Below are 56,749 nucleotides of genomic sequence, written 5' to 3'. Positions count from 1 at the left end.
CGTGCCCGGGCGCTTTATGAGCGCCTAGGCTTCGTCAAAGTCGGTCGCAACGGTGGCTCGGATACAATGCTTCTCCAACTCGACGCTCAGAATTAAGCACGGCATTTTCGCGATTCATTTCGGGCAGTCGCCGCCGTTTGCTCAGTGTGAGGCCCTGCCCATTGCGGCATCTACAAGAGCCATTTCTTAGTTCAGAGCTTTGCTTCGGCATCCCCTACAGCCATTGCAGTCGGGTTGTTTACGACCTCGCAGAGAACCAGCCCGGCGAGGTTAAATAATCGTTCCACCACGGACAAAAATCAGATTGTTTTGGGAATCCGATCATCCCCACAAACAATGTCTGATGTAGAAGTGATGCCCTTGAAATCGTGTCCCGCAGAGGGTTCCCCTGCGGAAACCCGCACTGGTCGAGAATTACCCCGAAGTCAACTTCGGTGGAGACAGTGAAAGCGGCCCGGTGATGGTCCCTCTTCGGGCGTCTATCAGAGCAAGAGTTCCATAGCTAGGACGCCGGGGTCCGTTGACGTTGGAGAAGTTCTGAATCCGATTCGCTCATAGGTGCGGATGGCGGGCAAATTTCCGGCGATGACATTTAGCGTGATCCGGGAGGCTCCTAGTGCTTGACCTTTGGCCACGGCCAGCGCGACTAGAGTCGCGGCGAGCCCCTGGCCTCGTTGTGCTGGATCGATGATGACCCGACCGATCCGGAAGGTCTCGCCGTGCTGGGTGAGATCGAAATGGCCTACGGGTCTGCCATTGCTGCTGCTCGCGCCAATCCATGCGCTGAGGTTCTGCTCGGTCTCCATCTCTGAGAGCTGCTCTGTCGAGAGTGGCCACGTCAAGCGTGGGCCAGTGAAGAGGTAGAGAGCGGCAGCATCGGGTACCCATCCAACTATCGTGTCTAGATCTGCGTTTTTTCGCTGCCGTATGGAGATCATAGATAAAGTCTCACACAGAGCTTCAAGCGCCCGTAAACCGTTCGGCTACGGGGCACGATAAGTGCCGAGTGGTCATCGTCAGTCGAAGTGGGATGCTAGTTCTGTGGACTTGAAAACAAACACCAATGTGCCAGTTGTTGCCATTCGTTCTTACCGTCTCGCGGATGCTGCAGACACCATGGCGATCTTCCTTGCCGCAGTTACCGAGACTGCTGCCGCTGATTACTCGCCGGAGCAGATCCAGGCGTGGGCTCGGCCAGAAGCGCGAGAACTATCCACCTGGCATGCCGCGATGAACGCGCGGAATAGTTACGTGGCGACCGTGGATGGGGAACCAGCAGGCTTCTCCGACGTAGATTCGCAAGGGTATATAGACATGATGTTCGTGTCCCCGCGCTTCCTACGGCTCGGGGTAGCGCGTCACCTCCTTGCCCATGTGGAGGCCCACGCGCGCGCAGAGCGCCTGGCAGAGCTGACCGCCGATGTCAGTATTACGGCCCGCCCCTTCTTCGAGCGCTACGGATTCATCGTCGAAGCAAAACAGCATCCTGTGATGGTCGGCGTGAAGCTGACTAACTACGCAATGAAGAAGAACCTGTTCGGCAACTGACCGGCACCGGGAATCAGACTTCTCCCAGTGGCAGGCGTCCCGCAGGAGGTCCCCTTACGGGCCACACAAACAATCCCAAGCCAGCAAGCCAGAGCCTTGCTACCAACAACAATCCGCCATCGTCTGGTGACATGAAATCCGGACTGGTGACACGCTGGTGACACCAAATCGGGATTAGTGACACGTAGCTCCGGATCCCACACAAAAAAATCACCCCCTTAACTTGACAAGGGGGTGTACGATCAATAATAGGTTCTCGAAGAGGTTCTTAGAATTGATCGAACTTCCCTTCCCAAGGGGTAATAGAGCATTTGATCCAGATGGTTTGTCAACTTAAGTTGACTCTCTTTTTCTGGTCCCCGCTCCCCCATTTCTCACATTCAGAACTGTTTTCTTCCCTGCTTCCAAGCGGCTGGAGGGCGGCACATTGCACAGCAGCTCACGGTGGATTTGCGGTCTTGGGGCTGGTTGCTCGACGTATTGAAAACGGGGCAGGGCCTTCAATGGAAGTGATGGTGTGGGTGGCTGCTGCCGATACCGATGGATGTCCTTCCCTCTTCCCAACATGATTTATGGCCCTAATTCATGCCCATTCTCGTGCTGGTGGTGTGGCGATTCTTATTTGATCTCAGCCAGTTCCGGATAGAGGAGTAGACCGCTCGGAACTGGCTTGGACATTGAAAAGGGCCCGGGGAGAAGTTGTCTCTCCGGGCCCTTGCTGTCGATTTGTTTAGCGGGTGGGCATGTAGGCGGGATCTCCGCTGGGGTTGTCCAGGGATGCCACTCGCCATGTGTCGGCTGTCTTTTCAATGCTCAGAATTTTGATGAATCGTAAGGGTGCTGCGGTGATGGTGCCGTCTCCGGTGGTTGTTTCGATGTCGAAAGTCATCATGGTTTGGGCCTTGCCGGTTTCAATGTGGTCGGTTCGAATGACCTTCAGTTCGACGATGGTGAGGGTTGTTTGGGACTTGGTTGAGATGAACTCCGTCCATGCTGCTCCTCCGCTGCCGCCGCCGTAGTTCTGCTCGAGCTGGTCTGCATAGTGGGTGGTTGCCAGGGCCTTTGCGCGTCCTAGCCAGCTGGTGGGAGAAGGGTCTGTGTAGATGCGTTGGGTGTAGGCCTGGAGGAATTTGGTGCTGTCATTCTTGAGGGCTTCTTCTTCCTGCGCTGGTAGGTATTCCAGAAGGGTGTTGGGGATCTGCGGAGTGGGGGTTGGTTCTTTTGGAATGTCTGGAAGAGATTCGGCTGAGGCGCTAGATTCTGCGGAATCTCGGGGTGTACCTGTGGGTGGGGCAGATTTGATCCAGAGAGTCAGGAAGATGATTCCCAGGACTAGGGTGCAGGCCATGGCGATGTTGAGGAGCCGGCCTTTGGTGTTGTTCATGGTGGCCTCCTTCAGCCTTTGATGAGCACGAAGTATTTGGATCCGGGGTTCCAGTCCACAGGGTGGAGGAGGGTTCCTTCAGCGGGGTTGAGTGCGGAGTACATCATCCCGTCGCCAGCATAGATCCCAACGTGGGCCCAGTGGTTTTCTCCGTCTGGATTTTGCACAACGAGGTCCCCGGGGCTGGGGTCGTTCGTTTCGGATCCGACGCTCCATTGCTCCGTGCGTGGAAGGGTCATGCCTGCCTGGGAGTACACCCACTTGACGTAGCCTGAACAATCCCAGTTTTTGAATTCCCCGTGTCCCCAGGAGTAGGTCCCGCCTAGTCCCTTCTTCGCTGCTTCGATGATCGCCTGCCTTGCCTCCAGCTGGTTTGTGACAGCTCCCGGGCCGTTCTCTTTCGCGTTGTCGCATTGCTCCGCGGTTCCGCCTCCGAGGTTGGCCAAGATGGCGGTGGAGGACGAGGCCCATTTTTCGTATTCCAGGGGGAAGGCTGAACGCTGGACTCTCTGGCCGGCTTCGCCCAAGGGCAGCGATTGACGATTGGGTATATCCAGCAGTCCGGGCGGCTCTCCATGGTTGGGCCCGCTCTGTCCACCAAAGAAAGCCCTTGCCGCATAGGAGGGGTCCATTAGCTGAGCTACAGTTCCCCATCCTGTCGCCGGTCGCTGTTGCATGAAGTTCAATGAGTCGTTGTCGCTTCCATCGCCCTGGTTGGGATAGTTCACGGATTCTGGGTAGCGGCTCTTGTTGCTGAGCATCCGCAGGCGCGACTCCTGCAGTGCCACCATGAGCGCAATCTTGATGTCATTGTTCGTTGCCCCTGCTTTGAATCCCTCGTCTTTGATGATCCCGGCGTTCCTCATCTGATCCGCACTGAGAGTCATATCCGCGGCGTCGGGGCCTTTGGTGGTGAAGCCTGCATTGTCTGCCTGGGCTGGGGCTGCGGGCTGGTTGGTGGTAGATGCGTTCTCTATTTGTTTGGTTGGCCTTCCTTGGCCAAGGGTGATCCCTTTCTGCTTCATCCAGGCAACTGGATCCACACTCTTACCGTTCACCTGGATGGAGAAATGCAGGTGGACACCTGTGGCCATTCCGCTGCGCCCTGTGGCCGCCAGCTGCTGGCTTGCGGAGACGGTGTCCCCTTTTTCGACTTTGGCGCTTCCGTTGACTGCGTGCCAATACCAAAGGTGGACACCGTTGCCGGCATCGATGATGATCCCGTTTCCACCGTCTCCGGGCCCGTCGCTGGTTCCCGCACCAAAGACCGTCAGAACCTTGCCGGCGCTGGCGGAGTAGTAGGGGGTGCCTTCGAGAACGCCGGCAATGTCGGATCCATCGTGGAAGGTCAGTGGATCTTCACTTTGAAAGCCTGCCGGGATGACGCCTGGGCCAAAGGGGTTGTCCCGGGGACCATAGGGGCTGGTGAGCTGCCCGACGAGGGGATTTGCGAAACCGCCAACAACGGTCAGAGGCACGCATCCGGGAGTTACTCCTTGGTCACCTTTTTTGCCGTTTGTGGCTGCTGAGATGGCTCCCAAGGTGACTGTGAGCATCATGGCGATGAAGAAGCAGGGCACCAAGATTACGGCAATGATGCCCAAGGGGAGCAGCTTTTTGACGTTCATGGGTTACTTTGCCGCTGCGCGTAGCTGGGCGAACTTGGCGGCGAGGGCAATAGCTTGGGCGGATTGTTGGGTTCGCAGGGGTGGGTTGTAAACGACTTTGCCCTCGAGTGGTTTCTCCACGGATCCCTGCCCGGTGTTGTTGACACTGATTCGTGGCTTGGCTGCCTTTTGAGCGTCGACGTGGGATTTGGATGAGGCTACTGCTGACCCGACCTTGGCGCCCATTTTGACGCCTGCGACGACGGCGCCACCACCGGGGATAAAGCTTGCTGCCAAGGATGCCACCTGCAGTCCCTGGAAAACCTTCTTGGAGCGTTCGGCATTCTTTGCATTCTTTGCATTCTTTGCAGCGGGTGAGGCTGAGGGTCCCAGGCTGGGCATCGGTGTTTTAGGGCTGGCCGGGCTGGGGGTACCTGGTGGGTTTCCTGGTCCTAGGTTCGGCTTTCCTGGTGTGTCAGGACCCGCGGTGAGGGCCTTAGCTGATGCCCCAGCTTTGACTGCTGGCCCTACCCTGTTCGTGCCTTGCGGCCGTGCTGGCCTCACAGTCTCACCAAGGTCAACCAAGTTATCGACGGGCGGGGCGGCTGTGGGCTGCACCTTGGCCGTGACCGGGGACTTCTTATTGCGGAGGGCATCGCTGATGAAGGGGGTAACCATGGGCGCGACCGCTTTGGTGAATTCCGTGACGGGCCGGCTGGGCTCTTTGCGGGTGCCGCTTTTCCCGATCTTGTTGAGGAGATCTCCGAGGGTTTCACCGGACTTTTTGGCTTTGTGGCGCATGATGAACAAGATGACGAGTCCTGCAAACAACGTCATGTTGATGATCGACATCTGGAGAGTCATTCCCAGTGCAGCGGTCCCTTGGAGTACGAGGACTGTCAGCCTCAGATAGCCGGCCAGGAAGATCATTGCGAAGACCATGAGGAAAACTGAACTGGCGATTCCCGCGAGTCCGTACCAGAAGCCCGTCCGTGCGATGTAGGGCAGGATCCCCAGCAGGGTCTGGATCATGAGCTTGAAAGCGTTCCAGATGGCGCTGAGGACTGTATAGATAAATATGCAGCTGAGAATAATCATGAAGATGAACAGCACCAAGGAGCCTGAGCTGATCGTGGAGGTGGACAAGATCTGGTTAAAGTTGGGGTTCTGGACGTAGTCTTTGGCGTCCTTGTCGCAATCCCCAACACTGTCTCTGACACTGTTGCCACCGTTGAAGGGGTTCTTCTTCTTCATTTCGGTGTCGAATTTCTCGGCGCATTTGGCGTCCAGCGTCTTGCCGAAGGCAATCATTTGAGTGGGCTGTCGAACGAACATATCGACCAGGCTGGCACTGACGCTGTCGGTGAGGACCGTTTTGGCGTCAAACTTGCTCCCATCCTGGGGCTGCTGATCTGCCGGAACTGTAATGCTGATGGCGAGTTTTCCGCCCCATTCTTGGGCCTGGGTGATTGCTCCTGTGGGCCCGGTGAGGGTGGTTACTGGGTTGGCAAGCACCCCGGTGGCCAGTATCGCCAGGACAACGGCGAGAGTGAATTCAATGAGTGCTGAGGATGTTTGTCCCTTGAGCATGGCAATGCCTGTCACGAAGGCTGTGATCAGGAGGGCGAAGGGGATCCACTTGATCTCTGTCATTAGTGATTGCAGTGAGTCGGCCATGGTTCCGAGGGGAGTTGCCAGGATGGCAACCCATTCAAAGGAGAGGATGTACGTGATGATGGACAGCACCAAGGTGATGTAGAAGATGTGCCCGGCCCAGATCAGATCTATTGGGTAAGAGATGAGGGTCTTTTCGTAAGTCCAAATGTCCCCACGGTCAAGCGGAAGTTCAACGTACTGGTAGATGGGGACTCCTTGGGAGTCCTTCAGACCTGCAAGTGCCAATCCGGGCCCAGTGATCTCGCTGGGTGCACTGGCATAGGCTGCCTGGGCTCCCATAATTTCCACCAGGACAATGAAGGCCAGCGCAGCCGAGATCCGGGAGATCTTGGGGTGGCGGTAGATCCAGAAGCGAATCACGTCCCAGAGCACAAAAGCAGCATTTATGGTTGCTATCCACGGATGGTTCAGGAATAGCTCCACGCGGTTGGGCAGCTGGCGGGTTATTGGAGGATGAATGGTCTTCATACTTTTTGCATCTCCCTGGCCTTGGGCGGAGTGGTGAGGACGGCTTTGCGTCGAGCCGGGTTCCGGGGTGCCATGATCTGGGCCTTCCCGAAGCGGTTGACTGAGTCCCTGACCAGGCATTCGCCTCGACGGTGCGGAGGGACCTCGCCACCTTCCCCGATGGGGGAAAGGTGCTTCATCACCGTTTCCACCCAACGTTCTTCCTTCAGGCCCAACCAGGCCAGGTTGTTCTTGGCGATGGTTTCGTCACGGCACCTGAACACAAACCGCAGCGGGATGAGCCCGCGGAGGACTTCACCGCCGAAGTCATGCTTGGCATCGTGGGATCCGAGAGCAATGGCTGCCTTGTGCTTTCGACCATCACGGATGAGGGAGATGATTTCGTTCTCGCCTTCTGGCGATGTGGTCATGTGGTAGCACTCGTCCACCAGGAACAGTGCCATCTGGCTGGAGTCTTCAAAGCAACGGAATTTTCCGATGGCGGCCAGAAGGGCGTAGATGGCCCGGCCCACAATCTTTTCAACGCTCAGTTCACTTTTGAGTGATTCATTCATGAGCTCGTCACGTGTGGGCTGTTCCAGGCCATCGGTGAGAATCGCTGTCGCTTGGGCAGTCATGGGCAATGGCGGCAAGGAGGAGTCGAAAAGAACGTCACTGAATTCAGTCCCTGTGACAACTCGGATCCTGTCAGAGAGGGTCTGGGCCATGGTGGCGCGGTTGCCGGCGAGGCCGGCGCCGGAGTCCAGGAGCTCGACCAACGCGTTCAGGCTCGTTACTTCTTCTCGCTCTTTCAGGATCCTTGCCAGCAAGGCTCCTTCATCTGAGTTCGATTTGATCCCCAGCAGGACAGACAGCAGTGACTGGGCCAGGCGACCACCAACTTGGCGCCCGAAGATCCGCAGGGGATCCAGGGAGTAGTCAGGGTGCACCACATCGAGGATGACCGTCCGGGACGGGATCAGGGATTTGGCAAAGTTGGCGTACTCGCGGTTGGGGGTCCTGTCGATGATGAAGAGGATCCCGCCCCGGTCCACAACGTGGCCGGCTGCAGTTTTCAGAAAAACGGACTTACCACCGCCCGGCTCCCCCGCGGCCGCAAATGATCCGGAGATGTCATTTTCCATGTTGCCGGCAGGGTTCATCAGCATGGGGGAACGTCGGCCAGCTGAAATATTGTCGGCAATGCGGAAGCCTTCTTCATCGCCAAGGTCATTCGAAGTCAGGGGTATCCCGAAGGCAAACTCACGGCCGGTAGTGATCTGGGCAAGTTCACGAACCAGGCGAGATGTTGGAACACCTGGTTGCATGGCCCACCAGAGTTCTTCCTGCCCTCCAAGCGGTGCATCAAAGGTAAATTCCCTGCGTGCATAGTCATCAGCGATGTACTTGGCCTTCGCCTTGGCTTCCTCAGGAGTTGGCGCGCCCACGGCGATGATGGTTGTTGCCTGAACTTCGACCTCTGAATCAGTCCGATTAAGGGAGGCGTCGTACTCGATGATGGACCGCGCAACATCATCGAGATCGTTGGATCCACCAATTAGGGAATTGGAGATCCCTTGCTGCCCGTACTGTTCCTCTAGGGCATTCTCAGCCTTCTTGTTCCGCTGCCGAACCTTCGCCGCAGGGGTGGTGCTGAGGCGAATGGCGAAGTCAGCATCAACGGGAAGATCATCAAGTCTGGAGATGAACTCCACCCCAGGAAACACAAACCCTCCCTTTGGTGTTCCAGTCATAGCCATCAGCGTTTGGTATGACTGCGTTTCATCGCTGGCATTCAGGTGGGTGACCTTGAGATAGCGGCGCTTGAAGGGAATGTACTTTGCTACTTTTGTATCCACCAGGTCACTCTGACCCCCTTCATCCAAATGAGGCTCAGCCAGCTCTGCACCTGAGGAAATGATGTGAGTACCACTGGGCGCATCCAGTCGGTCACGAGCAACGGTCGCAGCCGTGGGCACCGACAAATCCATACCAAGTCCACGCTGCTGCATGTGCTGATTCACCCAGACCATCTGCGCCGCCCCTGCGGGGGAAGGATGAAAGTCTGAAGGAATAGCCTCCTGCACTTCACGCGCTGCCTGCAGCGCGTGCGCAATCTCGGTCTGCGTAGCAAACCTCTTGGGAAGCGCGAGCTGCTCCCTCACACCAGCGTCAGCTGAATGAACAAAGGACTTGGCCCTGTCGAGCGGGCTCAACGGCCGAAGTGGAACCGAAAGAAAGTACGCGCGCTCGCCTACAGGAATCGTTTGCAGCTCTTCGAAAGTTAGCTCTACTTCGGTGAGATATTCCTGGCTCTCTGCCATGTTGACGCCGGACATCATGCGTTCAACCACAACGGCAGGATCAAAATCGGCGCACAAGCCTAGAAGCAGGGATTCACCGATCATTGCTTGATAGAGGGCTTGGTGGTGGGCCTTGGCCAGAATCTTCTTCTCCAAGTTGTCGAAGCCGTAGGCCAATCCCTTGAGGCGCCATGTTGCCCACACGACCCCGGACCGGGTGAACATCAAGTTCGCTGCCATGGAAGTTGCTGGGATACGCATGAATAGTTCCTTGAGTCGAGGTAGATCAGTGGGATTTGGTCTGAGCCAGCAGTCGCTGGACTGCGGATCCAGTGGTAAGTTCAAGTCGAACTGGAGCTTTGGGTGGCTCCACCTCAGCGACAATCACGGCCACCTCTGCTGGAACGGAATCAAATCTTGGTGCGCTGGGGGCGGATTGGCCTCTAACAAAGGCACGGTGAGGGGGGCTGATCTTGAGTGATTGCCCCTTGTATTTACCGGTCAATGGTGCGAGGGCAGCTGACCCGGCGTCCATGGCGACGATGAGCATGTTTCGTTTTGTCGATGGCAGTTTCCCGCTGAGCCAGGCGACGCCCCAGACGATGAGCAAACCAAGGGCCAAATCCAAGAGGTCGATCCCGGTTGACCAGAGTGGGTTGGTCCACATCAGGACAAACATGGTCACAGCCCCAAAGATGCCTTGGGTCAGGGTGTATGGTCCTCCCGGGATAGGAGTTCCATCGTGAAATCGGCCCAACATCTTTTTGAAACGTCGGATTTGTGTGTAGAACCGCCCAACTTCTGGGGCCCGCTCATCCATGGATTACAGCTCCCAGGTATGGGCGGTGTCGGTCACCTGAATTACTGATGAGGCGGCATCATCAACTTGGCTCTTCAGCCCGTCCTTGATCGTGTTGTATCCACCCAGCACCAGCCAGAGGAAAACTCCTGCCGCCAGTGCAGCCCCGATCATCGCTGAGATGGCAAACCTGGACTTGATGACCTTGTAGATGAGGAACCCGACCACCACGCCAATTGCGCTCTTGACCAGGGTCTCTGTGACCGTGTCGATCAGGGAGTTGGCGGTATCGGTGATGGCCGCAGCAGAGATAATGCCATGGACTTCAGTTACGTTTTGGAGCACTTCGGTGATCATTGTTTAGTTTCCTTTGGTTGGGTCAACGGTCGAGACCGGTGATTTTTTGGCTTCTGCTTCTGCAGGGGTCAAATCGAGGGATGAGATTTCCCATCGCTCTGCTCGTGCGATCAGGGTGAGGGAGTATGTGGAAGTCAGCTTTTGGCCGGTGGTGCTTGTCAGCTGAACTTTCGCCAAGACTTTGAGCTCGGCCGCATCACTGGGGGTTCCTCGACTGGCGACGTTTGCCTGCAGCGACTGCACCTTCACAGCCGTAAAAGGTGCCGGCACGATAGGAGCCAACGACGAGCTGGGGCTGAGGTATCTATTCATGTCCCCCTGGCCCGCCACGTAGGCAGCCAAAAATGAAGTGACTGCCTGGGCGGCCGCATCAGTAGGAACCACAGCCTCCGTGTAAACGAGAGCGGCACCCTGCTCAGACTTTGCAGGGGCGGCGATGGGTGCCGGCAACCCCACAACACCCATGGAATCTTGGCCGGTATTGATCGTGACCAGGAAATACCGCCGAGGCCACACCGCCTGCTTCTTCTCCCCTTCCTCCTGGACATTCCCGGCGATGACAACACTGACCAAGTCAGACCCTTCCACCGGGGTAATCGAGGCAACAGCCAGGTCCTTGTAAATGGTGGGAGCTGAGGACAGATCCGCGCTTGAATTCATAACGACGTAATTCTGCAGACTTGTGAAATCCTCCGTACTGGCCGCCATCCAGGCCCCCACAAAACCCATAGCGAAAGCACCCGTTGACTCGGTTGCAGCACTAAGAGGTTGCGATCCGTTTCCTTCTGCAGCAACGGCCACGGTAGGCGGTTTCAAAAACGCCAAAACTGAGAGAATCACGCACAGGACAACAGCCAAATAGAAGGCGCCAACAATGAGGTTTGCCGTAGCTTGGCTGCCGGCCGTATAACTGCTGGTCCTTACCCCAGTGTGTTCAATGACCGGCTCGAACTCAGCGGGCACCACTGGATCTTTTCTGAAACTGAGTTTCACGGCTGCACATCCTCTCCACGAGGATGGCAAACCCGCTTCACCGCATCAGAAGCATCTTCAAACTCCGCAGACGTCAAAAGCCCAATCATCTGACTGCGATTGCCTTGGTCATACGGATTCTCAAGAAGGTCAGCCGCAGCCGCCATGAGCTTGTCATCGGCACCAACGATCTTCACCGAGTCATCAAGAAAACGGCTCCACTCCCTGTCATTTTCAGGAGTGGAGTAGCCATCTGCTTCGTTCTCTTTTCTGCTCATCGGTGTGCTTCCTTCTGCTAAGGCGAGGTTGGAGGGACTCTCTTTGCAGATGTAGGCACCAAAAAACAGGTTCAACCAACAAAATTCTTTACATTTCTTTTGACCGAATTCAGAACCACCCACCCCCCTCTGACCTGCACCTTTATAAATTCATCCAGAGCACCACACCCTCCGCTTCCAGACCAAGGAACCAAGCACCCAAAACCCATCCAGAAGTTCATCAAGAGCACCTGAGGAACGTAGCGAGTAAGAGTTCACTGCGATTTTCCTCAAGGAGCCACCATGGCCACGTCACTAAACACAGCCACACCCCAACGCAAGACCGAAGGAATGGTCGGCGCCCTCAACCGCCAGTGGGAGATTGAACTCGCTGACACCCTTCACAGCTTCGGAGACTGGATCACCATGACCGGCACAGAAGCCCTCTACTTCCTCCAAAGCGCCCCCACCCCAGTCCGAGACTCACGCTTCCACTTCATGCTCCGCTGCGCGCTCGCAGGAGATCTCACCGCTGAACGGGTACTCCTTCAGGCCTTCCTTCCCAAGGCAGTGCGTTTTGCGCACACCTGTAGGGGCTTGCTGGCCATGGCCGCCGAGGATGCCCTGTGCTCAGCAGTCGCTGCAATGTGGGAATCGATTCGCACATACAAATTGGCTTGCACTAAGTCGGTTACTGGGAACTTGGTGATGCGGGCCCTGCGAATCATCACCACGGAATACCCGGCTCAGGATCGTGAGGTGCTGGTTGAGGTATCTCCGGAAATCATCGACGAGTCTGGCGAATGGGAAAGCCATCACGGTGTTGGCGTCAGGAAGGCCGGCACCTTCAGTTTTCACCCCATTGAATTTGATTCAGGTGTTGACAAGGTCATGGCGATTCTTGCCTGGGCCTCTGAGTGTGGGGCCCTCACCCCCCGTGAGGTGAAGATCTTGGGCACCTACTCAACACTCAGCATTGCCGAATGCAAGGACTGGGCAGAGCGGGAGGGACGAAGCTACCAGTCCCTCTGCAACCAGGTCTCCAATTTGCGTTCAAAACTGGCTAGGGCCATCAAGCGAACCTCACTCAACAGGGGTTCTTGGTGATTCCCGACCACAGCCAGTTGACCGTCTGCTATCCGTCTGCTGAGCACAAGAGGCGATTCTTCATGGCAACCAAAGAACGAGTCTCAGAGCTTCTCCCTAAAGATTCTGTCTGGGCGAGTTGTGCACATTTCAACAGCTATCTGGCGCTCAACTACAGGTATATGTACAGGAATTTTTTTAACTACATGGCGACCCCCTTGCATCCCTTGCGGCATAAGGGATGCAAGGGGGTGCCCTGTCACAAGATGCACGTGCCGACCCGTCACAAGATGCACGTGGACAACAATTCGGTGGGCATTCTCCCCACAGCTGGACCGTCACAAGATGCACGTGCTCTGACCTGCAGAAACACTCATTTGGCCACTCACATTCTGCGTGAATATTCACCACAAATCTGCCCGTCACAAGATGCACGTGGACAACTTTGCTCATCCACAGAATCGACTCCCCCAATCAACCTGCCGGCCGTGGCCGCCCGTCTCTTCGGATGAAATGCTCATGACACAGACACTGAACACAATTGCAGGGCAATCTAGCCTTCTAACTGACCGCCAACTACTACTCCTTGACACTGCAGTAGACCTTGAGCTGGGAGAAGGAATTGCTGACCCTTTGAACTATGCGGCCCGGTTATGGGCTCAACTTTCATTGCCCTACCGGGATCCTGGAGATGCTCCTGAGTGGGTCCGTCGCAATGGGTCAATCACACTGAGAATTTCGCCAGGGATGATCACTGCCCAGGACGGGTCTCGCAAGCGGGCGTACCCCTATGGAGTGATTCCTCGGTATCTCATGACATGGATGACCACAGAAGCGGTGCGTACCAGGTCACGCACCCTTCATTTGGGTGACTCTCTGTCCCAGTTCCTTGGCAAGTTGGGGATGAACGCCTCTGGGGCCAGCGGTCGAAGGATGATGGATCAGCTGCGGCGGCTAACTGTCTCCACCATGAATATTGAAGATCTTCGCAATGAAAACGAACGCTGGTCCGTCTCAGGATCCAACTTCAATGTCACCAGCAAGTATGACCTTTGGTTCAGCCGGGACGATTTCCAGGGTCAACAACCTCTCCTGGGATCAACCATCACCTTGTCTGAAGACTTCTATCAATCAGTCGTTGAGGCACCGGTCCCGCTGCGGCCAGAGGTACTCCGCGCTTTGGCCGGCTCCCCCATGCGACTAGACATGTACACCTGGCTGGTCTACCGATTGTTTAGTCTTCGGCGGCCATCAACTGTCAGCTGGAATCAACTGGCTAACCAATTTGGTAGTGATTATTCAGTGCAGCGTCAGTTCAAGGCAGCTTTTGAAAAGAACCTCCGAGAGGTGAGGATCATGTATCCACAAGCAAACCTGGCTGTGATGAACTCCGGTCTCCGGTTGATGCCTTCGGCCCAGCACATCCAGTCCAAGCTGAACCCCTAGGGCATCTGAAATGAAAAAAGTATGAGCCCCGTCGAGACAATCGACGGGGCTCATACTTTTCTTCTTAGTGGTTCCTCCGTTTGGGAGGGGTGGCCTCAAAGTACATCTCATAGGCCATCGTCACCAAGGCGCTGCGTGATGGAGCCCCCACAGTCTTCTCCTTGGCTGTCAGCCAGTCATCCTGCGCCTTATCCAGGCGAAGTTGGATCTGGGTGCCACTCTTGGCTGAATCAGTGGTTCTGCGGCGCCTCGGCATCCCTCCAGCCAACCCGGTGGAGGAAGCCTGCGGAGAGATCTTCTCAATCAACTCTTTATCTGAAATGGCATCAAAGGCATCAATCAGCATGTCCGTGTAGGTGCTCATCTCCCCCCTGGTTCTGGCTTTCAGTACCTTCAACAGATCATGGGGCAGGTATACACCTTTGCTCTTGATGCCAGATACTGCTGCCTCCGACGACACAGGCCCCTTACCTTCAATCACCGGGGGTTGGGTTGGCTGCAACGGCTGAGAAGTGGTCTCAGGAACCTGATGTGCAGGTGACTTGACCCCGCGAGGAGGAAGGAGCCCGGCGAGCTTCTTACCCCGCTGGGTGCCCTCGGGCTCTCCCTTGGTGGCAGTTGGTGCGAAAACCGACGAGAGATCCTCATGTTTGATGCTCATGCTTACTGCACTCCCTTAATTTCGCTCAACCGCGTGAGGATTTCTCCAGTGAGTTCCTCGAATTCTGCAGCCACAGCGCTTGCATTGGAGGTAAACATGCCGCGTGCGGGCTTCTCCCCCGCCTTCAGCGCAGCCAGAGTCACAGCCTTCTCGCCTTTGGCTGCTCCTTCGAGCTCGTAGAACAACAGGCCTCGATCTCTCGCGTCCGCAGCGGCACTTTCCAGGTTTCTAATCCTCGTGACGAAAACCGGGGCCGCTTCTCCAAGCATTCCTTCCAGTTTCTCCCGAACGCTACGTTCCAAGCGGAGGGACCTTGACCCAACAGCAAAGAGCAAGACGCCAGCGACCTGAAGAACAGGGTTGCGTGGTCGAACAGCTTGGAAACGTCTGCCCATACGCTCAACACCGTTCACACTGCCATCATCGGATTTCGTTGGAATAATGACGGCCGTTGATACGCACAAGGCACCTTCAACAATCACCTTGTCGCCGGGCGGAGTGTCCATGAGGATCAAGTCGTAGTCGTCAACGATGGGGGCGAGCATCTTATAAAGCATGTCTCCAAAGTCTGAGGAGTCATCTCGTCCTGCCCGGACCGCCATGATCGCAGCGATGTCTTCGAGTGCCGGTCCTCCTGCAATAACGTCCAGATTCTTTCGCACATCCTTCAGGATGGGTGGAGTCGCTCCGGTAATAAGGGCAGCCAGGAGTTCCTCACCGGTCTGCTTGTCATATCCCAGGTCGCTCTTCATATCTCCCTGGTGATCCAAGTCGATTACAAGAACCCTGTATCCGGCAAGTGCTGCCGTGCCTGCGATGTTTGCCGTGGCGGTGGTCTTACCCACTCCCCCCTTCCCATTGGCCATAGCGACCACCCTGTCAAGGGCTTGGGAAACGTGCTGGGTCTCTTCCATCGGCTTAAAGAATGAACTGGTCATGCTATCTCCTGCGGTAGTGAGTTCTGACAATCTCACTACAAATTCTACCCCACCTACCCCGTTAGGTCACGTCCTATATCATTCTTGATTTACGGTACAGATGCACACTTTACGCCAAGTACGATATGACGCCTCAGGTTAGGCATTATCAAACACGGTACATATGGCAACACTTCAAACGTTATGTACCGCATGTTATCCAACAAGATTTATGGCCTTATATCCATCGGTAATTCTAAAGGTAACTACCCTGAGTCTGTCTCTTCAGGGCTAACGGGTAGGTCGTTTAGGACCTCGTGAAGGTCCTAAACGACCTTTGAAGTCTTCAGGACCTCCCGCAGCTTGGCGATTCCTGCTCGCAGGTTGATCTTGTGTTCAGGCGCATTGCGGGCTTCCAAGGCTTCCTTGGCCGCCTGAGTCGATTTCATGGCCTCCCGAGCCTTGCTCTGGGGGTTGAACGTCTCCCAGGCGTTATCCAGAGATGCCGCGGTAAGGAGGAAGCTCAGGTATGCCAAGGGGTTAGAGATCTTATGAGGGGTTGTCCACCCGCGCTGTGCAGTAAAGGCGTTCAAAGCATTGGACAGCGATGAGGGAGTCCATGTGGCCGGGTTGAGGCCGGAATTAGTCAAGACATCACAGAGTCTTCCAATGTGACCAAAGCCGGTGAGCCAGAACAGCTGGCGTTCAAGCCCAGCGGCAAGTTTTTGTGTTGAGAGATCTCGGGGGAGTGGCCTTGGCGTGTTTTTTGTTGGTTTTTCTTCATTGATCCGCGAAGCGGCTGAAACGCGTGAGCGTTTTTGGTTAGTACCTCTTAAGGAGGATTTATTCATAGTAGAACCACTACGTGGTAGGTGGTCGGTAGCGGTCTGCACTGCCCATTCGCGGGTCATGGTCAGGCTACGGGTGGAAGCTTTCTTTGTGTAGCCAAATCCGGTCTCCTTCAAGACTTGCTGGCGCTCCTCCTGGGTCAGGTAGCGACCGCGGTCAACGGTCGTCATCAGGCCTAGACATTCGGCCACTTGGCGGGATCTTTTGACCAGGGCAGGCGACGTTGCGGCTTTCTTTGCGCATGTTGAATGGGAGGTCCGGACATTACGCCCGGTTATATGGTCGGCGGTTAGTGCATCGACGCGCATTACCTTCATGAAGGCCTTATGGCTCAGGCCTCCGAGGCGCTTGCGTGCCTTCACGCCTTCAGGGAGCAATGCTGCCAGGCTGCAGCTTAGAAGCCATCGAGATCGTGTTGACCAGGTCGGGACTTCTCCAGCCAATAGGACAACAGTGAGGTGTTTTATGGTGCATGTTGGTTCATGAGCTGGCACTTTTTGAGGGCATAGGGGTACCATAAAAGGGACCTTCCAGATTGAAGGACAAGGGAAAGCCCCAGAGATGGAGCTATCTGAAAGGTTGGGTCCAGCCGGCAAGCATTCGCCCAACCATACTTTTCTAAGCAGCCCCGCTCGTTAGAGCGGGGCTCTTTGTTTTAAATTGCTCGCTTGATGGGCAATTCCTCCTGGTACGTGGACCACCATGTTGGGAACCCGGCACCACTTAGTTGGCTGTTTTTGATGAGCAACTCAACCAGAACTGCCTCAGAAGCGGGCTTTTCTGGAGATCCGTAGGCATGCTGTAGTCGCCTCAGCTTGGCTTTCGTCGTAGCGGGGATTGTTACGGCTAAGCCCTCATATCCGCTAGCTTCACCGCGGTTGCGGCGCCTAAGCGAAACGTCGCTGGTTTCTGGGGAGTTCTTGATAATTTCTTCAAGGACAAGGCCCAGGGACAGATTAGTTACGTTCGCAATGGTGTCTAGCTTGGCCTTAACCGAAGGCTCAAGGGTGGCGAAAAGAGAGACGTTGCCCATAGCTGCGCCGCGCTGGCGGCGTCCACGGATTGTTGTCATAAATCGACTCTAACCCTAGCGCTAGTGTTAAGCGGCATATTTCCGGGTTTTGTTGGGCGTGTCGTAACGCTAGCACTAGCCCTACGCCATCAGATTTCATGTCCTTGGCCAAGCTGTCACACTTAACGAGCAGAAACTATGGGGGACAAGTGATTGTGGAACTATTTTTGTGGCTGCCAGCGAGATCCGATACCTACCCCCAATGAAGAAAAAAGTGGGGGAGGAGTCAATCTGTGGTTAGAGCGGATTTCAAAGCGCCGAGTAGGTTCTCAATGAGTTCTACGTGTGCCCTGTACAGGACACGCTTGCCTGCCCTGCGCTCAAGGGGGATGTCTGCGGTGATCGCACCAAGTTCCTCGAGCGCCAGGATGGCCTTGACCACCGTGGCCCTCGTTAGGCCCACGCCTTTGGTGATAGAGCCCATCTGGGAAGGGCCCTCATCGAGGAGGAATTTTAGAATCCCCACACGTGTAGGTGTGCCAAAAACTGCGATGGCCGTCTCTACCTGCACGCCTAGATTGGCATTGATCACTTTAACCACGCTTCCATCATGCCGTAGGACGGAAGATCTACGGCTACTGTATACTTCATTTATCTAGTTGACTTTAAGATTACCTCAACGCCTTGTTGGGGGACCCGAACCCAAGGAGGAGCTCACGTGAGCACCATCAGTACGCGTGAGTCACGCAAAACAAGCCGGTCTGCAGCCGATGGGCAAGAAAGCCGGCCCAAAGAGCTAAAGGGTTTCCAAATGCCCTCCCAACTGGCTAGAAAGAAGCCGGCGCTCATCGCCCTGTGCATAGCCTTGGCGATGGTTGGGGGGCTCCTTACCTATTTCGGAATGTCGGGAAACGGGCAGGTGAGTGTGTTGGTGGTGAAGACAGACCTGGCGCGTGGGGCCGTCATTGGCTCTGGCGACCTAACGACTATTGATGTCGTCCAGAAATCGGCGGGAGAGGCCGTTCCTGCGGACAGATCATCAACCGTGATCGGGCAGAAGGCTTTGGTGGACCTTCCTGAAGGGTCCTTGGTGACCTCTAAGAACGTAGGAGAGAGCCTGGGCGTAAAAACCGGCACCTCCGTTGTTGGCGTTGGATTGGCAAGTTCACAGGCCCCTTCCAGGCCACTGCAGGCCGGGGACCGTGTTCGCATCATCAGGACCCCCACCCAAGGTGCAACAGCAGATCTCAACACGCCTCCCATCTCCGGAGTAGTTGACTCGACCTCCTTGGATGACGTCAAAGGGTTGATCATTGTCGATGTCGTTGTCTCCACTGATGACGCCCCCAAAGTTGTGGCGTGGTCAGCATCGGGAAACGCAGGCTTGATCCTGGATCCTCTGACTGAGGAAGGTAAATAGCATGGCAGCCATATTTCTTTGCAGCGGCGCAGGATCGCCGGGGATCACCTCAACGGCAGTAGGCCTGGCAGACGTTTGGCCGCGGCCGGTCATGGTGGTCGAAGCCGACACTTCAAAACCCAGCAGTGTGATTCCCGGATTCATGCAGGGCCAACTGGACAACAGCCGCGGTCTCCTGCCCTTGGCAGTTCAGGCACAGAGGCAGGGACTCTCCAGCGACATTCTGTGGGAGCAACTGGTGCCTTTGGTCCAAGATCTTGGACGCGATGGCGACCAACGAGGGAAATACCTACTCTCGGGAATTTCCAACACTGGCGCTGGCAAGGGCATGACTGGATTCTGGTCGGATCTGGCCATCGTTCTTTCCCAACAGGGAGATAGCGGTGTTGATGTCATTGTTGATGCCGGCCGGTATGTGCCAGGGGACCCTCGCACACCGCTGATGCAGATGTCAGACAGCGTCATGGTTCTGACTCGTCCTGTACTACCTGACCTCGGCGCCCTCATCGGACAACTTGATGAACTCAAAGAAAATCTGGCGAGGGTTGGCCACGGAGAGCATTTGGGTCTTGTGCTTATGGAAGCAGTGACAGGGAACTACTCAGGCCGGGATATTGAGCGGCAGTTGGGCGTCCCTGTATTGGGCAAGATGCCCTGGGATCCCAGCACGGCTGCTGTCTATTCACTCGGTGTTCCCAAGGCCAAGAATTTCAAACGCACAGGACTATCCTCAGCGCTCACCGCTCTGGCGGCCTCTGTCGACTCGCAAATTCTAGATAGAACTAAACGGCTTGGTAGCCGCCCGGTACCCAAGGAAGAGGTCAAGCAAGCATGAGCACCACAGATGATGAATACACCTCAAACGTTGACCTTTCGAGCTTGCCATTCTTCCGCCAGACCCCAGCAATCGAGGAATCGTCGGCTAGGCCCAAGGGGACTTTCGCTATTCCTGCAGGCGCGACTGCTCACCTGGCAGGGGGCGACTCAATGTCTGGAGCCTTGAGGATTTCCGACGACGACATCAACCAGCTGGTGGCTGACATTGAAACAGCGGCCGAGACTCAGAACCTGCCTGTAGTGGGAGACGAACCTTTTTGGGCCGCTACTGCCATGCTTCGCAGCAAGGCAGTAGATCGCCAGGTCAATTCACTGGATGGCCGTCACGGCCTTTCCGACGAGGACAAGGAGGAGATGGGGCGCCAGCACATTATCGATGTCGTCAATGAGCATGTTGATGAGCAACTGCGTTCTGCCGGCCAGAGGGAAATCTGGTCCTCGGAGTACCGTGGCCAAGTCGTCAAGGCCGTTTTTGACCAGATGTTTAGGCTGGGGCGCTATCAGGCCTTGATCGAGGACCCCGATGTTGAGAACATACACATCCATGGGTTTGACCAAGTGTTTGCCGAATACAGCGATGGATCGATGGTTCGCAAACCAGCAATCGCATCTTCCGATGAGCAACTGATGGAAGATTTGCAGTTCTTTGCCAACCGCAACGGGGAAGAGGCCAGATCATTCTCCTCAGCTCACCCGGATCTTGACATGGACCTGCTTGGATATGTGCGTCTCGCCGCCATTGCCCGACCAATTGCAGAGCGCCCCTCGGCGGTGTTGCGTATCCACCGATACATCAACATCAGCCTTGAGCAGCTCACCAAGTTTGGGACATTGACTGCAGATCAAGCGCACTTTCTCGAAATAGGCGTCAAGGCACGGAAAACCTTCGTCATTTGTGGCGAGGGAGGCGACGGGAAGACCACCCTGATGCGTGCGATGGCAGGAAAAATCGGCCCAATGGAGCAGATCGTCACCATCGAAAAGGAGCGTGAGCTCCACCTCAAGAAGCTGCATGGTCGCGTAGTCCCTCCCTTCTCGCTGCAGTATCGACCAGGTACAGGGGAACGCGATGCACAGGGCAACTCACCTGGTGAGTACACCTTGGAACAGTGCATGGAAAAAGCACTTCGGTTGAACTCTCAACGCATCATGGTGGGAGAAGTTCGTGGTCCAGAAATTGTCTCCATGATCCATGCAATGCAAACCGGGGCCGGCACCATGAGCACCACACACGCTGACGGTCCCGATGACTGCATTGACCGTCTGGCAGGACTGGGCATTGAGCGTTACGGAAAGTCATACATGGTTGAGCAGCTCGGCCGCCACATTGATTTCGTTGTCCAGATGGGCAAAATCATTGATCATAACGGTGCGACCCAAAGGAAAGTCACCCACATCAGTGAAGTGATGGCAGCGGAAGGTGAACGCGGCGTAACCACCCAAGACATATTCCTGCTTTCACCCGGCGAGAACCAGGCGCGTTTCATCCGCTTGCCCACCCGAGAAAGACTCCTCCACGATCTGCAGCGAGCTGGACTGGATCACGGCCGTTTCCAGGGAGGTGTCCAGTGAATTCAGCCCTGCTCGCCTCCTTGGGTGTGGTCATCGTCTTGGCCGGAATCTTCGCCGCGTTGATCTCGCTCATCCCGTCTGAGCAAGATGAAGCCAAGGCGCCAGGACGCATCCAGAATCTTGTCCAGCGCTTTAGGGCAGGCCTCTCCAGACGGACCCAGCTACTTCTCTTGGCGGGGGTCATCGCAGGCGTGATGTTCTGGTTCTTCACGGGATGGATCATCTTCGTCGTGGCCATTCCACTTGCGCTTCTTGGGCTACCAACCATCTTCTCGGACCACGGAGAAAAACGTCAGACTGAACGACTGGCGGCCATTGAGACTTGGACGCGGGGGCTTTCCGGATTGATCGTGACAGGGGCACCCCTTGAGCGTGCAATCACAGCCTCCCTCAGCAATGCTCAACCTGCCATCTTCCCGGAAGTCTCCCGTCTGGTCGCCAGGTTGGAAGGCCGCTGGCCAACTGCTGACGCGCTCCAGGAATTTGCAAACGACCTCAATGACCCCACCGGAGATTTGGTTGTCATGAACTTGCTGCTTGCAGCAAAACAGCGGGGCCAGGGTCTGGTTAACGCACTCAATGACCTGTCTCAGACAGTCTTTGAGGAGGTCCGGGTACGTCGAGAAGTAACCACAGATCGAAGTAAACCAAGAGGAAATGCAAGGGTTGTCACTGGTCTGACCGTTTTTCTCCTTCTGGCAATCCCGCTCATGAGCACCTTCTCAGAACCATATAAAACCCCCATCGGGCAGATAATTTTTGCCGGCTGGCTGGGGATCATTGCCTTGCTCCTGGTGGCGATGAAGCAGATGGTTGCTCCCCGTCATGTACCCCGAATGCTTGTGAACAGTGGAAGGAGAAACTGATGGCTCTATTCATTGGCGGATCACTACTCGGCCTCGCGCTTGCCTTGGTGGTAGCTCAGGCTCTCCCCTCGAAGCCCAAGCTGGGGCCGGCACTTGCCCGGATTGGAGCTACAGGGACAACGAACTCTGCAGAAAGCCGAACACTTGAGGCTCGAGTTGGAGGTTGGGTCATCCAGCGTCTGCCGTCCATGCGTGGATTCGCTATTCCTGAGCGTGATCTTGCGCTGGTTGGTATCACCACAAACAAATTCATCTTCAACAAATCGGCAGCCGCAGCAGCGGGTTTCGTCTTCGTGATTCTGTTCGGACTGATGGCACAGGCTGTCAACCTCGTCCCCTTCGCAGTACCCGCTTTCCTGGCACTTATTGCGGCAGCATTAGGCTGGTTTCTTCCTGACCTGTTTCTCCGAGATAAGGCCGTTGCTGCACGAAAAGAGTTTGTTCGCAACGTGGCCGTCTACCTTGAGCTTGTGGCCGCCGAACGGCGTCGCGGGGCGCCACCCGCAATTGCTCTTGAAGTGGCCGCATCGATTGGCAAATCCTGGGCTTTCATCAGGATTAACCAGGAACTGACCCGCGCGCGCTATGACCACACCCAACCGTGGGACGCCCTTCTAACGCTGTCCAAAGACATAGCTGTCCCTGAACTCGGAGAGGCGGCAAAGATTGTTCGACTCTCAGGGGATGAAGGCGCATCGGTCTATGAGGCATTGCGCTCGGCAGGTCAGGGCATGCGTATCAAGATGCTCAACGAGGAGCACACCCTGGCAAGCCAAGCCACCGCCAAGGTGTCCATGTTGACCACGGTCCTGGCTTTGGTCTTCGGTGGGGTGCTTCTAACCCCCCTGCTGTTGAACCTGATCTAATGGCTGGCCTCAGTTTTCGACACCTACCTTTTGCATAAAGGGAAGTGCTCCATGAAATATTCAAATAGGCCAATATTTCCCAACCAATCACAACAACCAAAGGAAGCAATCATGACAACCCTGACCAAACTCTTCTTGGTGGTGCAAGCCCACATCCTCGGATTCCGCACCTCAATGGAATCCAAGCTCAACCAACTCCGCGTCCGCGCCGAGGTTGGGGACGGCGCGGCAGGGTGGGTTCTGATCCTCATTGGAGTCATCGCAATCTGTGCCCTGGTCATCATCGCAGTCACGGCCTTCGTGAACTCCAAGCTGGCACAACTCAAGTAGAGGATCCATTGAAGAAAATGGCAAAAACAGGAAAGCAGGACAATGAGCGCGGCAATGCGCCCGTTGAGTTTGTGCTGATCTTCCCCGTTCTGCTCGTCATGTTCTTCGGGATCATTCAAGGGGCGATGTGGTACCAGGGGCAGAACATCGCACATGCCGCGGCCTCGGCCGCTTATAACAACTCGCGTGCCAGCAATGGAACTGTGGGAAGTGGCGTGACTGCTGGAAACCAGGTCATCAATCAGCACCAGGGAAGCTTGAATGGGGTGTCAATATCCGTGGACAGGCATGCAAATGTAGTGAGTGTGACAGTCACTGGTCACGCTTCAACATTCATCCCGGGTTGGAATGGCCCGATCATTACTCAGACGGTGTCGGGTCCTACCGAAAGATGGGTCAACCGATGAAGCTCTGGGGATTGTTCAAACTTAAAAGCGAGTCTGGGAGCTCCTCGGTGTCGTTTGCCATCATTGCCCCAGCGATTTTGTTGGTCGTTGGCTTCCTGTTTTTTGCTGGGCGGGTCTCAATTGCCGGCAATGTGGTGGAGAGCGCTGCAGTCGCAGCAGCTCGGGATGCGTCACTGGCAAGGACGCAAACCGGTGCAGTAGCAAACGCCGAAGGTGCCGCACGTCGTGTCTTAGCTGAACAAGGAATTAGTTGTTCCACGTTGACGATCAATATTGATACATCGGGATTTCGGGCTCCTCTTGGACAACTCGGAACGGTGAGGGCCACGGTTACCTGCGTTGCAAACCTTAGCGACATTGGCATTCCAGGGATCCCTGGGGAGAAATCATTGACTAGCTCGGCCATCTCCCCGGTCGATTCGTACAGGCAAAGGTGAGGGGCATGATGAGACGACTTTTTGCCAAACTTCGTCGTTCGGCTCAGCGCGGGGACTCTGCCGTGACTTTTGTTCTGCTGGTACCAGTCCTAATCCTCGTGGTGGGTTTGGTTGTTGATACTGCCGGCCAAATACAAGCTTCGGAGCAGGCAACATCAGTGGCGCAGGCAGCTGCAAGAGCGGGAGCCAATGGCGGTGCGGATCCTGAGCTGCCAGCAAGCGGTCCTGTCCAAATCAGTTCTGGTCAAGCTGCCATTTCAGCCCGTCAGTATCTTGCAGCAGCAGGACTCCAGGGAACTGTTGAGGTCAACGGTCGTACCGTTACTGTGACTGCCCAAAAGAACTACCGAACCAAATTCCTATCCATGTTCGTCAGTACCCTGACGGGGACTGGATCAGCCTCAGCTCAACTGCTGAGTGGACCTTAGAGAGGGCCGTACCAATGAAAACCAAAAGGAACTTTTTGCGGAGGTCTTTGGTCCCCGTGGCTGCCCTAGTAGCCAGTGGGATTCTGCTTGTCGGCTGCACAACACCCAGTCCCACGCCTTCAGACTCACCCAGTGCAAGCACCACGGCGCCCGCGACGACTATGGCCCCCACTCCGACGGCGGGCGCGACCCAGGTGGCCCCAAAGGATTCGAAGGAAGCGATTGCTCAGGCTACTGCCGTAGCCAAGCAGTATTGGGCCATTTCGGATGAGATTCTCAACGATGGTGGGAAGGGCTCAGATCGGATCAATGCGGTGGCTGTTGGTCAGGCGAGGACGTTCGTTGTTGACTCGGCTGCCAACCTGGCGGAACAGAAGATTACGTTCACTGGGAAGAGAGGCTTCGAGGCAACGGAGGCGACTTCTTCAGACCTGACCGTCACTGATAAGTCGGGGGACAAGGTTGTGAAGGACGGGTTTGTGGGACTCACTGTTTGTAACGATGTCTCCGGCGTCTCCGGGACCAATGCTGATGGCTCTCCTGCCAAGATGAGCTCAGTTCTACGCTCGATCAATTCTGTTGAGGTCGAGTTTGACCCGGCAGCAGGCAAGTGGTTCGTTTCGCGCTATCCGACCCCATCGGGGGTGATCGCATGTTGAAAAGGGTGACAGCGGTAGGTGCTGTAATCGGATTCATCTCTGCGTTGATGTTGGGCTCTGCGTCATTGGCAATCGCCGCTGGCGACACTGAATGCAATCAGTGGGGGGTCTGCGAAATTGCGCCGCCTCCGACGCCGGAGACTCCTGGTGGTGGAACTGGTGGTGGGTCCACTGATCCGGTTACGGGTATTACTCCGGGTCCGACGACTTGCTATGCAGAGGGTTACCCCAAGGAGAAGAAGTACGAGATCCCGTGCAGTAACGAGGATGGCTCCTATGATGCTTCCACGGGTTGCCGTTGGAAGCTTGCTGATAATCAAAAGGCAGCTCCTGCGGGGGCGAGTGCAGGTGATGGTGCTTGGTACACGTGCAGCAGGTCCGTGTTTTGTGATCCGGATTCGATGTTTGCATGCATTGAGTTTGGGACCAGTCGCGATGAATGGCTGACGACACCGCCCGCTGGGGTGATGACGTTGACTCCGGCGCAGGCCGCTGCTGCCTTGGTGAAGACCTTCAATCTTGAAGGAGTCGCTATCGGTTCGACCACCAAAGCCTCAGGTAAGGGTGCTGTCGGCCTGCCTGTCTGGCTTTGGGTTGAGAACCAAACCCCGTTGTCCTTTGGCCCCTATGTTCAGTCAGCCACCCTGGGTGGGGTGACTGTGACAGCTACGGCAAAGGTGGCGAATATCGCCTACTCCATGGGTGATGGTCAGACGGTTGTTTGCGCGAATGCTGGTACTCCGTATGTCAAGGGATATGGCAATACGGATAGTCCCACTTGCGGTCACAGGTACTCGCAAATGTCACCGGGTGACGGGGCTCAGCCCTATGGTGTGACGGCAATGTCCAATTGGGAAGTGGTGTGGACCAGTACCGGTGGAGGCGGTGGTGTCATTGGCACGACAACGCAGTCACAGACGCAGATTCGTGTGGGGGAGCTGCAGACGGTGAACGTCAACCCGTAGAAGGGTGAGGGGGTGGTGCGCATGGACTTATCCGCCCTTCTATCAAACATTATCCTTAATTATCTTGATTTTTTGATAAAGATGGATAAAGGTGGATTTATGATCCTCAATGCTGCCAACCCTTATCGTCCCGGCGCCGGGAGAGTGCCTCCCGAACTGGCCGGTCGTTCCGCTGTCATGTCGGAGTATGAAAGCCTGCTCTCCACAGTCACCAGGGATCAAATGGGAGATCGACCTTGGATCATCTCCGGGTTGCGCGGCGTTGGAAAGACGGTCCTGCTCAATCAATGTTCCCGTGAGGCTTCAGCTGCAGGATGGGTGACCATCAAGATTGAGGCCAGCGGATCGCATTCCTTGGGATCTCAGCTCGCCAATGAAACCTATGTGGCCCTGCGTAAAGTCGCCAAGCTTCCAGAAAAGGTCCGCAAATCATTCCGCGAAGCCTTCAGTGTTTTCAAGGCATTCCAAATCAACATTGACCCAGCGGGTGCCTACAGCTTCGGGTTCGACGTTCAGGCAGCCAGTGGACAGGCCGATAGCGGCCAGCTCGCCACAGACCTGGCCGAACTGCTTCAATCGTTGGGGGAGGGGGCGCGGGCGGCCGGTATCGGTGTGCTCATCGCCATCGACGAGCTGCAAGAAGCAGATCGCGATGACCTCATGGCCCTCAACGTCGCCCTCCACCAACTGGGGCAGGACCCCCAACCTGTCCCGGTCATTTTCATCGGAGCTGGCCTGCCATCGTTGCCGGCCGTGATGGCAGACGCCTCTAGCTACGCCGAACGCATGTACCTCTACCGTTCCCTGGGGCTGCTGGACCCTGAGGCGACCACAGACGCCCTAGTGACCCCTGCCCGCAGAGAAGGAGTCACCTGGGGCGAAGACGCCTTAGAACAGGTTCTCGCCGTCTCCCAGGGCTATCCCTACTTCATCCAGGCATGCGGCAAGCACGTCTGGGACGTGGCAGCATCCCGAACCATCAATGCCGAAGACGCGCGTCTCGGCATAGCGCGGGCCCGTGAGGAAGTAGACGCCGGCCTGTACATGGCACGCTGGGAACGAGCAACCAACAACCAACAAGAATTCATGAAAGCCATGGCCGCCGACAACGACGAACCAAGCATGGTCAGCGAACTGGCCACCCGCCTAGGCAAACCCCAAACCACTCTCTCCATGCCTCGACGAACCCTCATCCAAGCAGGATTGGTCTACTCACCACGGCGCGGCCAACTAGCTTTCACCGTTCCTGGCATGGCTGATTTCATCAACAGAGTCCTGGGTTAAAACGATGTCAAAAACTTTCATGGCTAACGCCCACAAAAGCGACCTACACCCTAAAAGTGGGCCTATATCCGTGTGGCCGCAAAGGAAAGAGGAATCATGAGAATGGTCAAGAGCCTCTCAGCAGCTCTACTGCTCATCATCCTCGTGGCAGGAATCCCTGCCGCGCTGATCATGCTCGCCGGCAACCCCCTGCCACCGCTCGAGGTGCTGCAGGGAATGATGTCGCAGCCTGACTACGGCGGAAAGCTGCTCTTTGGTACCTTTTTCCCCCTGGTTGCTTGGGTCGCCTGGGCAACTTTCGCCTTTTCGATCATCATCGAAATCCCCGCAGCCCTCCGCGGTATCAAGGCCCCACAAATCCGTGGACTCGGCCCGCAGCAAGCATTCGCAGCTGCACTCATCGGTGCCATCCTCTTCACGGCAACAGCTGGATCCCTGGCAGGAGCGCCCAGCGCCCAAGCCACCGAATCCATAGCCCCCACACAAACAGTCTCAGCACCCCAAACGATCTCCGAAGCTACCGCAACCCCGAGCACCACACAGGCCGTACAGAAGGCCGATACCCCTGCCAGCAAGCTCCCCACATACACCGTGCAAACAGGGGATTCACTGTGGAAGATCGCGGAGCAGCACCTCGGTGACGGCACCCGCTACAAAGAGATCGCCCAGCTCAACTACGACAAGATCCAGCCTGACGGCAGCACCCTCACCCAGGAACACTGGATTGACCCGGGCTGGACGCTGACACTCCCCGCCGACGCCGCCACGACCGAGTTGCCGGCCACTGCAACCCGCACCGTGGCCCCGGGAGAAACCCTCACAGGCATCGCCCAAGAAGCCCTCGGAGATGCCACACAAGCCGATGCAATCTTCGATGCCTCAACCAGCACCGTCCAAGAGGACGGCCAGCACCTCACCGATCCCAACCTCATCCAGCCAGGCTGGAAACTCACCATCCCCACCGAAACCACAGCTGCAGCCATGACCGAAGCGCCGGCCGTAACGCTGCCGACAACTCCGGAAACGCCCAAACCCGTGGTCGAAACCCCGGCTCCCGCACCGGAGGCCCCAGCGCCCGCCAAGGAAACCCAGCCCGATGCACTGGCCGGGATGGGAATTGCACCCACCCCCGCAGTCACCAAAGACGCACCTGTCAACACCCAAACCAATCAGGCACCCGCACCAGCAGCCACAACCCAAGAGGCCGCGAGCGCTGAAGTTCTGGACACTCGCACGATCGGTGGGTTGGGTGCCATCGCTTGTGCCGGTATTCTCTCGGTGTTGGGTCTGCTTCGTTTGCGTCAGCGTCGTCGCCGTCAGCCCGGGAAGCGGCTCAACATGCCTTCTGGTGATTCGGCTACGGTTGAGCTGCAGATGCGCGCTGTGGAGGATCCGCTGCTCGTGGCTGATCTTGATGCTGGGCTGAAATTCTTGGCTGAATGGGCTCAGGACACTAACACTGCGTTGCCGCAGATGTTTAGTGCCCGTGTGGCTCAGGATGAGATTGCCATCTATTTGGCGGCTCCTGCTGAGTTGCCGGCGCCCTTCATTCGTGCTGAGAGGGATGGCACGGTGTGGACTCTGGATGCGTCTGCGATCCCTGAGTTGAACAGGATCCCTTCGGCGCCTTACCCGGCTCTTGTGACTTTGGGGCAGGATGCGAATAGTGCTCACATCATGGTGGATCTTGAGTTTATTGGTTCGCTGAACATTGATGGCACTGCTGAGCATCAGGCGCAGGCCTTGAATGCGATGGCCATTGAGATGGCGAGCTCGCCTTGGGGTGAAGATCTACAAATTACCCTGGTGGGTATTGCTGAAGGTCTGCCGGCCGCGCTGCGGACTGGTCGTGTGCGCCATCTGGACGATATGGACACGCTTCTGACCCGCCTTCGTGGGAAGGTCAAGGCCACTGAAGCTGCTTTTGCTGCCCTTGGTGTTTCCTCGGTTGAGGAGGCCCGGGCCATGGGTACTGATGCGCAGGGCTGGATCCCTGAAATTGTCATTCTCGGCACTACGCCTGACGAGCCGGCACGCACTGAGCTGGCAGATCTGGTCAGTCGCATTCCTCGGTTGGGAATCGCTGCTGTCACTGCCGGCCAGCTGGCTGGTGATTGGACTTTGAGCCTGCACGATCACTCCACCGCGACGTTGGCGCCTATCGGGTTGCAGCTGACACCTCAAATGATCAGCGACCCTGAATATGCCCAGATCCTTACTCTCCTGGCAACTACTGAGGGTCTTGATGCTCCCGGGCCCGATTGGGCGCGCAATATCGATCCCGACGAAATTTCCCTGGAGGATCTGACAACCCAGGACGAGGCTGAGGCCGCGGCTGAGACGCCGGTACGGCATCTTGAGGCAGTCCCTGAAACGGTCGTCTTCGACGCTGAATCGACTGAGATCCCTTCCGCTGTGGCTGATGAGCCAACCATCTCGGTGGATGCCAGCGAAGCGGCAGCAACCGTCCGGGAGACTGCCGATCCGGAAGTTGCACTCACCCAGGCCGGCGCAGCAGCCCCGGTCCAGGCAGACGAGGAACCCCTGCAGGGCGCCACGGCTGCAGTCGTGCGGGAAGTGCTGGGCGAGGAAACCCAAGAGGACCTGGATCCCATCATTTGCATCCTGGGCCCGGTCGTCGTTCGCAACATCCGTGGAGAAGTTCCCACCACGGCAAAGCAGGCCGTATCTACGGCCACAGTTGCTCGCTGCACGGCTTTGGCTGCATTCCTGGCCTTGAACCCGGGCGCCTCATCTGAGTCCTTCCACCGGGCGTTCTGGCCCAACCAGGACCCTGCAGGTAAGACGGCCAGCTCCAACCGGAACAAACTCTCCAACCAAACCCGAAACTGGCTGGGCCAAGACAAGGAAGGTGATCCCTACATGCCCCATGCCGCGTTGGAAGGGTACCGACTCGATGACTCAGTCCTTACTGACTGGGGAGTATGGCTCGATCTCATCGGTGAAGACTTGGCACAGACACCCACGCCGCGCCTGGTCGCCGCCCTCCGCCTGGTGCGCGGGCAGCCTTTTACCGGGGTCAAGGAATCCAACTACGCCTGGGCCGAAGTCATGCGCCAGGAAATAATCGCCGCAATCTGCGACGCAGCCCATGAACTGGCCAACCGATCCATCCGCACCAAGCAAGCCGCAAATGGCCGCCTGGCAGCCGCCAAGGGAATCATGGTTGACCCCACCAACGAAGCCATGTGGCGTGATGCCATGCTGGCCGAACACGTTGCCGGCGACCGCAGCGGGATCGAAAAAATGGTCACCAAACTCCAGACCTTCCTCAACGACTTTGAAGATGGCTACGAACCCGAAGTAAAGACCCAGGAACTCATCGATTCCCTCCTGGGCCGGGCCGTCGCCTGACCATGACCGAGGACGCCATGCCCCGAAACTACCTTGGGCGAGAAATCGCCCGAATGAAGACAAGCGACGGAATCAACCCCGCCGTGGCCACCACCATCCTGGTGGCCACGGCCGTGGTCCTCATGGGGATCCTCGCAGTCACAGGCAACGACACCACCTTCTGGGCCATCGTGTTACTTCTGGGCATAACAGCCTTCCAGGGAGGCAGAATCGGCGTCACCGACGCCCGCACCCACCGGATCCCCGACGCGCTCAGCATCCCCTACGCTGGCGGCGTGGCCGCCACCATCATCACCGCCACCATCATCACCAGTGACTGGTCCCGTCTGGGCCAAGCAACCCTCGGCACACTCGCACTGGGGCTGCTCTACCTCCTCGCCGCAGTCTTCGGAGATCTAGGCTTAGGCGATGTGAAACTGGCGGCAATAATCGGCGGAGCACTCTCCTACGCCGGATGGACACCACTGCTCTGGGGGGGCCTCCTTGGCCTTGTCCTGGCCTTTCCCCATGCACTCATCCTGCACTTCACCCAGCGGCGAGCAATCGTTCCGGCCGGTGAAACCAAAGCGGGAATCCCCCTGGCCCCATATATGGTGGCCGGAACCGCAATCGCCCTCGCCCTCGCTCTTATCCCGACAGGAATTTGATGGACCTCGCCCTCGACACCATTGACAACGAGACGTACTCCGCAGCGGATTTCAACAAAAATTCCGCGTCATGGATCGCAGAGCACCGAACGGCACTGGAGTGCGACCTCTGCCATAACCAAGCCTTCTTCAGAAAGGCTTCCGTCTCTGGGCAGGCGGCATGCTTCGGAGCGCGTCCCCACGCAGAAGGTTGTGAGCGGGCCACTCATTCAAGCGAGGAAAGCGAGCGTGCCGAAGCGCTGGAGAAGTATGTTCTTGAAAATCCCGGGGGCCACTTCGAGCTGAAATTCACCCTCCCCAAGCCGCCATCGAACAAAACACCCGTCACGGGTCTGGTCGGCGGGGGCGCCGAAAACAAAGCCGGCAAGTTCATCAAATGGGGCAAACGGCAAGAGAGTAGCTCCAGCATCCAAGCGCGTCAGATCCTCATCAACCTTGCTACCTCGGAAAAATACCGGCAATCAACGCAGACCATTTCTACACCCAAAAGCGGTGGCAAGGTTCAGATCTGTGACTACTTCATCCCTTTCCTCGACGCCTCCGAAGGCGACGCAGGCAAGGAGCGTGGTTACTGGGGAACGATCACCAAGGTGTACCCAGATGAGGGAATCACCTGGCTCAACACAGGCTTCCCCAGACACATGAGCATTGTTCTCAAAGATGAGGTTCGGGATGACCTCATTGAGGCCTACGGCTTGAACGGGGTTGAAGATCTCATTGGAGCGTATGTGCTCTTAGTCGGTGAGCTGAAGGTCAGTGCAGCGGCAAAGAAGTACATGAGGCCACCTGCAGCGCGGAACTTTGCGCTTTACATCCCCAAGGAAAATTGAGGGAATCTAGACTTGGTCAACCCAATATATGTATAGTGATAAGATCAACACATTTATTTAGGAGGTGAAGCATGAAAAAAGCAACGTTGGGCCAAGTCCCAACACTCGCGTGGATCAGCGCCCAAGCCTTTACGCAACGGAGGAAGGGCACCGGCAAATGGCCGGCACTTCTGGCCTACCCCGCTCACCTGTTCACCGCCTTGGTGATGACCGTCGATGGTGTGCTTTACCAGGACTCATCAGAGGCCATCGTTGTGGTCAAAGATCAGCGTCGAACCTCGGTGAAAGGGATCGTTGTTGGGGCCGCGCTGGTGTTTATGTTGTTCCTTCCGGCCCTTCCCGCCATCACGGGGGACTTCAGGGCATTTCCGGGGCTCCTGTTTACGGTCATCGTCGTCGGCGCGCTGTTTGCATCCATCTTTTCAATCCTCCCGAACCACGGCCGTGGTGCATCCGAGGCTGCCCTCAGTAAGGCCGTTAAGGCTGCGGCCAATGGAAGGCAGGCTTTCACGTTCTCGCTACTTGCGAGGAGCCTTGAGGCGCAGCCCGGGGCAGGAGCCAAGCTCCTCAACGAAGCGGTTGATGAACTAGCCGGCCAAGGGGCTGTCGTTGGGTGCATTGCAGCCAACCAGGAACTCATCCCGTTCTATAACCGCTTTGGGCTCCAGCAGATTGGGCAAACACAAATGATGCTCAATCCAGCGTGGGACACCGCGGGACGAGGAGCGGAAAAATAGTCATGACTGTGAACATGGTTGGGATCCAAAAAGGTGACCTACCTCGTGTGAAAGAAGCCCATCAGAGGGCAACCACTCACGAGGGGACCACTAGATGCGAAACCATGACCACACGGCACAGGCACCCTGCCGCCTGGCGGAGGTGCACCATGGCGCACACTAGTCGATGCGGAAAATCAGTCCAACCCTTGGAGACCTGCCATTGCTCCTGTGGAGGATCTCTCCACGGATCTGAGCAAGTCGGTGGAGGAGGCGCCGGGCCGATCATGCAAGCCCCTGAAGTGCTGACTCTCAAGGAGGCCAGCGATAGGACACCCAAAGGAGAACAGCGCCTGAGGGATGCCATCGACTTGGATCCGAACTCTCCGTCTGTAGATCCCCTGCGAACCAGGCTTTACCGGGTAAAGCAGGCAGATATTGCTCGTGAGAAGGACGTTGTAGGTGCGGTAGAAGTAACGGAGGAAGAGAAGCGGAAGAACTTCATTGAAGCACTGTCACAGCTGAATGAGCCTGATGGTGGGTTCACCATTGATCCCAGGACAGGAGCGGCTGAGGCGGCAGGATTTTTTGTCAGTGTGCATCCGGAGCATGAGGTGGCGGTCCCGATCGCTTCTGTGAATCCGCAATCGGTGATGAGATATGCGCGCCAGAAGCGGGAAGTTTTGGGGCAGGAGGGGAACTTCTTTGGGGGTTGGCATGACCCTGAGACGGGGATTGTGTCATTCGATGTTTCATCTAAGGCACAGTCTGCTGAGGAGGCTCGGCGTTTGTCAGCAGCTCATGGGCAGGTGGCCTTCTTTGATGCCCAGACGTTTGACTCGGTTGAGGTAGACGCCTCACAGAGAAACCGAATTGAAAACATTATTGAAGGAAGTGGTGGCAATGACTAAGAAATTGAAAGTTTTGAGCGGAGATCTTTTGGGAGATCCCTTCGAGGGCACGGCTTTTGCTTGTGCTGCCGTCTTCGGTCTCAACGGGCATGTCCCAGATCGCAAGGATCTGGTCGAGACTTTGCAAGCTGCTGGTTTGCAAGGCACGGATCAGGAAGTGCAGAAGGTTGTGGATCTCCTGCCTGAGGAGTTGAAGGCAGGCTTGGGCTAGTCCCAGCCCCGTTTTGGGCGCTGGCCCGTCCAGGGGTGCTCTCTGCCAAGCGCAGGGGGCACCCCCTTTTTTTGTGTGTTCTGGTTCCATATTGACACCTACCTCAGATATGAAGAGCACAAGCGCGCACCAATTCAAGATCTCTGGCCGGTCGGCACGGGGGCTGATCCTTGGGCCGATGGGGGAGCCACCTGAAGTGCCGGCGAAGTATCGGAACCAGATATTGACCGCGTTGTTGCGGCAGTCCAATCCTTGGCCGGCCAACTTTGATTCCCCACACACCTTTGTTGGCAACTGGGAAGAACCTGAATTTGTGGTCAAGAAAGACCCCTCGTTGATGAAGCATCTTCAGGTCAGGGATTGGCTAAAGACCCCACGGTGGGCCCAAGACGGCAGCGTCCTCCTCCTGAACTTCGTCCTGGGAATCGCCGCACTGTTCCTCATATACCGTCTGGCGACGTTGATACCAATGGGGTTTTTCTTCCAGCTTCTGGCCCCTCTGGGGGTGACCGGCATCGGACTTTATTTGCTCATCACCTGGCAGGGTCGTTTCGCCTGGAAGCGGGCGCTGAATGCAGCCCAGCCGGCTCTTGAATGGAGGACCGCACACGCAGAATCAGTCCGCTACATCGGAAACCTGCCGGACCCTGAAGCCGATCAACTAGCTCAGATCCGCAGCACGCCAGGTATTGGGCACCACGACATATGGGACTGCGCGCTCCTCCTGCAGGAGAAAGCCCCTCTAGTCACGTTCATCAACCAGTATTCAAGGTTCTACACCCCGCAGAACACCAACAGTGAATTGGTTGAAACACTCGGAGGAAAGCTCGCGGCCGCGACATCCAGGGTCAAGCAAATCGATAACGAGATCCAAACCAGGACCACGCATGCAGCGGCCATTCATGCCGCCCTCCACATCGACATCACCGATGAAGAACGCGCCTCTCTCCACCCCCTCTGACTCATAGAGAACCCCAGCAGTTCAAACACCGGTAAAACCAACAAAGGAGCCAAGAAATGCCAGAAACAACCAGCACCATCTTCACCCTGATGTCCAAGCCTGGATGCGTGCAATGCAACGCAACCCTGCGCCACTTCGAGTCCAAAGGCCTCGTCGAAGGCCGAGACTTTGTGGTGCTCGATGTAACCAAAGACGCCGAAGCGCTGAAGCGGTTGCAAGATTTGAACTATGCCCAAGCACCAGTCGTCTTCTTCGGCAACGATCACTGGAGCGGCTACCGCCCAGACAAGATCGACAAGCACCTTCTCAGCCTCCAGCCAGCCTAAGAACACGCCGACCCAAAACAGCACGGTAGTGGACTGACAACCCCAAATACCCATAGAATTAGTAGTTGTCAGATCAACATAAAAATGTACGGGACGATTGCCCCGGCATCGAGCTCAAGGAGGAAGCGAATGCGGCCCCACCCCTGGTCCCCACGCACCGTCCCTACCATCTGGGTCGACTACACCACAGGCTACGGATACACCGGAACCGGCGAGCGCGTGAAGCCCAAAGTGGGTGAGCGTCGGCAGAAGCCGAACCTAGGTGATTTGCTGGATACGGCTGCTTCGTATGGGGCTGAGCGGATCATGCTGACGGGTAAGGTTCCTGCGGCTGATATGGGGCCTGAGCGTCGTCATTGGCTGCTGGTGAAGACACCTGGCTGGCGGGCCGATGGCCACTGGTTTCTGGCTCCGGCCACGGGCCGTTTTGTGCGTGAGAGTACGGATCAGAAGGTTGAAGTCCGTACTGCTGCGGAGTGGTTTGGTGACATCGATCTGAATCCGGCCCAGGCTCGGGAGGCGTGGGATGCTACGGCGGCCATGGTTAGTTCTGTCGTTCCTGGTGCGACGTTGTTCCTTTCGCCCGCTGCCACTGGCACTAATTTGTGGGCGCTTTCCTTGCCTAAGGATCTTGATCCTGATTTTGTCACTGAGGACATTGGTGAGGAGATCCATCGAACCTCGGGCCAGCACCACCTTGAGCACAACGTTTTGGGTCCGAATTTCTCCACGCATGAGGATTGCCTCCCTCTGATCAATCCTGAGGAGCAGAAGTTCATCACCGATTTCGCCTCCATTGATGGGCGTTTTATGTATGCGGCGCTGTGTAGGGAACTTGGTGTGGGTCCTGGGCGGCGGCTGAACCGTGAAGACACTATGGAGTTGATGCGTCAGGATCCTTACCTGCGTGCCAGGATCTACGTGAAGTTCCGGGTTCCGGAGAATTGGAACCATGTGGGGTTGTTTGGCGTCCGCCATCGCAACGTCTCTGATGGTTGGTATTACCCCAATCGGCCTGGTGCAGTTGGGGAGACCTGGGCGGATGCCTCTGAAGTGTTTATGGCACAAAGGGCAGGCTGGATGGTCGATCCGGTGGAGTCTGTTGCTTTCATGAAAGCCCGTCCCCTGGATACCTTTGCTCAACGTTTGATCCGTGCCCGCGAGCGCACACTGGCTGTGGAGAATGTGGATTACGATGTGCGGGCTGCTGTGGCTTCTGCGTTGCGTTCCATTGTCATTCAGAGCATTGGTGCTTTTGCCTCGCGTGGTCGGTCAAGGACAGAGGTTGTCTGGTCAGCTGCTGAGGTTCCCACCCAGTACATGAGTAGTGTGCAGCGTCGCGGGGAGGCTTTTATTTATAAGATCCCGCAGCCGTTGAGTCAGCGGAACCGGCCGTTCTACCGGCCGGAACTTGCGGCGCAGGTGTGGGGCCGTGGCCGGGCCCGTGTGTTGGATGGTCCGGGTGCTGGGGGAGTGAGGACGGGTGTTTTGACGCTGCCTGGGAATTCGATCATCGGTATCAATGGTGACGCTGTCTACACCACGCATGTTCCGCAGTGGTCGCTTCCTGATGATTTGGGTGGTGCTGATGATGGCAAGGTGGGTCGTCTGCGGTTGCAGGGCTACGCCAGTGGGAAGTTCCAGACACCGGCCACTCTTGAGGCGCGAGATCTGCTGAAGAAGAGGGCAGATAGGAACGGGCCACAGGAAGCTTACGGGCTCTTCGCCGCACAAGCTGCTCAGAGACCCTAGATACGACCGTCGTTGAACCACTGAGATCACCAGAGAGAAAACCATAGGCATGAGCCAATCACCTGGAGCTAAACCCACAGCCCTTGAGCTTGTCACTGAGCTGAAGGGCAAGGGGATGAGCAACGCTGAAATCGCGAATGAGCTTCAGCGTGACCCCAAGATGGTGTGGAAGATCCTGCACGGAAAAACCAGTGGTGCCGCCTACCTTGACACGCTCACCGAACTCGCCAGGGATGGACATGCATCCACCCGGCCGGCCCGTCGCCGTGCCAAGGATGGGCACATTGTTCCTGTGCGTGCCAAAGCAGGGGCAGAGACAAAAACGGTGATCCCCAAGGACACTCAGGGCCGCTATGTTCCCCAGCCAAAACGCGGCAAGTTTGAATCAGCGACCACTTACTTTGGAGAGGGCGCCAGACAGCACGAAGTACGCTTCCCCAAGACCAAAGGGGCAAAGGGGCGCATTGCGGCAGTTGAGGACCTCATGTCCAAAATTCGTGGTGCCGCCAAAGCGCAAAGAAGCCACGATAAGCGGGTTCAGTTCAGTCTGACTTTCGCTGATGGCCGCGTTATGGAGGTCGGTTCTAAGAGCGGTTACTTTGCTTCTGACGTTCTGTACAACACTCGCAAGCACGGCGGTAACGCGTTGAGTTGGCTGGTTGATCAAGCCAAGGAACGCTATTTAAACCTTGACGTTGACGCTGTCCCGATTACCGGGGTCACGATGAAGCTCTACGACGCACCAGGGCTTGCCCGTGAAGCGGACCCTTATAAAAAATCCAACGAAGGCAAAGAGGACGTAGCAAAGAACCGTGTCCTGCGGACTGGTAAGAAACGCCCAGCCTTTAACCCGAAAAGAGACCTCCTGTGAGTGCAGCACAATCGATCCGAGAAAGCCTTGAATTCGTGGTTGCCCGCGAACTAGGCGAGGCAGTGAATGAGAGCGCGGTAAAGCGACTCGTCGATGCCTTCATCCAAGAGGAGCCCTGGGCGCCGGCAGGATCAGTAAATGACTTGATCAACCGCGATGGCGTAGCCAAGATCTTGGGTGTAGGCCCTCGATCCGTGAGTGAATACGCGCTCCGTGATCCAGATTTTCCCAACCCGGAAACAAACGGCCGGCTATGGTCAGCCCAAAAAATTCGCACCTACCAAAAAATGCGCACAACAACCCGCAGCCCAGGGCGACCCAAAGGATCCCCCAATAAGAAAGTCGGCTAGCATTCGCGGAACCCGAGGCTGCCCGAACCGGAATCGAGTCTGCCTCTCGCGCTGACCTCCCCTGTAGGAAGATGGATCCTTTTGAACACCGTGAACCCCGAAGAACCAGTTGACCTCACGCTTTTGGACACCATGCCCAAGCAGGACCGAGGGGAGACGATTGCGCACATCTTTGCCACGGCGGCTTTCTCTGCCATCCCCTTTGTCGGTGGATCTGTGGCGGCAGTCTTTTCAGGAGTATTTGCAGCTTCAGAACAAGCCCGCCAGGAGAAATGGTTTAGGGAGGTGGCCGAGGCCATCATGGAGCTCAAGGCGAATAGGACCATTGTCTGGGAAGAGATCTTTAAAGACGGCCGCTTCCACGCAGCGGTAGCCCAGGGGATCCGTATCGTTGCTGAGACCAACAGAGCCGAGATGCGAACCGCAGTCGCCTACGCGGTTAGCAATTCGGGATCTTGGTCGGGCAATGAAGAAGTGGTTGACCGTTTCCTTATGAAAGTGCTCAGTCGATGCGAATCAGAACACCTCCTGGCACTTCAATTCTTTGACAATCCCCATGAATTCCATCGGATCCACGGAGACCAGTTGAAGGAGGACACCCTGACGTGGATCTTTACACAAGTCATCTATAAAGACCTCGTTGAGTGGGAGCCACTGGCAGCAGCAGTCCTGAAGGATCTCTATAGCTATGGCTTGGTTATCGGAAACTACGGATTAGGGTTTGAACTACACGCGACGACCTTGCGACAAACAACTTACATAGGCCATGCCCTGCTGGAATTCGTCAGCAACAGGCCATCCTCAGATGATGAGACCGTCAGCTCATCGGTTTAGGGCCCCAAGCACACCTTGCGAACAGTCTCCGAACTAACCCCTGCCCAGCGGGCAATCTCGGTCCGGGTAACACCCGTGCCATCGACGGCCCTACGGATAGCCAGGGCCCTTTGCTTCTCCAAGGCGGCCCGCTTGGAAACAGCAGCGTCCAAGGATTTCTGAATAGAGGCTAGGGCCGTTACGTCATCGCCGTCACCAGCGACGCCACGAGCTCCGGGTTGCGCAGAGGGCGCTGCTCGCAGAATTCTATGAAGCAGCTCGCGGGAGATCCCGCCAGCCCTGGCCAGGTGCGTCACTGACGCGCCCTGAGCCACAACGGCACGGACAGCTTCATTTCTCTCGGCGCGAAGGGTGCTCTCCTTGGCGAGGACCCCTAGAAACTCCTTGTGGATCTCTTCAAGTAGTTGCTGTGGGCTGTTGTTGGGGATGGTGGTTGGCACGATCTGCCTCCTTCAATGAATGCTGACGGCGGTCAGGCGGCTTGTCGATGGTGCGAGGACTCAATGGCTGCAGATGATCCGGTTAGTTCTACGTGAGCTTCTTTTGCTGGCATGGAGCGCTGGATCCGATGTGCGGCGTAAGTGCCGGCAGCAAGCACCATGAGAGCCAAGAGGGTGACTCCGTTGAGAACCGGCGTGGAGAAACCGATGGCGTAGGCCAGGACAGTCGATGTGATGGCAATGAGGATGGCAATTCTTCGGCGCAACAAGGTTGTCATGGTGCTCTCCAATATATAAATGTGTTGATCCGACAACAACTAATATAACTCCTGCGAGACCCATCGTCAATGGGGTTGGGGCGCCAGATTGAGGTTGGACCGTGGGGCTCAGCGGCCGCTTGTGATCTCACTGATGCGTTGGCCGGTGGCGGTGACGATGGAAGAGTCTGAGGGCCTCAGGAGCGTGGTTTTGTTGGTGTAGAGCGCAATGATTGCTCTGTGAAAGGCGGGGGTTGCCCCCTGCATTTTGGTGATGTCGTCCGCGGAGATCTTGTGCGACGGATCCTGCGCGTGCTCGAGACTGCGGAGGATGCCCGTTTCGTTGGCCCAGGCGGCAATATCCGCGTTGGTGACGGTGACTTCTGTCTTGTAAGTAGCGTGCTCTGACCAGGTCACTGTGTACTTCACGGGATTCCTCCTTTCTCGCGACGTGGCGCCAATTGGGGTTAGGCCTGGGGTTTGTGTCCGGTCAGCTTGTGATACTCCACCGTCTGCGTCCAGGTGCGGTCGGGCCGCTGGCGGATAGAGACAGACTTTGCGTTCACCCGCACTACGGGGTACCAGTCCCCGAGGTAGTGGATCAGATCCCCTTTGGAAATGTTGTCCTTGGAGTAGTCCACAACCTGGCCGGCGTTGATCTGCTCGGCGCGGATGCCTGTCCAGTAGGCAAGCTTGTCTTCATGAGCTGCGATCTGCTCAGTCAGGTCGGTCGCGCGGCTGGCAGCCCAGCCCTTGTCCTTGTAGATGGTCGTGGTGGCTACAAGCTGGGAGTTCAGGGCGCGCAGCTCAGTCTGCATCGTCTTGATGCGATTTCCGACCGTTACGGGATTGTGGCGGTGGGTGGTTGCTGTGGCGGCAACAATTGCGGAATCGGCCATTTCCTTGGCTGCCCGCTCGGTCTCCATGGTGCGAAGCGTCCAAGTGCGGGCACGGTCCAGGGTTTTGCGATGCCTCGCCTCGGAATGATGACCCACCAAAATGGGCTGTCCCATGGGCGGCAGCTGGCGGTCATAGTCGGTGGCCTTGGCCTGCTGGGCAGTGGCGAGGGTATTCAATCGAGCCGCCTTTACCTCGCGGCGCGCTGCCCGGGCGGTATCCCTGATGGATCGATCCGCTTCCACTTCAGCCTCCGGGCGGAGTGTTGTGTCGAGAGCCCTCTCAACAGGGTGGCCAGAGTTTCTGAGATGCTCGCGCGTGCGGTCGATGACGGCCATCTTCGGCCTCTGATCACGTGAACGGGGCAGGTACCAGGATCCTAGGTTCCTTGACCAGCGAAACCCGTTTGCTTTCAGGATTTCAGGGCTACCGTCGCCTTTTGAGGTGCCGTCAATGAGGGTTCCGTGTTCTGCGGAATGACTTATGGAAATCATGAAACTCACCTAACTAAATATGTTGATCTGACAACAACTAATTTAGTGTTCGATGGGCTGACTGTCAACCCCATTGGTGGGAGCCGCCCAGAGGTATAACCGAGCCCGTTTTGGCCACCTGTTTTTGGGCATGAAGAAAGGCACCCGGTAGGAGGAGAGTGAGATTGTCAGATCAACACTAGCCATACCGGGTGCCTTGTTTCTCAATGCTATACCACCACACGGGCGGCTGTCTCATTGATTTTGGGCCTTTTCTCCCCACCAGCTGGTGGGAAGAAAAGGCCGACTGAATTCAGGAAGTTTCACGCCTCAGTGAGACCAATCTCCATCCCTCCGGTACCAATGCTTCTACCATTATCTTTGCTTTAGGGTAGGTGTCAGCGTTGGCCGACACCTCACTGATTTCAGCGTCCTTCTCGACTACTCCCACTAGCTTCATGCCACGATCGTAGGCAGAACTATCTGCCCTCAAGTGCCACGACAGAATGAGCCCATGCCCAAGAGCGCTGCACAGCGAAGGAGGAGGGGTACCAGATAGGACATAACGGGGCAGAATGTGGAACATGTGTGGACGATACGTAGTAGCCCGACGAGTAGGCATTATCGCGGTAGATACAACGCGGCGTTCGGTGCTCCTTTTGTAGCTTCATTTATGAATCTCTTCACTCGTAGCTGCTAAGAGTGGTTCGCCCGTGCACGGGCGGAGCTGACAGACTACTTTCCGATGGCTTTGAGTAGGGCTGCGGTGTACGTGATGGCTACGAGGTTGTGTCCTGTTTGGTTGAGGTGGACGTTATCTTTGTAGTTGTTGCTGGCGGTAGTGGCCATGCCAGCGACACTGACTGGGATATAGCCTTGTGATTTGGCGGCCTGGATGATCAGCTGGTCGACGTGTCGCCTGTTCGTGTGGCCGGGAGCGTTCGTGGACATGACGCCGTTGACGATTATTGGGGTCTTCGGGTAGAGGCGATGCAGTTCGGCCCATGTTTTGGTGGCGTGGGTGATGATGTCATGGTCGCTGGCATTGGCGGTTGCGTCATTGCCACCCAGGGTAATGAAAATGGCTCCGGGGTTCCCTTGGGGTAGGAGTATGCGCAGGGAGCTGAGCACGTCATCTGGTGTTCCCCCAGTGGATGGGGTGGTGCGGGTGTATCCCCAGCCGCCAAAGCCCAACTCGACTTTCTTGGGGAACCCTGCGGCACGGGCTCCTTGCTCAGTCCAGGAGTCCCCCGCTAGTTGGGAGTCACCGATGATGATCGCGGTAGCTTTATTGACTGTGGTGGCGGAGTAGAGTGCTTTTGTCTGGGGGTCCCAGATCGTTTCGATTCTTTGAAACGCCGTATGAACACCTCGGCCATCGGCCCAGGAATCCTTGACTGGCCAGCCCAAGCGTTCCCGATTCGCGCCCCAGCCGTGGAAAGTCTCCAAGTTGACGATTTTTGCACCGGCGGTAGGGCCCGTGACTAGGTAGCCGGTGGCGAAGCGCTGTGCCCAACCGGTACCTGCGGCGATCTTCTCTCCTACCGGGAAGCCCAGCTGCCCCGATGGTCCCCCTAAAGCAACATATCTGCTTTCAATCTCGCCATTGATGGTTATGTGAGCGCCTGTCGAAGGTGACCAGTAGATGGTGCCGTTTTGGAAGTTTTGGGCTTGACCTTGGCCGATGGTGGATTCGTCGCTTATCGGAAATCCAAGAGGTCCGCCCTCTGAGCCGGAGTTCACCCACGTGGTGCGGATGGCTCCCAATGTCTCGTGGGTTCCTGTCGAGGGAGAGTAGACAAGTGAGCCCGTGGTGAAGTTCTGAGTGCTTCCCTTACCTGGCAAGGGCGTGGGGTTTCCTGAAGGGGGTCCGAACGGGCCTGTGGGGCCGCCGGTGGATAACCAGTGAGTGCGCAGAGGCCCGTTCGTCACGTAGGTTGCACCGGTCTTTTGCGTCCAGTAGATGTCACCTCCGGAAAATGACTGGTGGCAGCTGAAAGTGTCTGCCGTATCAACGCATGCCGTGGCGGATGTGGTGCGTGCCAACACCGGATGGGCGAGGTCGGAGTTGTAGAGGGCCGTTATTTGTCTCTCCACGGTCAGGTGCCGGAGGAGGGCGTCAGCGTTAGCACTGCTCAGTGCCAGCATCAAGACAATGATGGTTGTGTAGGTTCTCATAGCCTTGGCCAGCGTCGCGGCAACGGGACTCCAGTTTTTCTTCCCGCGTTTCATGGCCGCAGCCTCAGTGAACCACTCGCCTTGCCTTGGACTAGCCAACTGGTTGATGGTCCGGACGAAGGAGCCAGCGACGATGAGTAAGGTTCTGGGCAGTAGCGAGGTTTACCCCGGTCTTCTATGAATTGATCGTGAACGGACCACCGGCTCTCCGTCCGGGCAATCACCGTTGTGCCATTGAGGGGTTTCATCGCTCAGACTCTTGCAAGCGCTTAATGGGGTTGGCAGGATATGAGCGGGGGCTGGGCTGGGTGCTGGTTCCTTTGCTTTTTCCTTTGGTGGGGCGGCGGATGATCTTCCCGGCAAGGCTGAGGCTTTGAAGGAGGGAAACGTTGGGCAGGTAGGCGCGGCCGATGGCGTTTGCGATGCTGGGCAGCGCAGCGGCGTCGGGGTAGACCATGTAGAGGGGCTCATAGCGTGGCCGGAATTTTGATTTGAACAGCAACAGAGACGTGAATCCGTAGACAGGTTCAAGGAGGGTACCTAGCCGTTCGAGTAGGCGGTCCAGTCCGGCCAGTCGCTGGTCAGGGATACTTGATGCGCCCTCTACGCTATGGAACTCGATGCGGGCCAGGGGTGCACCTGAAAGGCTGATGAATTCGTAGCCTTCGTCTTTGAAGGTCAGTGCGGCTGAGGCGATGAGGAATTCGATGCTGGCACGGAAGCCGGTGTTGCGGCGGCGCATGAAGTCCAAGGTCCAGCCGATGACGGCTCCATCTCGGTAGACGGGCAGCCAGGAAGTGATGGCGTGGACGGTGTGCTGGTCGTCGATGGCCATCAGACAGCGTACTTCGGGGTCGTTGATCTCCTCAATGCCACCGAGGGTGAAGCCCATTTCCGGCATCTTTTGATCGGCGACCCATTCTTCGGAGATAGCGTGGATTTGGTCTGCAATGGCCAAGGGCACGTCAGGGTAGGACACCCAGTGGGTGTGGATGCCTTCCTTGGCGGCCTTGTTTAGTGCCGTGCGAATGTCTTGGAACTTCTTGCCAGTGAAGGAGAGGCCCGGCAGGTCCAGGATGGTTTCTTGGGCTACCTGTACCGATCCCCATCCGAGGTCAGTGGTGGCCTCCTTGGTGTCCGTGGGCACGGAGTAGAAGCAGGGGGTCCAGCCTTTGTCCGCCGCGTGGTGAGTGAACTCATCGATCGTGGTGCGTAGTTCCGCAGATGGTCCCACGGGTGGCCCCAGGGTCAGTGCGATGCCCGAGAGGACCCGGTAGGCGATGAAGCTGTTGCCGGAGCTGGAGAACCAGTAGCTGTTCCCGTTCCACAGTGTCATCCACGACAGTGATGAGCTCTGGGTAGCCTTGAGGAGGTTTCGGGCACGGTCCGAATCGGCGCCATGGATGTTGTGGGCTGGCCGCAAAAAGGATCTCAGGATCAGAACTGCGGTGATGGTCCAAAAGATGATGCCGATGCCTTCATAGAGGACGACGGCGGCACCACTGTGGGGGAAGAACGCCGGGGAAAGATCCAGCGCGTAGCCCAACGGGAGAAACCGGTCCGGCAGGTCGGCCAGCAGCGCCGGGAGACCCGGAACGGGTGTGAAGCCCGGTGCCAGGAGCAGACCCACCGTCACGTAAATAGTGGAGAGGATTGCTGCGGTGGCAAGCACCGCTTGGGTGAGATGGCGATAGGTTTTCGGTGGTGCGCTGACGTGAAACAGTCCCCGAGTCGCCAGAAGCAGAACCAGCAGTAGTATCGGCAACAGAAGGGGAAGGATGAGGCTCAATGGGTGCCCGAAGGTGGTGACATCAATGGCGCCCAAGCCTTCGTTCGGGGAATTGTTTGGCCCGGCAGGCATCAGTACTGCAGCAATGTAGCTGCCCGCGAGTATTGCTAGGGCACTTTGGATTATCAGGGCTGCGTACCAGGCGAAGCGCCGGCCACGGCGCAGCCCGTCAGCGGCCACAAGCAGTAACACCGAAGGCAAGATTGACATGAAAATGCCGCCGGCACCGGCGCGCAGCTGCATCTGGGCTGCAGCGCAGTCCCCGGCTTGGGTGGGGTCGGTACACAGTGCTTGCAGGGTTTGTGGATCAACAGCTTGGATGTTGGTGAAAAGATATCGGAGCACGGCCAAGGGGCCGACGGCGTGGGGCAGCAGACCAGCTAGAACTGGCCCAATTGCGGAGGCAGCCACGATGAGGGCGACCAGGACCCTGGCTTCCCGACGGGAGGTGACCGGGACACCAATTCGAGGGGCTCGACCAAATAACAGGGGTCCCAGGAAGGCCCCGGCGGTGGCGGCAGCGAGTCTGATCAGGTCCGGGAAAGAACCACTGTAGAGGGCCAGCAGAATCAACAGTGCGAAGACCACGAGCCGAATCCGGCGCCGCCACAGCGTGCCCAAAGTCGCAGTCGCGGCCAAGGCAGCACCGCACACCAATGCCGACGGTCCAAGGTAAGAATGGGACAAGAGTTCCACAGACCAACTGCCCATCAAAGTCCGTCCCACATGGACAATACCGATCACGGCAACAATTCCGGTCGCCTGGGCGGTGAGGCCGGCAACGGCAAAGCGGATGCTACCCAACCGACGCTCTGCCGGAATACCCACTATGAGCAACAGGACGGTCCCGATCAGATATCCGCTCAGTCCACGCTCCCAGAACGCGCCGGTGGCGACCACCCACCATTGCCCAGGTAGGGATGATGCGGTGACAACTGCCGCAGAACGCAGCGTCCCGTGCAGTCCGGTCAGAATCGTGCCTGTCAGCAGCCCCGGAACCCACAAGAGCACCAGGAAAATCGTCGTCACCGGGGCGTGAATCCACGCCTGCAACCACGCGGGCCGAAGCCCGGATTCCCGTTTCCGGAGCCTGTCCTGGGACTGCTCCAATACTTTCACTGCCGTCCCTCAACTTGTCCTTGTGTTCTTGTCCTGAAGCATGTGCCGCCTGGAGTAGTTAGGCATCATCGGCGATCCTTTGCCGTGTGCCTCTCGGCTGGATTCGGCCGACCCGGGAGCGAATCGGGCGCGCGGGTGTGATTTCCCAACCGGTGGGCGATGAGGTTGTCCCAGACCGGCAGCCAGGCCAGAATCGCGGCGCTGGCAATGAAGACCGAGGCAATGACATCGCTGGGGTAGTGCACTCCCAGATATACCCGGGTGAAGGCGACGACGGCCACTAACACGGTCCCGACAATTGTTGTCACCGCTTTGGCTCGGGGAGTGCGGGCTACGACGAGGACGAACGCCCAGACCAGGGCCACGGCGAAGGCTGTGTGTCCGGAGGGGAAGCTGTCCATGCCGTGTTCAGGGATCAGCGCCTGTACGGTGTCGGCGGGAGGCCGGATCCGCTCTACGATGCGTTTGCCCAGTTCCGAGGAGAGCCAGCCTATGCTGACCACTGAGGCGAACGTGAGGGTGCTGGCCAGGTTACGGCGGGCCACCGTCAGGATCAGACAACTCAGGAGCACGATGATGACGGCACCGGCAGGTCCCAGACCATAGTGGATGGCTAGTGACAGTGCAGTCAGGGCAGGGTTGCGATCGTGTGCCATGGCCGTGTCCACACCAAGTTCGGCTATTTTGGGTCCTGAGCCCTTGATGGCCAACCCGGCGGCAGCGGTTATTGCGAAGCCGAGTGCACCCACGAGAAGCCACCACCAAGAGCGAAAGTACCCCCATGGATACGGTGCGGCGGATCGATGCTGATGCGAAACGATCATCATAGTTTTCCTGACTTTGCGCGGACTTATGGTGACAGCATGGCAGGGTGTTCCTGAGAAGCGACTGAGGAACCATGCTCTCAGTCACTTCTCAGGAACTCTCGGTCATACTGCTTGTACGCGGAAAGGACACAAATGCGGATCCTATTGGTGGAAGACGAGACGCTGTTGGCCGAGACGGTTCGCCGAGGCTTGGCGAACGAGGGCTTCATCGTGGAAGTGGTCCATGATGGGGTCAGCGGACTGTGGGCGGCAACCGAGAATCCCTATGACGTGATCGTTCTGGATTTGATGCTTCCCCTCAAAAACGGCTACGACGTGCTCAAGGAGCTGCGTGGGCGCAAGATCTGGACGCCCGTCATGATGCTCACGGCCAAAGATGGCGAATATGACCAAACCGACGCCTTCGACCTGGGGGCCGATGACTACCTGACCAAACCGTTCAGCTTCTTGGTCTTGGTTGCCAGGATACGGGCTTTGATCAGGCGTGGAGCCCCGGAACGGCCCGTGGTCATGACGTTGGGGACACTGCGGCTGGACCCGCTGAACCGCAGCGTCCATCGTGGGAACACAGCTGTTTCTTTGACGGCGCGCGAATACGGGATGTTGCAGTTCTTGATGCGCCGCCATGACCAGGTGGTGTCCAAGGCCGAAATCCTCGACAACGTTTGGGATCCCGCATTCGACGGCGGAGACAACGTGGTGGAGGTTTACATAGGCTATTTGCGGCGCAAGATCGATGTCCCCTTCAATCTCACCACCCTGACAACAGTCCGCGGCATGGGATACATACTCAGCGCAGACCGCGACGGCACTTCATAAGACTGATGCGACAGCTTTGTCCGGCTAGACCCGTGAGAAGGATTGACGGCCTCAGCTGGCGTTGTCTAGGGGCAGGAACAGCTCAAAGCGGCAGTCCCCGGTCGGTGTCTGGGCGGCGGCGATGGTGCCGTGGTGCGCTGTCATGATGCTGGCGGCAATAGCTAGGCCGAGTCCGCTACCACCGCTTTCGCGTGAGCGGCTCGCATCGAGGCGGACGAATCGTTCAAAGATCCGGCTCCGGTCAGCTTCGGGTATGGGGTCGCCGTCGTTGTCGATGAGCAATCGCACCCCGTCGGGTCCGGAGGTCAGGCTCACGGTGATGCTGGATTGGGCATGACGGTTGGCGTTCTCGAGAACGTTCCGCAGCACCTGCCCGAGACGGCGTGGGTCACCAGTGACCTTGGTGGGGGTGATGTTGGTGCTGATGGTGTGGGGGCTTAGGGAGCGCAGCCTGCGGATTTCTGCATCCAGGACGTCGTCGAGGTCCACATCCTGGTTCAGAATGTGGACGCCGCCATCGTTGGCTTTGGCCAGGGTCAGCAGGTCATCGACAAGGTAGTGCATGCGTGCTGTCTCCCCGCTGAGCATTCCTTGGAGCTCGTGCCACATTTGCCCGCTCGGGTCCGCGGCCGCGATTTCCAAGCCGGCACTGATCGTGGCCAAGGGGCTGCGCAATTCGTGACTGGCGTCGGAGACGAATCTGCGCTGTTCACCGTCGGAGGCTTGGAGCCTGTCGAGCATCGTGTTCATGGTTAGGGCCAGTCGGTGGATTTCATCGTTGGTGGCGGGGACCTCCACCCGTTCACTGAGTCGGTTGGCGTTGATCCGTGCGACCTGCCCTCGGATCCTCTCGACTTGCCGCAGGGACTTGCCCACCAGAATCCACACTGAGACCCCCACCACTATCAAGAGCAGGGGTGTAGCCCCGAGCATGAACCACGCTACGGTGCTTACGGTGTCGGTCTGGACTTGGACGGTCGAGGCGACCACAACCGTATAGGTGCCCTGACCGGTTTGCACCCCTGTAGCGACGATGAGGAACTCATCGGTGTCGCCGATGCTTTGCAGGCTGGAAACAGTATGACTAAGGGTTTGGCCAGGTCTAGGGCGCAGTTCCGAGAGCAATCTGGTAGCAGCGGATCTTTCAGACGATGCCACCACCGCCCCATCGGGGCTGATGATCTGCACATACTGTCCGTTGTGCGCGGTGGCGGTCAGAGTTTGCCCAGCCTCAGAGACGTCTTGGCTGGTAATCAACGCTGCCACATCGGCGGCCTTGGCTTTCGCCGCCCCCTCGGTGGTCGCAATCAGGGAAGATTGCAATAGAACCAACAACAACAAACCACCGATGAGCAACGCAAGTGCAACGACGACAACGGCCGTGGCTGTAGCCCTTTTACGCACGCCCCAGAGGCGGCGCCCTTGGCGTCGGAATGCGCGTGGCCGCAGACGAAGTGGGTTCATGGTTCCACCATGCCCCTGCCGGTGTCGTTTACACAATTACCGGACCTGTCGTCTCAGCCTCCCCACAAGAACCCTCAGCGTCCTCTCAGGGCTGAGCTGGCACAGTGGAATCATAGCCACCCACCCAGGATGGCAGCGGATATCGCAATGATCCGCGAGGAAAGGACACAACAATGACCAAGAACCCGGAAACTACTCTCAAGGCGAGGATCGCCAGAATGGACATGAAAAAGAAGGTGCTCATGGGTGCCGTAGGTGTCATGGCCTTGGCCGGACTCGGTGTCGGAGCCGCCAGCGCCGCCACCCCTGTTCCCTCACCACCGTCATCCTCGACTCAATCGAGTAACGACGTCTCAACCCCTGGCGACACCCCGGACGTCCCCAGCGCCACAGAAACCACAGATCAAGCGGAAACATCCGACGCAGCCGAGACCCCCGGTGACACCGGTCCCGACGTCCAGCAAACCGGAGACCACACAGACCCCGGCGACCTGCCCGGCTCCCCCTAAACCAGCCTGTCCACTGGCCAAATCGGCTGGTCAACTGGCCAGTAACCAGGAAGGAGGCGCCACTGGATAACTACGCGTGGCCCGTATCTGGGGGGGCTGCCGCAACGAAACCGAATGGCCCGGACAGGATCCCCGTTCTGCCCGGGTCATTCACCGTGAGGAAAGTCCAGTTTCCAACCTTCAGGATGCCGAACTTCACCCCCTCTCCCCAACAAAAAAATGGACGGGAATGACATGGATATCATCTCCACTACTGATCTAATCTCAGGCCCGTTTCCGATAGTGCTGGCTGTTTTGGCCTGCGCATCAGGTGCGTGGCTGTTGCTGCGCCGACTCCGGGGGTGGATGCTCAGCGTGGTCTCTGCCGTTCTTCTGGCGGCCGTGCTCGCTTGGGCTGTCAACTGGTATGTGGTCAATGTTGCCGGGCTGAGCGCCTATGACCTGCCACTGCAGGTGATCGCCTGGATTGGTGCAGGCATCTTCGCTGTCCTGCTCATGGTGTTGAACCTGGCCCGCAGCGGCCGATGGCGCAAGGTTCTGGCACCGGTGGCCATGGCTCTGGTGGTCGTTGCCGTCGCCGCGCAAGTCAACGCCTACGATGGTGCGTATCGCACCATCGGGGATGTTACCGGCTCTAGTACCGCGAACATCGCACCCTTGGCACGATCCGGACCCAAAGCATCCCCCGCCCCAGGTCCGACTGTTCGGGCCGTTGGTCCGGTCGTGAACTCCTGGGTGAAGCCGGCCGGGTTGCCGGGAACCGGCATCGTGAATTCAGTACAGATTCCCGGCCAGGTGTCCGGGTTCACCGGCCGGACAGCATACGTCTATCTGCCGCCGGCCTATCAAGCAAAGAATCCTCCGTTGCTGCCGGTGCTGGTCCTCATCCCAGGACAGCCCGGGTCACCTACCGACTGGCTCAAGGCTGGCCAGTTGCAGCCGATTATGGACGCCTTCGCCGCCGCCCACCAGGGGCTGGCTCCCGTTGTCGTGATTCCGGACGTTAACGGTTCCTCTTCCGGGAACACCATGTGCATGGACTCACAGATCGCCAAGACCGACACATACCTGGTAGTAGATGTCCCGGCCTGGATCAAAACTACGCTCAATGTTGATCCCAACCCGCAGCGCTGGAGCATCGGCGGGTTCTCCTTTGGTGGGACCTGCGCGCTACAAATGACGGCCCTGCACCCGAAAATATACCCCTCGGCCATCGATCTCAGCGGTGAGGCCGAGCCCGCCCTCTCCGCAGACCGAACCGCGACCATCAACACGGCCTTCGGCGGTGATGCTGGGGCGTTCAATGCAGTTACTCCGTTAGCCGTGATGGCAAAGAACAGGTACCCGGATAGCTGGATTTTCTTCGCTGCCGGCGCGCAGGATGAACGATTTACCGGCTACATGAATCAGCTTTCCGCGGCAGCCCGGTCCACTGGGATGACTGTCATGACCCATAGTGTGCCGGATGCTGGCCACTCCTGGACGGTGCCCCTGAACGCCATGAGCCCGGCCCTGACCTGGTTGGCGCCCCGGCTTGGCCTCGCCCCCTAATACCGCGCACGCTGTCAGCCGACAGATTTTCGCGTCACGCTGCATTGATGGGCAGTTGATTGAGCGTGAGCAAGAACCGGTTCATGAAGGACCCGACGCGACCGGCAGATCATGCCCGCCAGTGAACTATCGCGGTGGTCCCTGCACGGACTGGATGGTCTCTCAGCTTCCTCTTAGCTGGTGCCACGTAGGCTCCGATGCTATGAGCGATTATGCGATTTCGACGACGGCTTTGACCAAGCGGTACGGTGCCAAGCAAGCACTGAACGAGCTGACCCTGTCAGTACCGGTCGGCGAGATTTTCGGCCTGCTGGGGCACAACGGGGCGGGGAAAACAACAATTGTCAATATTCTGACCACACTGTTGGAACCCTCATCGGGGACGGCGGTGGTCGGCGGCCATGACATCGGCACCGCAGCGAACCAGGTCCGTCGCACCATCGGGTATCTGCCCGAGAACGTCCAGTTCTATGACAATCTCACTCTGGGCGAAAACCTGATGTTCTTCGCACGCCTCTCCGGTGTCCACCAACCAGGTAGGCGGATCGGGGAGGTGCTCGGTTTTCTGGATTTTACCGGTCATGAGAGTCAGCGAATGGGTACCTTCAGCAAAGGGATGCGTCAACGCGCTGGCATCGCCCAAGCAATCCTCCATGAGCCGTCCGTGCTCTTTCTCGACGAGCCAACCTCGGGGCTAGATCCCCAAGGCGTAGCGAAACTGCGTGAGATCATCATTGACCTGAACACGGAGCTGGGCATGACGATTTTCATGAATACCCATCTACTGGCGGAAGTGACGAAGACGTGTACCAGCATCGGGATTCTCAGCTCTGGGACCCTGATCTACCAGGACTCGGTGGCCGCAACCCTCGCTTCCTTCCCGGATCAGGACTCGTTGGAGGATATCTATCTACACATTGAAGCCGGTCAGCGACCATGAACCTGAACCGGTGGACGGCAGTGATCCTCCACGAGCTCCTGTGTACTGTGCGAGAGCGGCTCCCGCAGTTATTGTTGGCCGTCTTTGTGGGAATGATTGCCGCGTCGGCATTCATCGGATCCTCGGCGCGGACCAGTGTGACGGGGGTCTACCGTGAAGTCCTCAGTCAGGGACTGACCACGGCACCGAACCCCTTTGATGCGTTTTCGCCGTTGTACTACGCCCGCAATACGGTGATCTACATTGTGCTCATCGGGGCCCTTCTGGCCATAGTCATCGGCGTCCACTCCACTTTGCGCGACAGACTGGCCAAGACCACAGACTTGATACTCTCCCGCGAGGTACGCCCCGCCTCCTATCTGGGAGCGAAACTCACAGGATTGGCCGTGTTTGTTCTGCTATTGCTGGCGGCATCGGCAGTGATCAACATCGGATGCGTCAGCGTCGTCGTTGGCCATGTGCTCTCTTTCGGTGACGGAGCACGGATCGCTGGCTTCTACGAATTGGCGTGGTTGTTCATGCTCCCGTTCGTGGCACTAGGCATGCTCGCTGGCCTCTACGCATCGTCGGCCACGTCGGCGCTGCTCATCCCGATCGTGGTTTGGAGCGTGATGATTTTCATCTTGCCGCTGCTGGGGACCGCAGCCCATCCTGTCTCCTTGCTTAATCCGGTTGCCTCACCGCCAGCAGCCGAAGCCGGATTCTTCTCGTTCACAAGCGGCCTGGTTGCCCCATTTTCTGTGGGAGAACAGTTCAAACATGTCAGTGCGCTGATCCTGTCCGACCCGCAGGCCGCTGGCACCATGACCGGTGGCCTGCTGACCATTGCCGCCTTCGCCGTGGCCGGTTGCCTCGCCGTCACCATGACCCGGAGGGAACGAATGAGGTGTGAATTCCATGACTGAAGTGCTGGTTTTGGCCCGCAAGGAACTCACCGATTTGCGCCGCAACCGGTTCATGGTTGTGCTGTTCGTTTTTCTAGCCATCGCTGTTGTTCTGTCAGTGGTCGTGGCCGCTGCGGATTTCCGGCTCAAGATCGCCGGCTACAACCACTACGTTGATGCCCTGACAGCGGCCGGAAGTGCAGCCACAGCCCCGGCGCCACAATTGTTTCCGCTGCAAATGCTCCGTGGCGGAATTGAGTACCTGGAAATCATCGGGAGCCTGTTCGCCGTCGTACTCGGTTATTCCATCATCACCAAGGAAAAGGGTCGGGGCACTCTCCAACTGATCTTCAGCCGCCCCCTGGGACGGTATGCCTTCGCGACAGGAAAAATTCTCTCACTTGCCCTGCTCTGGACAGTGACCGTGACGGGCCTGTTCCTCGTTATCACCGCCACCTTGCTACTGGTGGGGAACGCGCCCCTTCAAGGGGGTGACTACCTCCGCCTTGGCCTTGCAGCAGCCCACACTATCGGTTACCTCATCATGTGGTCGCTGCTGGCCATGGCCCTGTCGTCACTGACCCGGCGCACTGGAACCGGGTTGATTCTGGCGTTGGTTCTCTGGCTGATAGTAGTCCTGATCATCCCCCAGATCGGGGACACCATGGACCCCGACAACCAGATTCCCGGCGGCCTGTTCGCAAGCCTTCAAGTCGATAAATCCCATGAACAAGCCGTCATGGCCCACTTCACCGGCTACGAAACAACCCGGGACCTCATCGAACAGACCTCAGTAACCAAACATTATGAACGTGCCACCTTCGCCTACCTGGGCATCAAGAATGACTACAACCAAAAATCCCTGGGATTCATCTGGGCCGGCACCTTCAACAACACCCTCTGGCTCCTGGCCGGACTGATCACATCCATCGGCGTAGCACGGCTGGCCGGTACTCAGAAAATTATCCTACGAAAGGTCCCCTGAAATGAAAGCCTTATTCCGTCCCGCCACCATCTTGGTTGCGGCACTGATCGCCCTCGCATCCTTGGCCGCCTGCGGATCAAGCGCGCTGCCCAACCAACCAGTGGGTACAGCCTCAGTAGCCACCGTCCTTCCCGTCACCAGCAACCCGATGAAGACCACCGGCACCAAGGCGGGGCTTACCGTCACCGGCGCCTTAGCCGAAAACAATGTCGATCCCCAATCCAAGGCGGCGGTGCCCGACAGACTGCAGTTCGACCTCACCAACACCACCACAGCACCCATGACAGGCCTGGATGTCTTTTACACGATGAAAGACACCACCACTGGTAAAACCGAGTCTTACTACCAAAAGCTTGACGGACTCACTCTCGCTCCTGGTCAGAAGGAAACCGTCTACTTCGACAACGGGACCGGCACCGGCCACTACCCGGAAAACAAATACAGCATCTATCGAAACTCCCCCAACCAAGTCACCATCACCATCACCGCAGGCGCCACCGGATACGCCACAGCAACAGGGACAGCCACCAAGTCAGCAGGAACAGGAGAGAAGGTCGATTGAGCTGGCAACCCTAGGATCAACCACCGCAAGCGATCGGATCTCCCCAGGCTCTCAGGGTCCTCTTAGCACCTCCATGTAATGCTGAGTTAAAACCGGAGGAGAAAGGGACGGTGGGACCAGGATGAACGCGGTCATTGGCACGGTTCTGCAGGTTACTCCTGTGGTGGCATACCTGCTCGTCACTTTGCTGGTCTTCGCGGAGGATGCGTTGTTCATCGGATTCATCCTTCCCGGCGAAACGGCAGCGATTCTCGGCGGCGTCCTAGCAAGCCAACGTAGCCTGAACTTGTGGCTTATTACGGTTTTGGTCGTACTGGCAGCGATCATCGGGGACACCGTCGGTTACGAGGTGGGTAGGCGTTATGGCCCACGGTTGCTGGACCTGAAACTGTTGCGAAAGCGGCGACAAAAACTGGACGATGCACGCGATTTTCTTGCCCGCCGTGGTGGAACGGCAGTCTTTCTCGGTCGCTTCACTGCGTTCTTCCGGGCCGTCATGCCAGCACTAGCCGGACTGTCCCACATGCCCTACCGCCGCTTCCTCATCTTCAATGCCGCAGGCGGCATCATCTGGGGCACCGCAGCAGTCCTACTCGGATACTTCGCGGGCAACGCCTACCTTGCCTTGGCAAAAAGCATCGGGCACACCGTCACTTTTTCCTTCCTCGGCATCGCCATCCTCGGACTCATCACCTGGCATATCCGAAAACAACGCAAGGCCCGCAATGAAAAGAACCTCCGCCTCGTGTCCAACGGGACCCCAGGAGAACCCATCCGTCTCGAATTCAAGGTATGACCACACCGTGCAGTACTGATTCGGTTCAGAACCTCTACCCGCGGGCGCTCCTCCCTGATGGTGTGTCCATAAATCATCCGTTTGTCACAAGAGACGTCACTGGACAAGTTTCTGGCGTGGGGCCTCGATTCGGAGCGACGAGGACTTGCTCAAAATGAGGTCGTACATGGACGTGTCTAGATCGCAAAGGAGGATCCTCCAGGAAGACCTGCCGACCGTAAGGTCAACGGACACGAGTTGATGAAAAAGGTTACCCAGAATTCAAACCCAACATCTTCAATACCCGTTCCCCCGCCCCTCGAGCAAACCGCATGAGTACCCAGTGACATGCGAACTGTTCGCAACTTGACACCCATATTTCAATCGCAAATCAAGTCTCCAGAATGGCGGCGAGGAGCCAGAATCTTGGTGAAACCGCACAATAATACTGTCCCTCCATCAACAGAAATTCACAGCGCTGCAGCTAGCCAACGCGACACCCAATTATTGAATGCCCCTGCCAACACTGATCTCGGAATCGTGAGTTGCAGTCAGCAGTATGCAGGAACGGAACTCAGAACCTTGTTCTGTGCAGGTGCTGGTGGGGTACCCGCTATCCAAGGGTGAGCGTGATGAAAGGGAAGCTTTAATGTTAGTGTTTGCGTATGAATGCAGATAAGAGAGCTTGTTCTTTGGATGTCGACAGCCAGTACGTGGAACTGGCAGTGGAGATCTTTGCCATGCTGGCCGATGCCACACGGGTCCGGATCATCCTTGCCCTGCGTGAGGGTGAAATGGCGGTCGGTGCACTGGCTGAGGTGGTGGGCAAATCGCCGGCGGCGGTATCACAGCACCTGGCCAAGATGCGGCTGGCCCGGATGGTTTCCACGCGTCAGGACGGCACGAAGGTCTTGTACCGGTTGGAGAATGAACACGCCCGGCAGCTCGTGGCCGACGCGATCTACCAGGCCGAACATGCACTCGGCGGGATGCCCTCGCACCACCGAGCAGAACAGGCAACGGCATGAAGCTCATCGATCAGTCCGACCATCATCCCCATGGTGACCACGAGATTCACGACCATCCCCACGAACCTCATGACC

At 57.3% G+C, this 56,749-nt stretch carries 59 protein-coding genes (2 of these 59 only partly in view); 38 read left to right on the top strand and 21 right to left on the bottom strand.

All coding sequences use genetic code 11. The annotated features are described in order from the left end of the window. Positions 1-96: the final stretch of a GNAT family N-acetyltransferase gene (locus CVS27_RS15625; protein ID WP_103466794.1), read on the top strand. 411 nt of this gene lie to the left of the window's left edge; 96 of the gene's 507 nt are visible here — the last part of the coding sequence; its start codon lies beyond the left edge, outside the window; it ends in the stop codon at positions 94-96. A gap of 386 nt (positions 97-482) precedes the next feature. Here CVS27_RS15625 and CVS27_RS15620 read toward each other — a convergent pair whose 3' ends face one another. Beyond that, complete coding sequence (locus CVS27_RS15620) at positions 483-938, bottom strand: GNAT family N-acetyltransferase (protein ID WP_103466770.1); 456 nt, start codon at positions 936-938, stop codon at positions 483-485. A 103-nt stretch (positions 939-1,041) separates the two neighbouring features. Between CVS27_RS15620 and CVS27_RS15615 the strand changes: the two genes are divergently transcribed. Further along, positions 1,042-1,548: a GNAT family N-acetyltransferase gene (locus CVS27_RS15615; protein WP_243400222.1), complete on the top strand. Its 507-nt coding sequence runs from the start codon at positions 1,042-1,044 to the stop codon at positions 1,546-1,548. A 730-nt stretch (positions 1,549-2,278) separates the two neighbouring features. Here CVS27_RS15615 and CVS27_RS15610 read toward each other — a convergent pair. The 7 genes from CVS27_RS15610 to CVS27_RS15575 all read right to left on the bottom strand — a co-directional run bounded on the left by CVS27_RS15610 (position 2,279) and on the right by CVS27_RS15575 (position 11,495). After that, positions 2,279-2,932 (bottom strand): hypothetical protein, encoded by a 654-nt coding sequence (locus tag CVS27_RS15610; protein WP_103466769.1) that lies wholly within the window; start codon positions 2,930-2,932, stop codon positions 2,279-2,281. An 11-nt stretch (positions 2,933-2,943) separates the two neighbouring features. After that, on the bottom strand, positions 2,944-4,560 hold the full coding sequence (locus tag CVS27_RS15605; RefSeq protein ID WP_243400221.1) for a peptidoglycan DD-metalloendopeptidase family protein: 1,617 nt from the start codon (positions 4,558-4,560) through the stop codon (positions 2,944-2,946). Positions 4,561-4,563: 3 nt separating this feature from the next. Further along, positions 4,564-6,684 carry a YML083C domain-containing protein gene (locus tag CVS27_RS15600; protein WP_103466768.1) on the bottom strand — a complete coding sequence of 707 codons (2,121 nt, stop codon included), beginning with the start codon at positions 6,682-6,684 and terminating at the stop codon, positions 4,564-4,566. After that, a complete protein-coding gene (locus CVS27_RS15595; protein WP_103466767.1) occupies positions 6,681-9,227 on the bottom strand; it encodes an ATP-binding protein in 2,547 nt (848 codons plus the stop codon). Before CVS27_RS15595 ends, CVS27_RS15600 begins: the two co-directional genes overlap by 4 nt. A gap of 562 nt (positions 9,228-9,789) precedes the next feature. Then, complete coding sequence (locus CVS27_RS15585) at positions 9,790-10,122, bottom strand: hypothetical protein (RefSeq protein WP_103466765.1); 333 nt, start codon at positions 10,120-10,122, stop codon at positions 9,790-9,792. A gap of 3 nt (positions 10,123-10,125) precedes the next feature. Then, positions 10,126-10,851 (bottom strand): conjugal transfer protein, encoded by a 726-nt coding sequence (locus CVS27_RS15580; protein ID WP_279325126.1) that lies wholly within the window; start codon positions 10,849-10,851, stop codon positions 10,126-10,128. 260 nt (positions 10,852-11,111) lie between these two features. Continuing rightward, positions 11,112-11,495 carry a hypothetical protein gene (locus CVS27_RS15575; protein WP_133162955.1) on the bottom strand — a complete coding sequence of 128 codons (384 nt, stop codon included), beginning with the start codon at positions 11,493-11,495 and terminating at the stop codon, positions 11,112-11,114. 159 nt (positions 11,496-11,654) lie between these two features. Here CVS27_RS15575 and CVS27_RS15570 point away from each other — a divergent pair, with 159 nt between their 5' ends. Further along, positions 11,655-12,458: a hypothetical protein gene (locus CVS27_RS15570; RefSeq protein WP_103466762.1), complete on the top strand. Its 804-nt coding sequence runs from the start codon at positions 11,655-11,657 to the stop codon at positions 12,456-12,458. A 408-nt stretch (positions 12,459-12,866) separates the two neighbouring features. Then, positions 12,867-13,883, top strand: a complete 1,017-nt coding sequence (locus CVS27_RS20865) for a replication protein RepA (protein WP_103466761.1) — start codon at positions 12,867-12,869, stop codon at positions 13,881-13,883. A 64-nt stretch (positions 13,884-13,947) separates the two neighbouring features. Here the strand turns inward: CVS27_RS20865 and CVS27_RS15560 are convergent, their stop codons facing one another. The 5 genes from CVS27_RS15560 to CVS27_RS15540 all read right to left on the bottom strand — a co-directional run bounded on the left by CVS27_RS15560 (position 13,948) and on the right by CVS27_RS15540 (position 17,923). Continuing rightward, positions 13,948-14,544 (bottom strand): hypothetical protein, encoded by a 597-nt coding sequence (locus CVS27_RS15560; protein ID WP_103466760.1) that lies wholly within the window; start codon positions 14,542-14,544, stop codon positions 13,948-13,950. Positions 14,545-14,546: 2 nt separating this feature from the next. After that, positions 14,547-15,482 carry a ParA family protein gene (locus CVS27_RS15555; protein ID WP_103466759.1) on the bottom strand — a complete coding sequence of 312 codons (936 nt, stop codon included), beginning with the start codon at positions 15,480-15,482 and terminating at the stop codon, positions 14,547-14,549. 305 nt (positions 15,483-15,787) lie between these two features. Beyond that, positions 15,788-16,627 (bottom strand): hypothetical protein, encoded by an 840-nt coding sequence (locus tag CVS27_RS20570; protein ID WP_133162953.1) that lies wholly within the window; start codon positions 16,625-16,627, stop codon positions 15,788-15,790. Positions 16,628-16,965: 338 nt separating this feature from the next. Beyond that, the gene (locus tag CVS27_RS15545; protein WP_133162952.1) at positions 16,966-17,382 is read right to left on the bottom strand and encodes a hypothetical protein; all 417 of its coding nucleotides are present in this window, start codon (positions 17,380-17,382) and stop codon (positions 16,966-16,968) included. Positions 17,383-17,608: 226 nt separating this feature from the next. Then, entirely contained in the window at positions 17,609-17,923 is a 315-nt protein-coding gene (locus CVS27_RS15540; RefSeq protein WP_103466756.1) for an ArsR/SmtB family transcription factor, read from the bottom strand. A gap of 210 nt (positions 17,924-18,133) precedes the next feature. On the opposite strand from CVS27_RS15540, the gene CVS27_RS15535 reads away from it, so the two are divergent. The 24 genes from CVS27_RS15535 (at position 18,134) to CVS27_RS15420 (ending at position 39,177) form a co-directional block, all read left to right on the top strand. After that, entirely contained in the window at positions 18,134-18,742 is a 609-nt protein-coding gene (locus CVS27_RS15535; protein ID WP_103466755.1) for an SAF domain-containing protein, read from the top strand. A gap of 1 nt (position 18,743) precedes the next feature. Next, positions 18,744-19,577: a P-loop NTPase family protein gene (locus CVS27_RS15530; protein WP_103466754.1), complete on the top strand. Its 834-nt coding sequence runs from the start codon at positions 18,744-18,746 to the stop codon at positions 19,575-19,577. Beyond that, positions 19,574-21,151 (top strand): TadA family conjugal transfer-associated ATPase, encoded by a 1,578-nt coding sequence (locus CVS27_RS15525; RefSeq protein ID WP_103466753.1) that lies wholly within the window; start codon positions 19,574-19,576, stop codon positions 21,149-21,151. The genes CVS27_RS15530 and CVS27_RS15525 overlap by 4 nt, the downstream gene beginning before the upstream one ends. 38 nt (positions 21,152-21,189) lie before the next feature. Further along, a complete protein-coding gene (locus CVS27_RS15520) occupies positions 21,190-22,017 on the top strand; it encodes a type II secretion system F family protein (protein WP_133162951.1) in 828 nt (275 codons plus the stop codon). Continuing rightward, the gene (locus CVS27_RS15515) at positions 22,017-22,883 is read left to right on the top strand and encodes a TadC protein (RefSeq protein ID WP_103466751.1); all 867 of its coding nucleotides are present in this window, start codon (positions 22,017-22,019) and stop codon (positions 22,881-22,883) included. Before CVS27_RS15520 ends, CVS27_RS15515 begins: the two co-directional genes overlap by 1 nt. Positions 22,884-22,994: 111 nt before the next feature. Then, complete coding sequence (locus CVS27_RS15510) at positions 22,995-23,213, top strand: hypothetical protein (RefSeq protein WP_103466750.1); 219 nt, start codon at positions 22,995-22,997, stop codon at positions 23,211-23,213. A 17-nt stretch (positions 23,214-23,230) separates the two neighbouring features. Continuing rightward, positions 23,231-23,620: a TadE family protein gene (locus CVS27_RS15505; protein WP_103466749.1), complete on the top strand. Its 390-nt coding sequence runs from the start codon at positions 23,231-23,233 to the stop codon at positions 23,618-23,620. After that, positions 23,605-24,057 (top strand): TadE/TadG family type IV pilus assembly protein, encoded by a 453-nt coding sequence (locus CVS27_RS21315; protein ID WP_306418507.1) that lies wholly within the window; start codon positions 23,605-23,607, stop codon positions 24,055-24,057. The genes CVS27_RS15505 and CVS27_RS21315 overlap by 16 nt, the downstream gene beginning before the upstream one ends. Positions 24,058-24,062: 5 nt before the next feature. Further along, positions 24,063-24,485 (top strand): pilus assembly protein TadG-related protein, encoded by a 423-nt coding sequence (locus CVS27_RS21670; RefSeq protein WP_103466747.1) that lies wholly within the window; start codon positions 24,063-24,065, stop codon positions 24,483-24,485. 161 nt (positions 24,486-24,646) lie between these two features. Beyond that, a complete protein-coding gene (locus CVS27_RS15490) occupies positions 24,647-25,144 on the top strand; it encodes a hypothetical protein (protein WP_103466746.1) in 498 nt (165 codons plus the stop codon). 467 nt (positions 25,145-25,611) lie between these two features. Then, on the top strand, positions 25,612-26,109 hold the full coding sequence (locus tag CVS27_RS15485) for a hypothetical protein (protein WP_243400220.1): 498 nt from the start codon (positions 25,612-25,614) through the stop codon (positions 26,107-26,109). Between the two features lie 99 nt (positions 26,110-26,208). Further along, the gene (locus CVS27_RS15480) at positions 26,209-27,393 is read left to right on the top strand and encodes a DUF8462 domain-containing protein (RefSeq protein WP_165788324.1); all 1,185 of its coding nucleotides are present in this window, start codon (positions 26,209-26,211) and stop codon (positions 27,391-27,393) included. 96 nt (positions 27,394-27,489) lie between these two features. Further along, positions 27,490-30,768, top strand: coding sequence for a bacterial transcriptional activator domain-containing protein (locus tag CVS27_RS15475; protein WP_103466743.1), 3,279 nt, complete (start codon positions 27,490-27,492; stop codon positions 30,766-30,768). A 53-nt stretch (positions 30,769-30,821) separates the two neighbouring features. After that, positions 30,822-31,415, top strand: coding sequence for a prepilin peptidase (locus tag CVS27_RS15470; RefSeq protein WP_165788323.1), 594 nt, complete (start codon positions 30,822-30,824; stop codon positions 31,413-31,415). Then, positions 31,415-32,245 (top strand): hypothetical protein, encoded by an 831-nt coding sequence (locus tag CVS27_RS15465; RefSeq protein ID WP_103466741.1) that lies wholly within the window; start codon positions 31,415-31,417, stop codon positions 32,243-32,245. The genes CVS27_RS15470 and CVS27_RS15465 overlap by 1 nt, the downstream gene beginning before the upstream one ends. Before the next feature lie 71 nt (positions 32,246-32,316). Then, positions 32,317-32,982: a GNAT family N-acetyltransferase gene (locus CVS27_RS15460; RefSeq protein WP_103466740.1), complete on the top strand. Its 666-nt coding sequence runs from the start codon at positions 32,317-32,319 to the stop codon at positions 32,980-32,982. A 266-nt stretch (positions 32,983-33,248) separates the two neighbouring features. Beyond that, the gene (locus tag CVS27_RS15455; RefSeq protein ID WP_103466739.1) at positions 33,249-33,872 is read left to right on the top strand and encodes a hypothetical protein; all 624 of its coding nucleotides are present in this window, start codon (positions 33,249-33,251) and stop codon (positions 33,870-33,872) included. Beyond that, on the top strand, positions 33,865-34,083 hold the full coding sequence (locus CVS27_RS15450) for a hypothetical protein (protein WP_103466738.1): 219 nt from the start codon (positions 33,865-33,867) through the stop codon (positions 34,081-34,083). Before CVS27_RS15455 ends, CVS27_RS15450 begins: the two co-directional genes overlap by 8 nt. 109 nt (positions 34,084-34,192) lie before the next feature. After that, complete coding sequence (locus CVS27_RS15445) at positions 34,193-35,044, top strand: hypothetical protein (protein WP_103466737.1); 852 nt, start codon at positions 34,193-34,195, stop codon at positions 35,042-35,044. Positions 35,045-35,100: 56 nt separating this feature from the next. Next, positions 35,101-35,370, top strand: coding sequence for a glutaredoxin family protein (locus CVS27_RS15440; RefSeq protein ID WP_103466736.1), 270 nt, complete (start codon positions 35,101-35,103; stop codon positions 35,368-35,370). A gap of 129 nt (positions 35,371-35,499) precedes the next feature. Further along, complete coding sequence (locus tag CVS27_RS15435; RefSeq protein WP_103466735.1) at positions 35,500-37,122, top strand: hypothetical protein; 1,623 nt, start codon at positions 35,500-35,502, stop codon at positions 37,120-37,122. 49 nt (positions 37,123-37,171) lie between these two features. Then, positions 37,172-37,993, top strand: a complete 822-nt coding sequence (locus CVS27_RS15430; protein WP_103466734.1) for a hypothetical protein — start codon at positions 37,172-37,174, stop codon at positions 37,991-37,993. Next, on the top strand, positions 37,990-38,343 hold the full coding sequence (locus CVS27_RS15425) for a hypothetical protein (protein ID WP_103466733.1): 354 nt from the start codon (positions 37,990-37,992) through the stop codon (positions 38,341-38,343). Before CVS27_RS15430 ends, CVS27_RS15425 begins: the two co-directional genes overlap by 4 nt. A 90-nt stretch (positions 38,344-38,433) precedes the next feature. Then, positions 38,434-39,177 carry a hypothetical protein gene (locus CVS27_RS15420; protein WP_133162948.1) on the top strand — a complete coding sequence of 248 codons (744 nt, stop codon included), beginning with the start codon at positions 38,434-38,436 and terminating at the stop codon, positions 39,175-39,177. On the opposite strand, the gene CVS27_RS15415 is transcribed toward CVS27_RS15420, so the two are convergent. The 7 genes from CVS27_RS15415 to CVS27_RS15385 all read right to left on the bottom strand — a co-directional run bounded on the left by CVS27_RS15415 (position 39,174) and on the right by CVS27_RS15385 (position 47,079). Continuing rightward, positions 39,174-39,617: a hypothetical protein gene (locus CVS27_RS15415; protein WP_103466731.1), complete on the bottom strand. Its 444-nt coding sequence runs from the start codon at positions 39,615-39,617 to the stop codon at positions 39,174-39,176. The two genes, CVS27_RS15420 and CVS27_RS15415, sit on opposite strands and share 4 nt — an antisense overlap. A gap of 32 nt (positions 39,618-39,649) precedes the next feature. After that, positions 39,650-39,895: a hypothetical protein gene (locus CVS27_RS15410; protein ID WP_103466730.1), complete on the bottom strand. Its 246-nt coding sequence runs from the start codon at positions 39,893-39,895 to the stop codon at positions 39,650-39,652. A gap of 108 nt (positions 39,896-40,003) precedes the next feature. After that, positions 40,004-40,303 carry a hypothetical protein gene (locus tag CVS27_RS15405; RefSeq protein WP_103466729.1) on the bottom strand — a complete coding sequence of 100 codons (300 nt, stop codon included), beginning with the start codon at positions 40,301-40,303 and terminating at the stop codon, positions 40,004-40,006. 38 nt (positions 40,304-40,341) lie between these two features. Beyond that, complete coding sequence (locus CVS27_RS15400; RefSeq protein WP_279325125.1) at positions 40,342-41,109, bottom strand: DUF3560 domain-containing protein; 768 nt, start codon at positions 41,107-41,109, stop codon at positions 40,342-40,344. 870 nt (positions 41,110-41,979) lie between these two features. Then, on the bottom strand, positions 41,980-43,476 hold the full coding sequence (locus tag CVS27_RS15395; protein ID WP_103466727.1) for an SGNH/GDSL hydrolase family protein: 1,497 nt from the start codon (positions 43,474-43,476) through the stop codon (positions 41,980-41,982). A gap of 190 nt (positions 43,477-43,666) precedes the next feature. Next, positions 43,667-46,330, bottom strand: coding sequence for a bifunctional lysylphosphatidylglycerol flippase/synthetase MprF (locus CVS27_RS15390; RefSeq protein ID WP_103466726.1), 2,664 nt, complete (start codon positions 46,328-46,330; stop codon positions 43,667-43,669). Positions 46,331-46,395: 65 nt separating this feature from the next. Beyond that, complete coding sequence (locus CVS27_RS15385) at positions 46,396-47,079, bottom strand: phosphatase PAP2 family protein (RefSeq protein WP_243400218.1); 684 nt, start codon at positions 47,077-47,079, stop codon at positions 46,396-46,398. A gap of 210 nt (positions 47,080-47,289) precedes the next feature. Here CVS27_RS15385 and CVS27_RS15380 point away from each other — a divergent pair, with 210 nt between their 5' ends. Beyond that, entirely contained in the window at positions 47,290-47,976 is a 687-nt protein-coding gene (locus CVS27_RS15380) for a response regulator transcription factor (protein WP_103466725.1), read from the top strand. 51 nt (positions 47,977-48,027) lie between these two features. Here CVS27_RS15380 and CVS27_RS15375 read toward each other — a convergent pair whose 3' ends face one another. Next, positions 48,028-49,440, bottom strand: a complete 1,413-nt coding sequence (locus tag CVS27_RS15375) for a sensor histidine kinase (protein WP_103466724.1) — start codon at positions 49,438-49,440, stop codon at positions 48,028-48,030. A 173-nt stretch (positions 49,441-49,613) separates the two neighbouring features. On the opposite strand from CVS27_RS15375, the gene CVS27_RS15370 reads away from it, so the two are divergent. The 9 genes from CVS27_RS15370 to CVS27_RS15330 all read left to right on the top strand — a co-directional run. Beyond that, a complete protein-coding gene (locus CVS27_RS15370; protein ID WP_243400217.1) occupies positions 49,614-49,949 on the top strand; it encodes a hypothetical protein in 336 nt (111 codons plus the stop codon). 234 nt (positions 49,950-50,183) lie between these two features. Next, a complete protein-coding gene (locus CVS27_RS15365) occupies positions 50,184-51,500 on the top strand; it encodes an alpha/beta hydrolase (RefSeq protein WP_103466789.1) in 1,317 nt (438 codons plus the stop codon). 202 nt (positions 51,501-51,702) lie between these two features. After that, the gene (locus tag CVS27_RS15360) at positions 51,703-52,440 is read left to right on the top strand and encodes an ABC transporter ATP-binding protein (protein WP_103466723.1); all 738 of its coding nucleotides are present in this window, start codon (positions 51,703-51,705) and stop codon (positions 52,438-52,440) included. Beyond that, positions 52,437-53,345, top strand: coding sequence for an ABC transporter permease (locus CVS27_RS15355; protein ID WP_243400216.1), 909 nt, complete (start codon positions 52,437-52,439; stop codon positions 53,343-53,345). Before CVS27_RS15360 ends, CVS27_RS15355 begins: the two co-directional genes overlap by 4 nt. Further along, positions 53,338-54,309 (top strand): ABC transporter permease, encoded by a 972-nt coding sequence (locus tag CVS27_RS15350; RefSeq protein ID WP_103466722.1) that lies wholly within the window; start codon positions 53,338-53,340, stop codon positions 54,307-54,309. The genes CVS27_RS15355 and CVS27_RS15350 overlap by 8 nt, the downstream gene beginning before the upstream one ends. Position 54,310: 1 nt before the next feature. Beyond that, on the top strand, positions 54,311-54,871 hold the full coding sequence (locus CVS27_RS15345; RefSeq protein ID WP_103466721.1) for a hypothetical protein: 561 nt from the start codon (positions 54,311-54,313) through the stop codon (positions 54,869-54,871). Positions 54,872-54,992: 121 nt separating this feature from the next. Continuing rightward, complete coding sequence (locus tag CVS27_RS15340; protein WP_103466720.1) at positions 54,993-55,667, top strand: DedA family protein; 675 nt, start codon at positions 54,993-54,995, stop codon at positions 55,665-55,667. 644 nt (positions 55,668-56,311) lie between these two features. Continuing rightward, complete coding sequence (locus CVS27_RS15335; RefSeq protein WP_103466719.1) at positions 56,312-56,674, top strand: ArsR/SmtB family transcription factor; 363 nt, start codon at positions 56,312-56,314, stop codon at positions 56,672-56,674. Next, on the top strand, positions 56,671-56,749 hold the start of the coding sequence (locus CVS27_RS15330) for a cation diffusion facilitator family transporter (RefSeq protein WP_103466718.1). 1,016 nt of this gene lie beyond the right edge of the window; the window shows 79 of its 1,095 coding nt (coding positions 1-79); its start codon is at positions 56,671-56,673; the stop codon falls past the right edge of the window. The genes CVS27_RS15335 and CVS27_RS15330 overlap by 4 nt, the downstream gene beginning before the upstream one ends.

It is taken from the genome of Arthrobacter glacialis (genome assembly GCF_002909445.1).
In the GTDB taxonomy this organism is placed as follows: Bacteria; Actinomycetota; Actinomycetes; order Actinomycetales; family Micrococcaceae; genus Specibacter; species Specibacter glacialis.
This window is presented reverse-complemented; position numbering and strand designations above follow the sequence as displayed.

Bases quoted from the DNA above. Each gene is read 5' to 3' on its own strand.
- CVS27_RS15480 (WP_165788324.1), top strand. From the start codon at position 26,209: ATGATCCTCAATGCTGCCAACCCTTATCGTCCCGGCGCCGGGAGAGTG.
- CVS27_RS15455 (WP_103466739.1), top strand. From the start codon at position 33,249: ATGCAAGCCCCTGAAGTGCTGACTCTCAAGGAGGCCAGCGATAGGACA.
- CVS27_RS15570 (WP_103466762.1), top strand. From the start codon at position 11,655: ATGGCCACGTCACTAAACACAGCCACACCCCAACGCAAGACCGAAGGA.
- CVS27_RS15485 (WP_243400220.1), top strand. From the start codon at position 25,612: ATGACGTTGACTCCGGCGCAGGCCGCTGCTGCCTTGGTGAAGACCTTC.
- CVS27_RS15490 (WP_103466746.1), top strand. From the start codon at position 24,647: ATGGCCCCCACTCCGACGGCGGGCGCGACCCAGGTGGCCCCAAAGGAT.
- CVS27_RS15445 (WP_103466737.1), top strand. From the start codon at position 34,193: ATGAAGAGCACAAGCGCGCACCAATTCAAGATCTCTGGCCGGTCGGCA.
- CVS27_RS15435 (WP_103466735.1), top strand. From the start codon at position 35,500: ATGCGGCCCCACCCCTGGTCCCCACGCACCGTCCCTACCATCTGGGTC.
- CVS27_RS20865 (WP_103466761.1), top strand. From the start codon at position 12,867: ATGCACGTGGACAACTTTGCTCATCCACAGAATCGACTCCCCCAATCA.
- CVS27_RS15345 (WP_103466721.1), top strand. From the start codon at position 54,311: ATGAAAGCCTTATTCCGTCCCGCCACCATCTTGGTTGCGGCACTGATC.
- CVS27_RS15350 (WP_103466722.1), top strand. From the start codon at position 53,338: ATGACTGAAGTGCTGGTTTTGGCCCGCAAGGAACTCACCGATTTGCGC.
- CVS27_RS15475 (WP_103466743.1), top strand. From the start codon at position 27,490: ATGAGAATGGTCAAGAGCCTCTCAGCAGCTCTACTGCTCATCATCCTC.
- CVS27_RS15470 (WP_165788323.1), top strand. From the start codon at position 30,822: ATGAAGACAAGCGACGGAATCAACCCCGCCGTGGCCACCACCATCCTG.
- CVS27_RS15620 (WP_103466770.1), bottom strand. From the start codon at position 938: ATGATCTCCATACGGCAGCGAAAAAACGCAGATCTAGACACGATAGTT.
- CVS27_RS15335 (WP_103466719.1), top strand. From the start codon at position 56,312: ATGAATGCAGATAAGAGAGCTTGTTCTTTGGATGTCGACAGCCAGTAC.
- CVS27_RS15370 (WP_243400217.1), top strand. From the start codon at position 49,614: ATGACCAAGAACCCGGAAACTACTCTCAAGGCGAGGATCGCCAGAATG.
- CVS27_RS15560 (WP_103466760.1), bottom strand. From the start codon at position 14,544: ATGAGCATCAAACATGAGGATCTCTCGTCGGTTTTCGCACCAACTGCC.
- CVS27_RS15515 (WP_103466751.1), top strand. From the start codon at position 22,017: ATGGCTCTATTCATTGGCGGATCACTACTCGGCCTCGCGCTTGCCTTG.
- CVS27_RS15450 (WP_103466738.1), top strand. From the start codon at position 33,865: ATGACTAAGAAATTGAAAGTTTTGAGCGGAGATCTTTTGGGAGATCCC.
- CVS27_RS15580 (WP_279325126.1), bottom strand. From the start codon at position 10,851: ATGGGTTTTGTGGGGGCCTGGATGGCGGCCAGTACGGAGGATTTCACA.
- CVS27_RS15360 (WP_103466723.1), top strand. From the start codon at position 51,703: ATGAGCGATTATGCGATTTCGACGACGGCTTTGACCAAGCGGTACGGT.
- CVS27_RS15555 (WP_103466759.1), bottom strand. From the start codon at position 15,482: ATGACCAGTTCATTCTTTAAGCCGATGGAAGAGACCCAGCACGTTTCC.
- CVS27_RS15585 (WP_103466765.1), bottom strand. From the start codon at position 10,122: ATGATCACCGAAGTGCTCCAAAACGTAACTGAAGTCCATGGCATTATC.
- CVS27_RS15595 (WP_103466767.1), bottom strand. From the start codon at position 9,227: ATGCGTATCCCAGCAACTTCCATGGCAGCGAACTTGATGTTCACCCGG.
- CVS27_RS21670 (WP_103466747.1), top strand. From the start codon at position 24,063: ATGATGAGACGACTTTTTGCCAAACTTCGTCGTTCGGCTCAGCGCGGG.
- CVS27_RS15430 (WP_103466734.1), top strand. From the start codon at position 37,172: ATGAGCCAATCACCTGGAGCTAAACCCACAGCCCTTGAGCTTGTCACT.
- CVS27_RS15600 (WP_103466768.1), bottom strand. From the start codon at position 6,684: ATGAAGACCATTCATCCTCCAATAACCCGCCAGCTGCCCAACCGCGTG.
- CVS27_RS15605 (WP_243400221.1), bottom strand. From the start codon at position 4,560: ATGAACGTCAAAAAGCTGCTCCCCTTGGGCATCATTGCCGTAATCTTG.
- CVS27_RS15610 (WP_103466769.1), bottom strand. From the start codon at position 2,932: ATGAACAACACCAAAGGCCGGCTCCTCAACATCGCCATGGCCTGCACC.
- CVS27_RS15355 (WP_243400216.1), top strand. From the start codon at position 52,437: ATGAACCTGAACCGGTGGACGGCAGTGATCCTCCACGAGCTCCTGTGT.
- CVS27_RS15365 (WP_103466789.1), top strand. From the start codon at position 50,184: ATGGATATCATCTCCACTACTGATCTAATCTCAGGCCCGTTTCCGATA.
- CVS27_RS15380 (WP_103466725.1), top strand. From the start codon at position 47,290: ATGCGGATCCTATTGGTGGAAGACGAGACGCTGTTGGCCGAGACGGTT.
- CVS27_RS15410 (WP_103466730.1), bottom strand. From the start codon at position 39,895: ATGACAACCTTGTTGCGCCGAAGAATTGCCATCCTCATTGCCATCACA.
- CVS27_RS15525 (WP_103466753.1), top strand. From the start codon at position 19,574: ATGAGCACCACAGATGATGAATACACCTCAAACGTTGACCTTTCGAGC.
- CVS27_RS15440 (WP_103466736.1), top strand. From the start codon at position 35,101: ATGCCAGAAACAACCAGCACCATCTTCACCCTGATGTCCAAGCCTGGA.
- CVS27_RS21315 (WP_306418507.1), top strand. From the start codon at position 23,605: ATGGGTCAACCGATGAAGCTCTGGGGATTGTTCAAACTTAAAAGCGAG.
- CVS27_RS15505 (WP_103466749.1), top strand. From the start codon at position 23,231: ATGGCAAAAACAGGAAAGCAGGACAATGAGCGCGGCAATGCGCCCGTT.
- CVS27_RS15530 (WP_103466754.1), top strand. From the start codon at position 18,744: ATGGCAGCCATATTTCTTTGCAGCGGCGCAGGATCGCCGGGGATCACC.
- CVS27_RS15400 (WP_279325125.1), bottom strand. From the start codon at position 41,109: ATGGCCGTCATCGACCGCACGCGCGAGCATCTCAGAAACTCTGGCCAC.
- CVS27_RS20570 (WP_133162953.1), bottom strand. From the start codon at position 16,627: ATGAAGGTAATGCGCGTCGATGCACTAACCGCCGACCATATAACCGGG.
- CVS27_RS15510 (WP_103466750.1), top strand. From the start codon at position 22,995: ATGACAACCCTGACCAAACTCTTCTTGGTGGTGCAAGCCCACATCCTC.
- CVS27_RS15465 (WP_103466741.1), top strand. From the start codon at position 31,415: ATGGACCTCGCCCTCGACACCATTGACAACGAGACGTACTCCGCAGCG.
- CVS27_RS15395 (WP_103466727.1), bottom strand. From the start codon at position 43,476: ATGAAACGCGGGAAGAAAAACTGGAGTCCCGTTGCCGCGACGCTGGCC.
- CVS27_RS15545 (WP_133162952.1), bottom strand. From the start codon at position 17,382: ATGACAACAATCCGTGGACGCCGCCAGCGCGGCGCAGCTATGGGCAAC.
- CVS27_RS15375 (WP_103466724.1), bottom strand. From the start codon at position 49,440: ATGAACCCACTTCGTCTGCGGCCACGCGCATTCCGACGCCAAGGGCGC.
- CVS27_RS15340 (WP_103466720.1), top strand. From the start codon at position 54,993: ATGAACGCGGTCATTGGCACGGTTCTGCAGGTTACTCCTGTGGTGGCA.
- CVS27_RS15535 (WP_103466755.1), top strand. From the start codon at position 18,134: ATGCCCTCCCAACTGGCTAGAAAGAAGCCGGCGCTCATCGCCCTGTGC.
- CVS27_RS15460 (WP_103466740.1), top strand. From the start codon at position 32,317: ATGAAAAAAGCAACGTTGGGCCAAGTCCCAACACTCGCGTGGATCAGC.